General features: G+C 38.9%; 57 protein-coding genes (1 of these 57 running past the window's edge). 50 read left to right on the top strand and 7 right to left on the bottom strand.

Annotated features, from left to right (window positions below):
• The 11 genes from ACZYT3_RS06180 to ACZYT3_RS06130 all read left to right on the top strand — a co-directional run.
• A protein-coding gene (locus ACZYT3_RS06180; protein WP_464088065.1) for an amidase family protein crosses the window boundary here: on the top strand, positions 1-182 show its final stretch. The gene continues 1243 nt to the left of window position 1, outside the view; only the last 182 of its 1425 coding nucleotides appear in the window; its start codon lies beyond the left edge, outside the window; its stop codon occupies positions 180-182.
• A complete protein-coding gene (gatB, locus tag ACZYT3_RS06175) occupies positions 172-1596 on the top strand; it encodes an Asp-tRNA(Asn)/Glu-tRNA(Gln) amidotransferase subunit GatB (protein WP_464088064.1) in 1425 nt (474 codons plus the stop codon). The genes ACZYT3_RS06180 and gatB overlap by 11 nt, the downstream gene beginning before the upstream one ends.
• A gap of 34 nt (positions 1597-1630) precedes the next feature.
• Entirely contained in the window at positions 1631-2224 is a 594-nt protein-coding gene (locus ACZYT3_RS06170; RefSeq protein WP_294562034.1) for a hypothetical protein, read from the top strand.
• 28 nt (positions 2225-2252) lie between these two features.
• On the top strand, positions 2253-3575 hold the full coding sequence (gene rlmD / locus ACZYT3_RS06165; RefSeq protein WP_464088063.1) for a 23S rRNA (uracil(1939)-C(5))-methyltransferase RlmD: 1323 nt from the start codon (positions 2253-2255) through the stop codon (positions 3573-3575).
• Between the two features lie 688 nt (positions 3576-4263).
• A complete protein-coding gene (locus ACZYT3_RS06160) occupies positions 4264-5064 on the top strand; it encodes a macro domain-containing protein (RefSeq protein WP_464088062.1) in 801 nt (266 codons plus the stop codon).
• The gene (locus tag ACZYT3_RS06155) at positions 5040-6026 is read left to right on the top strand and encodes a DarT ssDNA thymidine ADP-ribosyltransferase family protein (RefSeq protein ID WP_464088061.1); all 987 of its coding nucleotides are present in this window, start codon (positions 5040-5042) and stop codon (positions 6024-6026) included. Before ACZYT3_RS06160 ends, ACZYT3_RS06155 begins: the two co-directional genes overlap by 25 nt.
• Before the next feature lie 782 nt (positions 6027-6808).
• On the top strand, positions 6809-8068 hold the full coding sequence (locus tag ACZYT3_RS06150) for an ABC transporter substrate-binding protein (protein WP_464088060.1): 1260 nt from the start codon (positions 6809-6811) through the stop codon (positions 8066-8068).
• Between the two features lie 467 nt (positions 8069-8535).
• Positions 8536-8823, top strand: a complete 288-nt coding sequence (locus tag ACZYT3_RS06145; protein WP_464088059.1) for an ArsR/SmtB family transcription factor — start codon at positions 8536-8538, stop codon at positions 8821-8823.
• A gap of 89 nt (positions 8824-8912) precedes the next feature.
• Entirely contained in the window at positions 8913-9926 is a 1014-nt protein-coding gene (locus tag ACZYT3_RS06140) for a permease (protein ID WP_464088058.1), read from the top strand.
• A gap of 17 nt (positions 9927-9943) precedes the next feature.
• Positions 9944-10279, top strand: a complete 336-nt coding sequence (locus tag ACZYT3_RS06135) for a thioredoxin family protein (protein WP_464088057.1) — start codon at positions 9944-9946, stop codon at positions 10277-10279.
• 253 nt (positions 10280-10532) lie between these two features.
• The gene (locus tag ACZYT3_RS06130) at positions 10533-10916 is read left to right on the top strand and encodes a desulfoferrodoxin family protein (protein ID WP_464088056.1); all 384 of its coding nucleotides are present in this window, start codon (positions 10533-10535) and stop codon (positions 10914-10916) included.
• Between the two features lie 519 nt (positions 10917-11435).
• Here ACZYT3_RS06130 and ACZYT3_RS06125 read toward each other — a convergent pair.
• Positions 11436-11510 carry a hypothetical protein gene (locus ACZYT3_RS06125; RefSeq protein WP_464088082.1) on the bottom strand — a complete coding sequence of 25 codons (75 nt, stop codon included), beginning with the start codon at positions 11508-11510 and terminating at the stop codon, positions 11436-11438.
• Between the two features lie 405 nt (positions 11511-11915).
• Between ACZYT3_RS06125 and ACZYT3_RS06120 the strand changes: the two genes are divergently transcribed.
• Positions 11916-12326 (top strand): TIGR04076 family protein, encoded by a 411-nt coding sequence (locus tag ACZYT3_RS06120; protein WP_464088055.1) that lies wholly within the window; start codon positions 11916-11918, stop codon positions 12324-12326.
• A gap of 100 nt (positions 12327-12426) precedes the next feature.
• Here the strand turns inward: ACZYT3_RS06120 and ACZYT3_RS06115 are convergent, their stop codons facing one another.
• Genes ACZYT3_RS06115 through ACZYT3_RS06105 form a run of 3 tightly spaced genes read right to left on the bottom strand, consistent with a single transcriptional unit; the run spans position 12427 to position 14695 of the window.
• Positions 12427-12981, bottom strand: a complete 555-nt coding sequence (locus ACZYT3_RS06115) for a chromate transporter (protein WP_464088054.1) — start codon at positions 12979-12981, stop codon at positions 12427-12429.
• Complete coding sequence (locus ACZYT3_RS06110; RefSeq protein WP_294562025.1) at positions 12974-13519, bottom strand: chromate transporter; 546 nt, start codon at positions 13517-13519, stop codon at positions 12974-12976. Before ACZYT3_RS06110 ends, ACZYT3_RS06115 begins: the two co-directional genes overlap by 8 nt.
• Positions 13520-13531: 12 nt before the next feature.
• Positions 13532-14695: an NAD(P)-dependent malic enzyme gene (locus ACZYT3_RS06105; RefSeq protein ID WP_294562024.1), complete on the bottom strand. Its 1164-nt coding sequence runs from the start codon at positions 14693-14695 to the stop codon at positions 13532-13534.
• Between the two features lie 237 nt (positions 14696-14932).
• Between ACZYT3_RS06105 and ACZYT3_RS06100 the strand changes: the two genes are divergently transcribed.
• The 12 genes from ACZYT3_RS06100 to ACZYT3_RS06045 all read left to right on the top strand — a co-directional run bounded on the left by ACZYT3_RS06100 (position 14933) and on the right by ACZYT3_RS06045 (position 25438).
• A complete protein-coding gene (locus ACZYT3_RS06100; protein WP_294562023.1) occupies positions 14933-15676 on the top strand; it encodes a MurR/RpiR family transcriptional regulator in 744 nt (247 codons plus the stop codon).
• Positions 15677-15827: 151 nt separating this feature from the next.
• Positions 15828-17384: a PTS transporter subunit EIIC gene (locus ACZYT3_RS06095; RefSeq protein WP_464088053.1), complete on the top strand. Its 1557-nt coding sequence runs from the start codon at positions 15828-15830 to the stop codon at positions 17382-17384.
• A gap of 2 nt (positions 17385-17386) precedes the next feature.
• On the top strand, positions 17387-18721 hold the full coding sequence (locus tag ACZYT3_RS06090; RefSeq protein ID WP_464088052.1) for a family 4 glycosyl hydrolase: 1335 nt from the start codon (positions 17387-17389) through the stop codon (positions 18719-18721).
• Positions 18721-19923 carry an N-acetylglucosamine-6-phosphate deacetylase gene (nagA, locus tag ACZYT3_RS06085; RefSeq protein WP_294562020.1) on the top strand — a complete coding sequence of 401 codons (1203 nt, stop codon included), beginning with the start codon at positions 18721-18723 and terminating at the stop codon, positions 19921-19923. Before ACZYT3_RS06090 ends, nagA begins: the two co-directional genes overlap by 1 nt.
• Positions 19924-19926: 3 nt before the next feature.
• A complete protein-coding gene (locus ACZYT3_RS06080) occupies positions 19927-20403 on the top strand; it encodes a PTS sugar transporter subunit IIA (protein WP_464088051.1) in 477 nt (158 codons plus the stop codon).
• 10 nt (positions 20404-20413) lie between these two features.
• On the top strand, positions 20414-21196 hold the full coding sequence (locus ACZYT3_RS06075; protein ID WP_464088050.1) for a hypothetical protein: 783 nt from the start codon (positions 20414-20416) through the stop codon (positions 21194-21196).
• A gap of 139 nt (positions 21197-21335) precedes the next feature.
• Positions 21336-21929 (top strand): helix-turn-helix domain-containing protein, encoded by a 594-nt coding sequence (locus ACZYT3_RS06070; protein WP_294562017.1) that lies wholly within the window; start codon positions 21336-21338, stop codon positions 21927-21929.
• Between the two features lie 103 nt (positions 21930-22032).
• On the top strand, positions 22033-22488 hold the full coding sequence (locus tag ACZYT3_RS06065; protein ID WP_464088049.1) for a hypothetical protein: 456 nt from the start codon (positions 22033-22035) through the stop codon (positions 22486-22488).
• Between the two features lie 270 nt (positions 22489-22758).
• Positions 22759-23301: a flavin reductase family protein gene (locus ACZYT3_RS06060; RefSeq protein WP_464088048.1), complete on the top strand. Its 543-nt coding sequence runs from the start codon at positions 22759-22761 to the stop codon at positions 23299-23301.
• A gap of 10 nt (positions 23302-23311) precedes the next feature.
• Complete coding sequence (locus ACZYT3_RS06055; protein ID WP_464088047.1) at positions 23312-23983, top strand: DUF4405 domain-containing protein; 672 nt, start codon at positions 23312-23314, stop codon at positions 23981-23983.
• A gap of 77 nt (positions 23984-24060) precedes the next feature.
• Positions 24061-25098: an aldo/keto reductase gene (locus tag ACZYT3_RS06050; protein ID WP_294560931.1), complete on the top strand. Its 1038-nt coding sequence runs from the start codon at positions 24061-24063 to the stop codon at positions 25096-25098.
• Positions 25099-25108: 10 nt separating this feature from the next.
• On the top strand, positions 25109-25438 hold the full coding sequence (locus ACZYT3_RS06045) for a putative quinol monooxygenase (RefSeq protein ID WP_464088046.1): 330 nt from the start codon (positions 25109-25111) through the stop codon (positions 25436-25438).
• A gap of 15 nt (positions 25439-25453) precedes the next feature.
• Here the strand turns inward: ACZYT3_RS06045 and ACZYT3_RS06040 are convergent, their stop codons facing one another.
• A complete protein-coding gene (locus ACZYT3_RS06040; protein ID WP_464088045.1) occupies positions 25454-26347 on the bottom strand; it encodes a LysR family transcriptional regulator in 894 nt (297 codons plus the stop codon).
• A 130-nt stretch (positions 26348-26477) separates the two neighbouring features.
• Here ACZYT3_RS06040 and ACZYT3_RS06035 point away from each other — a divergent pair, with 130 nt between their 5' ends.
• The 17 genes from ACZYT3_RS06035 (at position 26478) to ACZYT3_RS05955 (ending at position 40958) form a co-directional block, all read left to right on the top strand.
• On the top strand, positions 26478-26717 hold the full coding sequence (locus ACZYT3_RS06035) for a MerR family transcriptional regulator (RefSeq protein WP_294560928.1): 240 nt from the start codon (positions 26478-26480) through the stop codon (positions 26715-26717).
• 13 nt (positions 26718-26730) lie between these two features.
• On the top strand, positions 26731-27909 hold the full coding sequence (locus ACZYT3_RS06030) for a MalY/PatB family protein (RefSeq protein WP_464088044.1): 1179 nt from the start codon (positions 26731-26733) through the stop codon (positions 27907-27909).
• On the top strand, positions 27906-28697 hold the full coding sequence (locus tag ACZYT3_RS06025) for a transporter substrate-binding domain-containing protein (RefSeq protein ID WP_294560926.1): 792 nt from the start codon (positions 27906-27908) through the stop codon (positions 28695-28697). Before ACZYT3_RS06030 ends, ACZYT3_RS06025 begins: the two co-directional genes overlap by 4 nt.
• A 4-nt stretch (positions 28698-28701) precedes the next feature.
• Positions 28702-29361: an amino acid ABC transporter permease gene (locus tag ACZYT3_RS06020; protein WP_294560925.1), complete on the top strand. Its 660-nt coding sequence runs from the start codon at positions 28702-28704 to the stop codon at positions 29359-29361.
• Positions 29362-29370: 9 nt separating this feature from the next.
• Positions 29371-30117 (top strand): amino acid ABC transporter ATP-binding protein, encoded by a 747-nt coding sequence (locus tag ACZYT3_RS06015; protein ID WP_294560924.1) that lies wholly within the window; start codon positions 29371-29373, stop codon positions 30115-30117.
• Between the two features lie 3 nt (positions 30118-30120).
• On the top strand, positions 30121-30621 hold the full coding sequence (locus ACZYT3_RS06010; protein WP_464088043.1) for a cyclophilin-like fold protein: 501 nt from the start codon (positions 30121-30123) through the stop codon (positions 30619-30621).
• A gap of 269 nt (positions 30622-30890) precedes the next feature.
• Positions 30891-31580: a DNA/RNA non-specific endonuclease gene (locus tag ACZYT3_RS06005; protein ID WP_464088042.1), complete on the top strand. Its 690-nt coding sequence runs from the start codon at positions 30891-30893 to the stop codon at positions 31578-31580.
• 58 nt (positions 31581-31638) lie between these two features.
• Positions 31639-32220, top strand: a complete 582-nt coding sequence (locus tag ACZYT3_RS06000; protein WP_464088041.1) for a 4'-phosphopantetheinyl transferase family protein — start codon at positions 31639-31641, stop codon at positions 32218-32220.
• Positions 32217-32921: a response regulator transcription factor gene (locus ACZYT3_RS05995; RefSeq protein WP_464088040.1), complete on the top strand. Its 705-nt coding sequence runs from the start codon at positions 32217-32219 to the stop codon at positions 32919-32921. The genes ACZYT3_RS06000 and ACZYT3_RS05995 overlap by 4 nt, the downstream gene beginning before the upstream one ends.
• Positions 32893-34476 (top strand): sensor histidine kinase, encoded by a 1584-nt coding sequence (locus ACZYT3_RS05990; RefSeq protein ID WP_464088039.1) that lies wholly within the window; start codon positions 32893-32895, stop codon positions 34474-34476. The genes ACZYT3_RS05995 and ACZYT3_RS05990 overlap by 29 nt, the downstream gene beginning before the upstream one ends.
• Positions 34477-34588: 112 nt before the next feature.
• Positions 34589-36094 (top strand): amino acid adenylation domain-containing protein, encoded by a 1506-nt coding sequence (locus ACZYT3_RS05985; protein WP_464088038.1) that lies wholly within the window; start codon positions 34589-34591, stop codon positions 36092-36094.
• Positions 36091-37269, top strand: a complete 1179-nt coding sequence (locus tag ACZYT3_RS05980) for a diaminopimelate decarboxylase family protein (protein WP_464088037.1) — start codon at positions 36091-36093, stop codon at positions 37267-37269. The genes ACZYT3_RS05985 and ACZYT3_RS05980 overlap by 4 nt, the downstream gene beginning before the upstream one ends.
• Positions 37270-37271: 2 nt before the next feature.
• On the top strand, positions 37272-37499 hold the full coding sequence (locus tag ACZYT3_RS05975; RefSeq protein ID WP_294560916.1) for an acyl carrier protein: 228 nt from the start codon (positions 37272-37274) through the stop codon (positions 37497-37499).
• 1 nt (position 37500) lies between these two features.
• Complete coding sequence (locus tag ACZYT3_RS05970; RefSeq protein WP_464088036.1) at positions 37501-39090, top strand: MBOAT family O-acyltransferase; 1590 nt, start codon at positions 37501-37503, stop codon at positions 39088-39090.
• A 9-nt stretch (positions 39091-39099) separates the two neighbouring features.
• Positions 39100-40050: a hypothetical protein gene (locus ACZYT3_RS05965; RefSeq protein WP_464088035.1), complete on the top strand. Its 951-nt coding sequence runs from the start codon at positions 39100-39102 to the stop codon at positions 40048-40050.
• A 36-nt stretch (positions 40051-40086) separates the two neighbouring features.
• A complete protein-coding gene (locus ACZYT3_RS05960) occupies positions 40087-40563 on the top strand; it encodes a nucleoside 2-deoxyribosyltransferase (RefSeq protein ID WP_464088034.1) in 477 nt (158 codons plus the stop codon).
• A gap of 245 nt (positions 40564-40808) precedes the next feature.
• The gene (locus tag ACZYT3_RS05955) at positions 40809-40958 is read left to right on the top strand and encodes a hypothetical protein (protein ID WP_464088033.1); all 150 of its coding nucleotides are present in this window, start codon (positions 40809-40811) and stop codon (positions 40956-40958) included.
• 20 nt (positions 40959-40978) lie between these two features.
• Here ACZYT3_RS05955 and ACZYT3_RS05950 read toward each other — a convergent pair whose 3' ends face one another.
• Entirely contained in the window at positions 40979-41857 is an 879-nt protein-coding gene (locus ACZYT3_RS05950) for a LysR family transcriptional regulator (RefSeq protein ID WP_464088032.1), read from the bottom strand.
• Between the two features lie 521 nt (positions 41858-42378).
• Between ACZYT3_RS05950 and ACZYT3_RS05945 the strand changes: the two genes are divergently transcribed.
• The 3 genes from ACZYT3_RS05945 to ACZYT3_RS05935 all read left to right on the top strand — a co-directional run bounded on the left by ACZYT3_RS05945 (position 42379) and on the right by ACZYT3_RS05935 (position 45820).
• Complete coding sequence (locus ACZYT3_RS05945; RefSeq protein ID WP_464088031.1) at positions 42379-43095, top strand: flavodoxin; 717 nt, start codon at positions 42379-42381, stop codon at positions 43093-43095.
• 164 nt (positions 43096-43259) lie between these two features.
• On the top strand, positions 43260-44009 hold the full coding sequence (locus tag ACZYT3_RS05940) for an N-acetylmuramoyl-L-alanine amidase (RefSeq protein ID WP_464088030.1): 750 nt from the start codon (positions 43260-43262) through the stop codon (positions 44007-44009).
• Positions 44010-44770: 761 nt separating this feature from the next.
• On the top strand, positions 44771-45820 hold the full coding sequence (locus ACZYT3_RS05935) for a hypothetical protein (RefSeq protein WP_464088029.1): 1050 nt from the start codon (positions 44771-44773) through the stop codon (positions 45818-45820).
• Between the two features lie 395 nt (positions 45821-46215).
• Here the strand turns inward: ACZYT3_RS05935 and ACZYT3_RS05930 are convergent, their stop codons facing one another.
• Positions 46216-46446: a hypothetical protein gene (locus tag ACZYT3_RS05930; RefSeq protein WP_464088028.1), complete on the bottom strand. Its 231-nt coding sequence runs from the start codon at positions 46444-46446 to the stop codon at positions 46216-46218.
• Positions 46447-47088: 642 nt separating this feature from the next.
• Between ACZYT3_RS05930 and ACZYT3_RS05925 the strand changes: the two genes are divergently transcribed.
• The 6 genes from ACZYT3_RS05925 to ACZYT3_RS05900 all read left to right on the top strand — a co-directional run bounded on the left by ACZYT3_RS05925 (position 47089) and on the right by ACZYT3_RS05900 (position 57446).
• The gene (locus ACZYT3_RS05925; RefSeq protein ID WP_464088027.1) at positions 47089-48243 is read left to right on the top strand and encodes a DUF349 domain-containing protein; all 1155 of its coding nucleotides are present in this window, start codon (positions 47089-47091) and stop codon (positions 48241-48243) included.
• Positions 48244-48289: 46 nt separating this feature from the next.
• Positions 48290-48847 (top strand): sugar O-acetyltransferase, encoded by a 558-nt coding sequence (locus tag ACZYT3_RS05920; RefSeq protein ID WP_464088026.1) that lies wholly within the window; start codon positions 48290-48292, stop codon positions 48845-48847.
• Positions 48848-48925: 78 nt separating this feature from the next.
• Positions 48926-49354 carry a MarR family winged helix-turn-helix transcriptional regulator gene (locus tag ACZYT3_RS05915; protein ID WP_464088025.1) on the top strand — a complete coding sequence of 143 codons (429 nt, stop codon included), beginning with the start codon at positions 48926-48928 and terminating at the stop codon, positions 49352-49354.
• A 14-nt stretch (positions 49355-49368) separates the two neighbouring features.
• Positions 49369-51099, top strand: coding sequence for an ABC transporter ATP-binding protein (locus tag ACZYT3_RS05910; RefSeq protein WP_464088024.1), 1731 nt, complete (start codon positions 49369-49371; stop codon positions 51097-51099).
• The gene (locus tag ACZYT3_RS05905; RefSeq protein ID WP_464088023.1) at positions 51092-52948 is read left to right on the top strand and encodes an ABC transporter ATP-binding protein; all 1857 of its coding nucleotides are present in this window, start codon (positions 51092-51094) and stop codon (positions 52946-52948) included. Before ACZYT3_RS05910 ends, ACZYT3_RS05905 begins: the two co-directional genes overlap by 8 nt.
• A 280-nt stretch (positions 52949-53228) precedes the next feature.
• The gene (locus tag ACZYT3_RS05900; protein WP_464088022.1) at positions 53229-57446 is read left to right on the top strand and encodes an acyl-CoA dehydratase activase-related protein; all 4218 of its coding nucleotides are present in this window, start codon (positions 53229-53231) and stop codon (positions 57444-57446) included.
• The last annotated feature ends 225 nt before the right edge of the window (positions 57447-57671 follow it).

The raw sequence follows: 57671 nt of genomic DNA, 5'->3' as shown, positions 1-57671 counted from the left end.
TGGGAAATATGTCAGGATATCCGTCATTGACTCTTCCTAGTGGTTTTGTGGAAGGATTGCCGATCGGTATCAATGTGACAGCAAAAGCATTCGATGAACAAAATCTTTTGAATATCTGTAAAGCAATCGAAGAGGAAACAGGGCTTGAAAATCATACGGCAGGAGGTAGCTATGAACTTTGAAACGATAATCGGAATTGAGATCCATTGTGAATTAAAGACGCATACGAAAATGTTCTCACAGGGACCGGTCAGCTTTGGCGAAAGTGCAAACAGCTGTGTCAATGAGATCGATTTAGGTATGCCGGGAACCTTGCCGTGTTTAAATAAGCATGCGGTAGAATTAGCTTTGAGAGCTTGTATGGGCACTCATTGTGATATCGATCCATTAGTGAAATTTGATCGTAAAAATTATTATTATTCCGATCTTCCGAAAGGCTTTCAGATCACACAGCAGTTTCATCCGATCGGAAAAAACGGATATATCGAAATTTCAACGGAAACAGGTACCAAGAAGATCCGTTTAAATCGTATTCATATGGAAGAAGATACGGCTAAACAATTTCATACGAATTTTGGTACGCTGATTGATTTTAACCGTGCCGGAACACCGCTGATCGAAATTGTATCCGAGCCGGATATTCGCAGCGGTAAAGAGGCTGCTGCCTATGTGGAAGAATTAAGAAATATGCTTTATTATCTTGGGGTGAGCGACTGCCGTATGGAAGAGGGAAGCATGCGTTGTGATGTGAATATCTCCCTTCGTCCGGAAGGCTCAGAGATCTTTGGTACCAAGACGGAAATCAAGAATTTGAATTCGATCAGCAATGTCCAAAAAGCAGTTGATTATGAGGTAGAACGTCAGACCCGTTTGCTTTTATCGGGTGAAAAGGTGGAACAGGAAACCAGACGCTTTGATGAAGCAACCAAAACGACGGTGCTGATGCGTAAGAAGGAAGGAAACGTTGATTATAAATTTTTCCCGGAACCAAATATTTTTCCGATTCAATTAGATGAAGCATGGTTCGAACAGATTCGTGCCACTCAGCCGCAGCTGCCATCACAGCGTAAAGAAAAATATATGCAGGAATATGGTTTAAGTGAGTATGATGCCAATACATTGACACAAACAAAAGAGCTCAGCGATTTCTATGATGAGGTCGTAAAACATACAAAAGAATATAAGCTTGCCAGCAATTGGTGCATGGTAGAATTGATGGCAGTATTGAATAAAGAAAATATCAGCTTTGACGATAACCCATGTTCTCCTGTTTATCTTGCGGAAATGATCGAGATGGTCAGCAAGGGTGAGATTTCATCAAAACAGGCCAAAGTTGTATTTGAAGAAATCATGAAGGGCAAGGATCCGAAGAAGGTCGTTGAAGAGAAGGGAATGAAACAGATTTCTGATCCAAATGAAATTCTTAAGCTTGTCACTCAAGTATTAGATGCCAATGAACAGGCCATTCTTGACTTTAAAAATGGTAAGGGCCGTGCTGCCGGTGCTTTGGTCGGACAGGTAATGAAGCTGAGCAAGGGACAGGCAAATCCAAAGCTTGCTAATCAAATTTTAAATGAGGAATTGAAGAAACGTTAAAAATCAAGTACAATAGAAGCAAGGAGCTGATTTTATGCCAAAAGAAAAAAGAAACGTGAATGAAAAAACTAGCGTTAAGAAAAAACCGCATATTGTACTGGGGTTAGTTATAGTTATACTTTTCATTCCTATTGTGATTCTGGCAGCCATCCTGGTAAGTTCACTTGAGGATTCATCGCAGCCGGTCGTAGGAAGCCGTTATCAGAATGAATTAGATCCGGCCATTACGGAAGAGAATATTACATCGTTAGAGAATGCCTTGGTTTTTGATGGAACAGATTCTGTTCAGGTAAATTTTAAGACGGCCCGTGTGGCGATTCTGATTGATACGAATGATGATATGTCTGCTGACAGCATCAACAATCTTATCCAGCAGGCTTATGCGAAAGTAAATGAGGTACTTCCGATTGAAACATATTTTACGAATCGCAGTGATGGTGAGAATTATGTCAAGATGTATGATTTACAGATCGATGCCTACAATGTCATCAGCGGAGATAATCAAATCCATTATGTTTTGACAAAGACGGGCGCTCAGGATGAACCGCTGTTAGAGCTTGTCAGTTCGCCAAAAAATGAAGAAGTGGCGAATGATGTTCAGAATCAAAATGCAAATGAAGGAGAATAAAAAGGGCGATGCCCTTTTTTAACACATTATGAAAAAGAATGAGAAATTTATAGGAAAATGTGAAAGCTATACTTATGATGGTTTGGGAGTCGTTAAATATGAAAAGATACCTGTTTTTGTGAAAGATATGTTAGCTGGAGAAACAGGTGAGATCATTATTACGAAAGTATTGAAGAATTTTTCTTATGGGCGCTGTTTACAGCTTTTAGTATGCAGTCAAGAGCGTGTACGGCCGCTATGCCCGGTCTATAAAGCATGTGGCGGATGTCAGCTTTCACATCTCTCAGCAACTGCTCAGAAGGCTTTTAAAAGACAAAGGGTACAGGATTGTATCGCCCGTATCGGTAAGATAGATCTTGAAGTTGAAGATGTCTTGTCCATGGAGCATCCTTTTTACTATAGAAACAAGGGACAGATTCCTGTAGGTGTAAAAGAGGGTCAGGTCATCTGCGGCTTTTACCGTATTCATTCAAATGATATCATCGATATGGATGAGTGTCTTATCCAGCATCCGCTCATCAATGAAATGGTAGAGATCATCAAGGCACAGCTTCAAAAATTTCAGATTGGCAGTTATTTCCGTCATCTTTTGATCAAGGTTGGCTTTGAAAGTAAGGAAATGATGGTTGTGCTGATCGTCAGAGAAGAAAAGATTCCTCATTTAAAGGAATTAGTGGAAGCTATAAGTCAGAATAAATATGTGAAATCGGTGATCATGAACCTGAATCAGAGAAATGACAATGTTATTTTAGGTGATAAAGAAACTCTTTTATATGGAAAGCCAACAATTCAGGATACTTTGATGGATCTTACATTTAATATATCCTCAAAATCCTTTTATCAGATCAATCCTCTGCAAACATGTGTCTTATATGAAAAAGCTGTGGAATTTGCGAATCTTACAGGAAAAGAAACGGTATTGGATTTATATTGCGGTATTGGTACGATTTCTTTGTTTATGGCAAAGAAAGCAAAGCATGTGATCGGGATTGAGATTGTGGAAGATGCAATCAAAGACGCAAAGAAAAATGCTGAGCTTAATCAAATCAGCAATGTTGAATTTATATGCAGTGATGCCGGCACCTTTGCTTCTGAAATAGCTAAAAATGGTCAGCATTTAGATGTGATCTGTGTCGATCCGCCTCGCAAGGGATGTGATCAAAAAACATTGGAAAGCATCTTAAAAATGAGTCCACAACGCATTGTTTATGTTTCCTGTGATCCTGCAACACTGGCCCGAGATCTTTCTTTCTTATCTCAAAACGGTTATGAAGTAAAGAAAGTACAACCGGTTGACATGTTTCCGCAAACGACATCAATAGAAAACGTCTGTTTGATAGTAAGAAAATAAAAGTGCAAATAAGCCTATGAATGAAGGATATTTTAAAGATAGAATGATGAAAATTGTAGATCCTCCAAAAATGAGCATCAACTGATACTAAATGGATAATTGCCTGGTTTTCAAGAAATCGGGCATTTTTATATGGAATATTGGTAGAAAAAGTGTTCCTGAAAATTGAGGAATTTGCATAATCAGATTTTCATATAAATTTAGGTAAAATTAGAAAAAAGATGTTTTCACCAAGGAATAACTATACCCAAACATGGTTAACTTCAAGCATTAAAGGTCAATAGAAAACGTCTGTTTGATAGTAAGAAAATAAAATTACAAATAAGCCTATGAATGAAGGATCATTTTAAGATTATGATGATCATATGCTCTTCACAATGAATATCAAATGAAGTAAATAGATAGATGCCTGGTTTTTCAAAAAAATCAGGTTTTTAATTTTGATTCATTAAAAATTATGTAGAAACAAGAATTGTTTTATAGAAATATATAGAAGTGATTCAAAATCAATATTAGTTCGAAAGTAAACTAGAATTAAAAACTCGTTCGTTTCAATTTCAGTCGTAATAATTGGATAAAGAGATATTCGAATCAGTTTCTTATATTTATTGAATGCAGGTGCTCTTATCATTTTTTGGACTATGATAATGGAATTATGATATAATATCAAAAACAGGAGGTAGATATAATGATTAAATATATTAAAGGAGATTTATTTTCCTCTCCTGCACAAGTATTAGTTAATACAGTTAATTTAGATGGAGTTATGGGAAAAGGAATTGCTTTAAAATTTAAACAATTATATCCGGATATGTTTAAAAGATATCAATGGTTTTGTGATAATAAAATACTCGAAATTGGAAAGCTTTGGCTATATAAAAGTGAAAATAAATGGATTCTCAATTTTCCAACAAAGGTTCATTGGAGAAATCCTTCTAAGATTGAGTATATAGAAAAGGGATTGCAAAAGTTTGTTACCACTTATAAAGATAAAAATATTACATCAATCGCTTTTCCTAAATTAGGTTGTGGTAATGGCGGCTTAGATTGGAATGATGTTAAACCAATAATGGATCAATATTTAAAGAATTTACCTATAGATATTTATGTATATGAAGGTGAGTATATTACTGGGAAAGAATTTAAAAATATTAAAGAAATGAAAGCCTGGCTGGCACAATATCCCAAAGATTTAAGTTATCTTGAATTTAAAAATGATATTTATACATTGGCAAATGATGAAAATATAGATATTCGTCATATTGATGAAGAGGAACTTTCTGAGTTTTGGTCAATATTAAAAAATTCGGGATTCATCTCTATGGATAATATTTCAATGGATGAACGAGTGATCTTTGAATTAGCGTCTAAGTTAGAATATGTAATTCCATGTCAAATTAGTAATGGTCTTAATGGAAGTATCAAGGATTCTTTACAATTGAGACTGCCATCGGAGGATAACCTATGTCAAAATCAGATGAGTATTTAGAAATTTTGCGAAAAGCATCTGAAGTAGCATACATAAAATGGTGGCCTAAGTATGTTTATCATTACACTGATATAAATAATGCAATTAATATTTTAGAAGATGGAAAAATATATTCTAGAAACAAGGCAGTAAATAGAATGATAAATGAAAACGCAGGTTTAGAAATATTAAATCATACAGAAGATGAGATCTTCGATTACGTCAGATTTTATTTTCGACCAAAAACTCCGACACAGTATCGCAATGAAGGATTTATTCCACAAGATTGTAAACAATACAATAATTCAAATGTTCCCGTACTGGTATTTTTTGTTTTTGAAGCAAAAGATATGCTTGCTATGGAGAAAACGAAATTTTCTGAAATAGCTTTGGCAAATACAGGAAGTCATTTAACGAATGATATAAATGATTTTAGAAAGTTTGATTTTAGAAAAATATATTCTGGGGGAGGATACAAAGGTGAGAATCTAACTCCATATCGTAGAGCTGAGCTTGTTATTCCCGATGAATGCGATTTAAGGTTTTTAAAACATATCTGGTGTAGATCTAGTGCGGAATATGCTTCATTACGCACGATGTTAAAAGAGAGAAATATCTATGATAGATATAAGAATATTATTGGAGTAAAGGAATATGATTCAGGATTATTTTTTAAAGAAGGTCTTTATGTTTCTCATGTGAATTTATCTATAAATAAGGCAGAGATTCTTTATATAAATACTCATTTGGTGAATGATTCCAATGTAGATATTAAATATGTAATACAAGTAGGAAATCAAAAAATTGAGTCAAAAACAGTGCATGTTTTACAATCAAGAATTGATTTTAGCAGAAGTGAAATTCAAAATTTAATTAAACAAAATAATGGAGAATATATTTTTCAAATATTCTTTGATAACTGTTTAGTTTATTTTAATAAATATTCTGGGGCAGAAAGTGATTTGGATGAATTGCCATATTAGAATAAATTGAAAAAATACTATCGCTACGAAATAACTGCGATTATTTATGGTTAACTTTAAACAGTGAAGTCACATTGAATGTGTGAACCTGATAGTAAGGAAATAAAAGGACCAAAAAGCTTATGAATAAGGGATATTTTGAAGATTGAATGATAAAAATTATAGATTCTTCAGAAATAGACATCAACTGCCTGGTTTTCATGAAAATCAGGCATTTTTATATGGAATATTGGCAGAAAAGTGTTCCTAAAAAATTGAGAAATTTGCATAATCAGAATTTCATATAAATTTAGTTATATTAGAAAAAAGATATTTCCGCCAAGCAATAACTGTACTCAAACATGGTAAACTTCAAGCATTAAAGGTCAATAGAAAATATCTGTTTGATAGTAAGAAAAGAGAGTGAGAATATGCTTAAAATAATGGTTAATTTGAAGATTGAATAATGAAGTTTATTTACTCTTCAAAATAGATACCAATTAATACTAAATAGAAAAATACCTGATTTTTGAACCAGGCATTTTAAATAAAATCATGATGAAAAAGTGTTCTTAAAAGATATATTTTTTTATTATATTGATTTTTACGAATACGTGTTTCACCGATAATGAAATAATCAATGAACCAGGCTACATATATTGAAATGGTGATGAGTATAAAATGTGTGTAAAAATTAGTGAATGGTAAATGTAAAAAATAACAAAGTGAGCTTCCTTATATTGACATAAAAAAGACGGAGATTATAGAATACAAACGGTAATACCACAAGGAGGAAAAAGTTGATGAAAAAACTTTCGAAGCTGTTAGTTGCTTTTGCGATGACTATCGGTTTGGTTGCTTGTTCCAATGAGTCAGGAATAACTGATGAAGCGACAACTATCACGATTTGGCACACTTTCACTGAAAATCATGAAGCAATGTTGAAACAGATTGCTGCTGATTTTGAAAGTGAGCATGAAAACATTAATGTAGAAGTTATTGGAGGATACGATCCTAATACATATGAATCAGTAATTACTGATGCTGTCGCAAACGGTGTAGCACCTAATCTTGTATTCAATTTTTCTACTTTCGCAAATACTTTTGATGGTCAGGATGTTTTAATCCCATTTGATGATTACTGGGATTTTGATTATGCTGATCTCACTACACCAGCTGTCTATGCCGAAGCTACTAACTTCTCTGATGGAAAAGTGCATATTGTTCCGGTTTATACATCAGGACCTGTTTTATTTGTAAACAAGACGCTCTATGATCAGGTAGGAGCAGAAATTCCTACGACTTGGGATGAAGTAAAAGAAACTTCTAAGAAGATCTATGAAGAAACAGGTGTTGTAGGATTTGCGGTAGATTCATTAACTGATCTGGCACAGATTTTGATTTACCAATCTCATGAAGGACAGATCGTAGATCTTAAAAACAAAGAAGTTGCTTTCAATGATGATAAGACTCTTGAATGGGTTGAATGGTGGGCAGAAGGTGTACGTGAAGGATATTTCCAGGTTACTGCTCAGAGTGCTGACGGGTATAATTCAGGAGATCTGAACAGTGGTTTGGTTGCCTCTTATATTGGCTCCTGTGCTGGTATGCCTTATCTTGATCTTTCAAATATCAATGGAGATTTGCAGGTTGTAAGAGTTCCGATGATAGCTGATGCTGAATATGAAAATGCAGGTTCGATTTCAAATCGCGGTGCTATCGGATTCAAGGGTACTGAGGCTCAAAATCAGGCTGTGGCTGATTTTGTTGAATACTTTATTAGCCGCAATTCTGAATGGGTACAAGCAATTAGTGCTAATTCACCTTATACAGAAGTTTTAGAAGATGAAAGCTATCAAAAATTCATTCAATCGAATCCTGCTTTACAGGCATTAGAAGATCAGTTAGAGGTTTCATTTGTTGCTCCGGTGTTTAAAGGTTCTACTGAAATGCGTAACCAATTAAATGAGTTATTTAAAGGACCGGCTGATCCATCCTTCGATGCTGCAACGGCTTTACAAAATGCTGCTGATAGAACAAATGCAGCAATGCAAGCTGAATAAATACATAAAATATAAAGGTTAATATATACTTATTTAGGCTGTTGACAAAGGTGTTGACAGCTTTTATTAACGTTAAGAAAGTCAAGATGAGATATGTATTTCCATGATCATAGATGGTTAACGGCCATATTGGCAGTCTTATTGAAAATGGCTATGTCATAGTAAGAAAAAAGAATAACATAAATCTTAAAAAACGAAGAATAAAATTTATACACTCTAAAAAAAGGTATCAATCAATACTAAAGAAATGCCTGATCGTTAGAAAATGCGGCTTTTTTAATTAAGTGTTTATGAAAAAGGATTGAAATACGACCAGCCAATTGATAAATTAATTATTTGTATAAAGGAAAGAAATCATCATAAAGGATATTCTCAAAAAACATATCAAAAAAAATTAATATATGTTGACAATGATCTTTTTAAAGGGTATGATGAATACATCAAAATAATTTGATGTGAGGGATGGTATGGTAGATTATTCAAGAGATGTAAAAATATTTAAAGCGCTTTGTGATGAAAAAAGATTGAATATTTTAAATCATTTAAAAAGTGGAGAGAAATGTGCCTGTGTTTTGATTGATTATATGAATATAGGGCAGTCTGCCTTATCTTATCATATGAAGATACTATGTGATTCTGGTATCGTGGTAAGCAGACAGGAGGGGAAATGGACGCATTACAGAATCAGTAAATCAGGTAGTGAGTATGCAGCAAAACGCTTACTGGAATTAACTTCACAAATAGGCAGTAATTAATTGAATCTAGTTTATATGAGTCATCTGAAGATGGCTTTTATAAGTGTTATCACATCAAAAAAATTTGATATGAAATGAGGAGGGGTTTCTTGGAAACATTAAATTTGTTGTGGAATTTTTTTCAAGATCAGATATTGAAAATGAAATGGTTGAATGATCTCATTGGTTCTATCTTATCTGAAACAGGATTGGATATGGATCAGCGTATCGGAGGAAGCATTCAGTTTTTTGTATATGACATATTTAAAATTACGATTCTGCTGTGTATCTTAATATTTATCATTTCATATATACAATCTTATTTTCCACCGGAAAGAAGTAAGAAGATATTAGGAAGATTTCATGGTATAGGTGCAAATATCATGTCTGCTTTATTAGGAACAGTGACACCTTTTTGTTCATGTTCTTCTATTCCTTTGTTTATTGGATTTACCGGTGCAGGTCTTCCGCTGGGGGTAACCTTTTCATTTCTAATATCTTCGCCGATGGTTGATCTGGGAAGCCTGGTCTTGCTGATGAGCATTTTCGGTACAAAAATTGCTTTAGTTTACGTTGTGCTCGGACTCTTTATTGCAGTTGCCGGCGGGACATTGATAGAAAAAATGCATATGGATCAATATGTAGAAGAATTTGTGAAAAATGCAAGTAATATTGATATTCATTCTCCTTCCTTAACCAAAAAAGAGAGGGTTCAATTTGCAAGGGAACAGGTTCATGAAACTTTTAAGAAAGTTTTTCCATATATTCTAATCGGTGTTGGAATTGGCGCAATTATTCATAACTGGATTCCGGAAAGCTGGATCGAAAGCATATTAGGAAGCAAAAATCCATTTGGTGTTGTTTTGGCAACACTTGTAGGAATTCCTATGTATGCTGATATTTTTGGAACGATACCGATTGCTGAAGCTTTGCTTGCAAAGGGTAGTGAATTGGGAACAGTTTTATCATTTATGATGGCAGTTACCACACTAAGTCTTCCCTCCCTGATCATGTTGAAAAAAGCTGTAAAACCAAAACTGTTAGCTTTATTTATCGGAATATGTGCCATGGGGATCATCATAGTTGGTTATGTATTTAATATTTTTAGTGCATTATTTATATGAAAAGGAGATATCAGACGATGAAATTATTTAAAAGAAGCAATCGAGAAAACGCATGCTGTTGTGCTGGTCAGTGTACAGAAGAAAATATGCAAAAGGCTGAAAGCCAAAAGGAGGGGGCAGGAATTAAGATTCTCGGATCAGGATGTACGAAATGTATCCAATTAGAAAAAGCAGCAAGGCAGGCAGTACAAGAATTAAATCTTGATCTTAAAATAGAACATATTACAGATTTTGCCCAAATTGCAAGTTTTGGTGTCATGTCTACTCCTGCTTTAGTGTTAAATGGCAAGGTAGCATCTTATGGTAAAGTTTTATCGGCAGACGAAATTAAGGACATTTTAAAGCATAATTAAATTATTTATTCAAAAGAATAGTTATGGATATCACTGGTATGTAAACATCGTTTTGATGATAGTATTTATAAGATGATTCAACGTGATTTGCATATCGTTAAGCCATATGGAAGATGTCTGGAGGTGATGAATCATTGATGCATTAAGTTTTGTGTTTGATATTACAATGAGGTGATAATAAATTAAAAGTGCAATTCGCTTGTATAGGCATAAAAATTATATATAATAGACTTGTGAGAAAGGAGAAAAACATATGAAAGATGTTAAGTTTTTTAGATGTAGTCATTGCGGTAATATCGTAGAGATGGTAAACAATGTAGGTGTTCCTATTTTTTGCTGTGGAGAAAAAATGGAGGAATTAGTACCAAATACAAGTGATGGAGCAGGAGAAAAGCATGTACCTGTGGTAAGCGTAGAGGGTGACAATGTTGTTGTACGTGTAGGCAGTGTGGATCATCCAATGCTTCCTGAACACTTCATCCAGTGGATCTATGTACAGACAAACCTGGGTGGTATGAAAAAAGTCTTGAATCCAAATGAAGGACCTACTGCTTCATTTAAATTAGCAGAAGGTGAAAGTGTTGTTGCGGTTTATGAATACTGCAATCTGCATGGTCTTTGGAAAACAACTCTTTAAGTCATTGAATTAAGCAAGCAGACATATGTCTGCTTTTATAATGCATTGATCTATAAGAAGAAACGACATGAAATATCAATTTATTCATTATGGATAGAGTATTATAGAAAAAGAAAGATTATAGGGGATCATGATGAAAGAGATATTCGATATATTCCTATATTATATTTGTAAATATTTATGAAACTAATTGCTTATATATGTTTTTTAATTCGACGCATATCAGAAAAAGGAAAGAGTTATAGCCCGATGCTTATCATTTTAGGAAGTGTTAGCATTCTTACGATAAGTTTAAGTGCTGTGATTATGAGTTATTTTATAAATAATGCCAATTCAAATTTCTTACTTATGTTTTCGGGATTAAAGAGCATATATATTATGGGCTGGATTTTTTTATCATTAGGATGCCTTATATTGTTTTATCAGTTATTATTTGATGAATCATAGAATAAAAGCTCATGCAACTTTAGCTTGCATGAGCTTATTTTTATCACTCAGAATGTTCTTTGATAATTCTTTTTAATGACCGATCCAATTTTCTACATAGCCGCAGTTACAGCATACAAAGCGGATCACCGGTATCTTTTTAAACAACGTGATTGATGTGGTATAAATATTATTTTCGGATCATCAGGGATATGTATGATATCTGTGGATTGACATTTAGGACATGTTCCTGAAGTTTTCATCGTGAGCTCCTATTTTTATTGTGAATTTTTAAAGGTATCACAAATAAGTGGTTAGATCCATAGAATCGTCTCTTTTAAATATAAAGATTTTAAAACTCTTTTCGTATAAGCATTTTGATTTGATCGATGATTTATCATAGATAGGAATTATTGAACTTGAATTGATAATGATCTTCATATATCTTTTCCTCCTAGGATACAAACAGTAAATAACTGTTGTCGAGTGTTGTATAGTATTTATTTACAAAAGCTAAAGAAACAGAGTAAAAAATATGGTAAAATGAATCCATCTTATAGTGGAGGTATAATGATGCAGTATGAATGTAAAATAACCGTATTAGAAACTAAAGTATTCCCTGAATACCAAGAAAAATATCTTGCTGATCCGCATTCAGGTCCATGTCCTTTTTTTAAAGCAGGTGATACGTTTCTTTTAAAAAGAACACCGGAACAGGATGATTTTTATCATCTGATGAATGGAAGGTTTTGTGGTGAAGCATGGGATGCCATCAGCCGGTATGTATATGCTGCTTTACAGGGAGGCTCGATCATGCGTAAATGGACCAATGATGACAGAATGATGATTGCCTGTTGCAATGACGGAACAAGACCTGTGATCTTTAAAATTGAAAGAATTGATATTCCGGAAACAGAAGAAGAAAGAGAGTGGCTTGAAAAACAAAATTTTAAGAATAGTGCCAGTGATGCTTATACTGGTTAATGATATCGTTATTTTACGTAAATAAAACCTGTGATCATGTTGATTCACAGGTTTATTGTATTATAAAAGAATTGTTTTTAAATATAAGCTAACGAAAAATTTAAAATCTGAAAATGATTCCTATCATCAAAGAAATAATAATTAAAATAATTGGATGAAGATTCTTGTATTTAAGACTGACAAAATATAGAAAGCAAAATAAAGCAATACTTTTCCAATTGATAAATTCAAAAGCAAAGCTTTGTTCAGTAAAAAAGACAGACATAAATAAACTGATAGTTGCGGATGCGATAAAAGCAACAACTGCAGGCTTAAGGCCATTAAAAATAGCCTGAACGATTTTTGCTTTTTTAAACCGTTGTAAATATACAGCAATGATACTGATGACAATGATGCTTGGAGCTACCAGACTTAAAGTAGCTGCTAAGGCTCCAACGATTCCGGCAATATCATATCCGACATAAGTCGCCATATTCACACCCATAGGACCGGGCGTAGACTCGGAAACAGCAATCATCATAGAAAGGGTATCAATGGTGAACCATCCATATTTTTCACCGATTTCATATAAGAAAGGAACAGTAGCAAGACCTCCACCTACGGCAAACAGCCCCGTTTTAAAAAATTCGATGATCAGATAAAACAGCTCATTCATTTTTTAACCACCCTGCCTTTGTCATGACGATACCAAGCACAGCAGCTAAGATCACAAGCCAGACGGTTGATAAATCAGTCAGGATAGAAGCGAATAAAGCCGTGAAGAAAATAACGAATGACGCTATATTTTTAATGCTTTTATTCCACAGGTTCCTGATTGCATTGATCATTAGAACACAAACGGCTACATTGATGCCTTTCAAGGCGCTTTGAATGATCGGGATATCAGAAAAATTTGAAATCAATGAAGCTATTAAAAGAATGATGATGATAGAAGGTGAGATTACTCCCAATGTCGCAACGATTCCTCCGATCACTCCTTTTTGATAAAAGCCTATGAAGGTTGCTGTATTTACTGCAATGATTCCCGGAGTACACTGACCAATGGCATAATAATCCATAATTTCGTCTTCGGTCGCCCAGTGATGTTTTTCGATGACTTCTCTTTGAATCATGGGAAGCATGGCATAACCTCCGCCAAAGGTAAAAAGTCCCATTTTGAACCAGGTGGTATATAATTCTATGAGTATCTTCATGATATTTCTCCATTATTGCCTGATCACATGGGAATCAATGGCTGCCTGTTTGACTGCTTCTGATACTTTTTCGACAACCCGCTTATCAAAAGGTGAAGCGATGATATAGTCCGTACGTAGCTCCTCTTCAGAAATCAAATGAGCCAGTGCATAAACAGCGGCGATTTTCATCGAATCGTTGATACGTGTGGCGCCGGCATCCAAGGCACCTTTAAAAATACCGGGAAAAGCCAGTAAATTATTAATTTGATTAGGATGATCGCTTCTTCCTGTACCGATTATATAAGCATTTGCCTCCTTTGCATCTTCAGGTTCGATTTCAGGAATAGGGTTTGCCATGGCAAAAACAATTGCTTTCTCATGCATGGAGGCAATCATATCTTTAGAAATGATATGACCTGTACTTACACCTATAAATACATCAGCATCCTTTAATGCAGCACGGATATCTCCTGATTTATGCTTATGGTTACATAGCTGGATGATAGAACGCTGACCTGTTGTCAACTCCATGCCATCATGTAAGATTCCCTGACGGTCCACTAAAATCACATCACCCAGCTTCAGCTTTAAAATAAGCGAGGCAATGGCACATCCTGCACTTCCGGCGCCATTGATCACTATCGCCGGTTCATCTTTTTTCACAAGCCTTAAGGCATTGACAAGGGCCGCACATACAACGATAGCCGTACCATGCTGATCGTCATGGAAAACAGGAATCTTCATTTTATCCTGCAGACGTTTTTCAATCTCAAAACAGCGAGGAGCAGCGATATCTTCTAAATTAATGCCACCAAAGCTAGCCTCTAAGCTTGCAATGATCTCAACGAGCTTATCCGTATCTTGAGTGTTGATACATAAAGGAATCGCATCAATTCCTCCTAATGCTTTAAATAAGGCACACTTTCCTTCCATGACCGGCATTGCAGCTTCTGCACCGATATTTCCAAGCCCTAAGACAGCCGAGCCATCACTGATGACGGCAATCGTATGTTTTCTTGCGGTGTAGATAAAGCTGTCATTTGGATGGTTCTTGATCTCTATACAAGGAGCTGCAACTCCCGGTGTATAAGCAATCGATAAGTCTTCTGCCGTTTCTAGCTTCATTTTAGGAACGACCTCTAATTTTCCATTCCATTTTTTGTGCATCTCAAGTGATTTCTTATTTAATTCCATGGTCCTGTCTCCTCATTTATTTTATCTAAATGTATTATATAAAATCTTTATGATTCTTTTAAATATGTTTAATTCTTTCTTTGGTCATTTATGATGAATATGTAAAATGAGTATGAATATAATCATCTATATGCCTATCTGCAAAGCCAAAATAATTGACACATTAACAATTGATTCATGCTTTGATTTGGTGCTAAAATATATTTATTGAAATTCAGAGAGGGGTGTCATCGAAACATGGATTTTTATTCTAACAATTATGATTTGCTTACCAACAGTGAACGAGTTTTGCTCCATTATATTTTGGATCATATTGATACGATAAAAAATATGACGTCGCAAAAATTAGCCACACAGTGTGGGGTGTCTAAGACGGTCGTTATCAATATGTGTCAAAAATTAGGCTTTGAAGGATATAATGACCTAAGATTCTTTCTTAAAAATCAGGATAAAGAAAAAGAACCTTTAGAAAGTACCGAAACTTTTGAATTCCGAATGATCGATATCGTTACTCAATCAATCCAGGTGAACAAACATGAAGTATTAGAGAAAATTGCGAAAATGATCATACGATCCAATTGCATCTATCTGATTGCAAGAGGTACATCTAAGCCGATTGCCAGTTATTTAAATCATATTCTTTTAACTTTGAATATCAAATGTATAAATATTCCTGATCTGAATCTCATGCAGCTGGTTGCCCAAAAAATGACCCATGATGAGGTTTTGATGGCTATATCGTTATCGGGAAGGACACCCCTTATCATTGAAACAGCAAAGGCAGTAAAAGCTTATGGGAATACATTGATTTCATTAACATCCTTTTCAGATAATCCGCTCAATCATTACAGCGATTTGCAGCTTTTCTGTTCTTCGGAGTCGAATGATACGAAAATAAATGATGTCAATATACGAATAGGTATGTTTGCCGTGATAGATTTGTTGGTTCACTATATTAAAATTGAACTTAGTAAAAAATGAAAAAATGTACTGGATGATTCCAATGCATTTTTTTAATAAAATGACCATGGAAATTTTTTGTGAATACTGAAATTACTACTGTCGTAAATAAGCTTCCTACATATTGTAATCAATTACATTTTGGATTAACTTGTAATTAGGAGGAACAAGTATGAAAAAGTATAGTGAACAAATTCAAAGATTTGGTCGATCGCTCTTGCTCCCGATCGGTGTCATGGCACCTGTTGGTTTATTGCTTGGAGTATCTGGTGCTTTTACACAGTCCTATATGATCGACCTGCTGCCGTTTTTGGGAAACGACATCGTTCAGCTGATATTTACCAGTATCCGGCAGATTTCTGACCTTATCTTCAATAACATTCCAATTATGTTTGCGATGGGAGTTGCATATGGAATGGCAAAAAGAGATAAAGGTATTGCTGTATTTTCTTCGGTAATGGCTTATTTAATTCTGTTAGTTACGATGAATATCTGGTTAAGTACTTCTGGCCAGCTTGTTACTGAAGGCAATATCGCATTGGAAGGACAGGCAGTGGTTTTAGGTATTCAAACCTTGAATGTCAATGTATTGGGTGGTATCATTGCCGGTTTAGTGGCTGCCTGGGCTGCTGACAAATTCTATAATCTTGAATTGCCGGTAGCTTTTGCTTTCTTTGCTGGTAAGAAATCCGTTCCATTGATCTCCATGGTCGTTACTTTGGTTATCGGTTTGATCTTACCATTCTTCTGGCAGTATTTTATCGCATTCTGTACAAGCTTATCGGGCTTATTGACACATAAGATCTTAGGACCGGTACTTTCAGGATTCGTCAATCGAATGATGATTCCATTTGGCTTACACCATGTATGGAATGCCATGCTGCGATTTACAGAAGCAGGCGGTACTTATGTCATCAATGGACAGACATATATCGGCTATTTAGATGCAATGAATGAAATTCTGTTTAATCTTGGCCCGGAAAGTGAATATTGGTCCATGATGCCTGAACTGACTCGTTTTGGTGCCCAGAACCAAATGGTAAGAACGATGTTCATCTTCCCGGCTATCGGTTTGGCAATGTATAATACAGCATATACTGAAAATAAAGCTCTGGCAAAATCATTGATCATGACTTCTGTCTTAACAGCAATCCTAGGTAATGTCACTGAACCGCTGGAATTTACTTTCCTATTTATTGCACCTGGATTATATGTTATTTATGCTCTGTTATGTACGGTTGGTTCATTGGCTCTCTATTTCATGGGAACAGCTGTCGGATATATCCGAGGTACTATTTTCGACTTCATAATTTTCGGTGTAATGTATAAAAATTCACACTGGATCAATATCGTCATTGTCGGAGTTGTCAGCTTTGTCGTATTCTACTTCTTATTTAAATGGTGGATCCTTCACTTTGATGTCAAGACACCTGGAAGAGAAGATGAACCTTCAGTAGATAATGTATTGATCCGTGAAAAGAGATATGGCGAAATCGCAAAGATCGTCGTTGAAGCACTGGGTGGTCCTTCAAATATCGGTACTGTTGAAAACTGTGTCACACGTTTAAGAGTAGATATCAATGATAATAAAAAGATCGATCGAGATCTATTGAAAAAATCAGGATGCTCAGGAGTCTTCTTCCCGACAACAAAACATATTCATATTGTATTTGGACCTTTGGTAGAATTTGTTCGTAATGCAGTAGATGATGAACTAGGAAGGCATTAATTATGAGAAAAACACATAAAATAACAGTTTCAGGAGCCGGCAGCTGCCGTACGCCGGCCCTGATCGGTACACTTATGAAAATGAAAGATCGTTTTCCTGTCAGCAAAGTTGTTTTCCTGGATAAAGATTTAAAAAGATTTCATAAGATCGAAGATTACTGCAAATTGCTGATCAAGGAATTCTCTCCGGAAACAGAAATCATCGTAACAGATGATTTAGATGTTGGTTATAGTGATTGTGATTTTGTTTTCTGTCAGATGCGTGTAGGCCAGAATGCCATGAGATCTCTGGATGAAAAAATTCCGTTAAAGTATGGTCTGGTCGGACAAGAAACTTGCGGTCCCGGAGGATTTGCCTATGGAATGCGTTCAATTGGCGGCATGAAGGAAATGGTAGACTGTGTTAGAAAATATTCAAAAGATACTTGGATTTTGAATTATACGAATCCTGCAGCTATCGTTGGATTAGCATTGGATATGCTGTATCCTGATGATAAGCGTATCATCAATATGTGTGACCAGCCATATTCAATGATGGTAAGTTTTGCGAAAATACTTGGTGTTGATCCTAAAACTTTAAGAGCCCGTTATTTTGGTTTGAATCATTTTGGATGGTTTACAGATTTATATGATACAAATGGAAAAAATTATTTTGATCAATTGCGTAATTTCCTAAAAGATCATGATTTTAAACCATATAATGCAGAGCAGCGTACGAAATCATGGCTGGATACTTATCTGAGGGTCAATCGTATGATGAAATGCGTTCCGGAATATATTCCAACGACATATCTGCAGTATTATTTCTATGCCGATGAAATCGTAGAAGAAAGTGATCCGAACTTTACAAGAGCAGATGAAACAATCTTAACGAGAGAAAAAGAGGTATGGGATGTTTGCGCAAAGGCAGTAGGCAGAGAAACGTTAGGAGATCTGGAAGTTTTAACTTCACCTGTATTTGGTTCTATGATGGTAGAGGTTGCGGAATCCATTGCTTATGATTTAAAGAATGAATTCATCGTCATTACAAAGAATAATGGAATGATCGATAATTTTCCAAGTGAGGCAATGGTCGAAGTCGCCGGTGTTTTAGGAAAAGATGGTGTTACAGGTTATCCATTTGGTAAGATCAAGACTTTTTATAAGGGTCTGATGGAAAATCAATTTGCATATGAAAAATTAACATGTGAAGCATGGATCGAGAAAGATTATACAAAAGCTTTAGAGGCTTTGGCACTCAATCGAACAGTTAATGATTTTGATAAGGCAAAAGCCGTATTGGATGATCTGATGGAAGCAAATAAGGATTATTGGTATTTAGAAAAGAGGGATGTTTGATGTATCTTAAATCAAAAAACATATATTTTCCTAATCAAATAAAAAGAAGCGGATATTTGAAAATCGAAGGAGAAAAAATAGCCGGCTTTTATGATGAAGTGGATCCAAGTGAAGATATTATTGATTATGGTGATCATCTGATCATTCCCGGATTTATTGATCAGCATATTCACGGATGGGGCACTGGAAGCTTCATGCATGATAAATCAGTACATTCTATCAATGAAATGAAAAAAAATCTTCCTTATGAAGGAGTTACCGGCTTCTTAGCTACATCCGGTGCTGAGCCTATCGAAGATATCGTTCAAGGAATCAAAAGTGCCAGCTATGTAGTTGAAAATCAAAAAGATGATGGAGCGACCTTATTAGGTGTTCATCTGGAAGGACCTTTTATTAATAAAGAATTTAAAGGCATGCAGAGAGAAGATTGCTGTATTGATCCGGATTTATCTGTCATGAATCAATTTATGGAAGCTCAGAGCGTTCCTCATGTCATAAAGTTAATGACGATGGCGCCTGAACTGCCTCATGCATTAGAGATGATCAAATTCTGTAAAGCAAATAAAATTCAGATCAATATCGGACATAGTGCAGCTACCTTTGACATCATTCGTGATCTCAAAGAATACGGTCTGGGCGGTGTCACTCATATGTACAGCGGCATGAGAGGGCTGCATCATCGTGAATTAGGTGTTGCAGGAGCTGCCCTATATTTTGATGATCTAAATTGTGAATTTGCAAAGCAGACAGGAATGACAGTAAAGCCGGAGGCCTTTGCACTTGCATGGCGGTTAAAGAGCAAGGATAAGATCATCATGACAACTGACTGTGGAGGTCTTGCATTAAGTAAAAAAGAGAAATATCATTATGTCAGAAAACAGACATTTATCCCAGCTGGTAATTATTTGATCATTCGGAATGATGATGGTACAGAGGAAAAGGTGGATATACGGGAATATAAGAATGTAAGAAATCTGGAATTAAGCTATATCCGTTCCATTCAGAACTTAATTGATAACGTACATCCTTCCGTTCATGAAATCTTAAAGATAACTGCAGAAAATCCTGCGCGTTATATCGGTGTGGATGATCGTAAGGGAAGCTTGGAAGCAGGCAAGGATGCCGATTTGTTAGTGGTTGATAAAGATTTTAATCTTTTGGTAACTTATTGCATGGGAAAGAGATATATTTACGAGGAATAAGGTATGTTCAAATTTTTTAAACCAAAACCAACAGCGTTCAGCTCTCCTTTTAAGGGAAGGCTGATGACGATAGAAGAAGTCCCGGATGAAGTCTTTTCCAGTAAGAGCATGGGAGATGGTTTTGCCATTGAAATGATGGATGGAAAAGTTTTGTCACCGGTAAACGGTACGATTACAGCTTTATTTCCAACAGGACATGCTGTCGGGATCAAGGCAGAAGACAGGAATGAGTATCTGATACATTTAGGTCTTGATACGGTTCATTATAAAGGTGAAGGCTTTAAAGCTCATGTTGAGTTGAATCAAACAGTAAAAAAAGGAGATCTGTTAGTAGAGGTTGATTTAGATTTTTTTAAACAACAGCATGTTAACATGATTTGTCCAATTATCGTTGTTAATTCAAATAATCGGAAAATTAAATTATTAAAGGAAGGAATTGTAGAGTCACAAGAAGATGGCTTTCTAGCAATAACGGTATAAGAGTATGTCAATGAATACGATGCAATTAGCAAAGCAAGAAATTACAAAGCACAGAATGAAATTATTGGCTTATTGCCTTATTGTGGCAATTGGCTGTTCCATTGTATCTTTATTATTTCAAAAATTGAATAATAACCTGATTCCGATGATTTTCGCATTTGTCATCAATTTGATCTTTCTGTTCGGAATGAATCTTCTGTATGCTAAAATTGTGAAACATGAGGAATATTCATATAAAAATTTCAGTGAAATTTTGAAATATAAAAATAAATTGATTCCATTGGTATTTATTTATATTTCTGTGATTGGTATTGGCATATTTTTGATCAAATTAGCTTTGGATCATCAAACGTTCATTCAATTTCTGCCGCTTGTTATATTCTTTTCTGTTATTTGCTTTAATTGCATCAATCATCTGACCTTATATGAAATACTACAAAATGATGAAAATATCTTTAAGGCCTTATTAAAAGGTGTGAAGCTGTTTATTCATTCAAAAGGAATTATCTTTAATATTCTGGTTAAGACCATATTGATCATTTTTCTGGGCAGCTTAGTCATATATTTACTGAATATATTCGTATATGCACCGCAGATCAATCAGGCTATGCAACATGCTGCCGTTGTTGATGAACAATTATTAGAACCCTTCTTTTCAACTGATATCAGTTATCTGATACAAAGTATCGGCATGCAATTGGTGGTTAGTTATATGACCATCGTATCCGGTATGACTTATGGTGTTTATTTCTATCAACAATGTCGGATCCCTAAAAAAAGATTAAAAAAATAGAATAAAGCTCTCTTATCCAACAGAGAGCTTTTTTGATCATGGCAATGCTTAGAAAATATATGAGGTAACTGTCAAGTTGCCGCATAGTTGCTTGCAGGAACGGGCATTTGTATTATAATCTGTGTGTAGGAGGTTTTATATGACATTAGCTGAAAATATAAAAAACAGACGTATAAATTTAAAGCTCTCACAGGAGTATATTGCTGATCAATTAGGAATCAGCAGACAGGCAGTGGCAAAATGGGAAAGCGGCAAAAGCGAGCCCTCAGCGGCAAACTTAGCAGAGCTGGCTGTTTTATTGGAAACAAATGTATCAGATTTAGTTGATACAAGTGAAAAGGATGAAGAGATACGACAAAAAAATAAAGGAAAAGAACGTCAGCATAATTCTAAAATGCTTATAGGCCGATTTCTGGCCGTTGCTCTTGTCAATGCCGGATGGGATGGCTATTCATCCGGATTATATGTCGATCTGCCGTTTTATTGGCTTATATTATTTGGAATCGGAATAATTCTGATGTTTATTACTTCCAGAGATATGAGTCAAAGACATCGGATGGACAGATTTCAAATCATGGTAGGAATCATCATGATATTTTCGATATTTTTCTTACCAAAGATGCTTCCGTTTCATCAAACAGGAATCAATTATTTCTTGTCAGATCTTCTTACTGCAGTCTGTGTGATCATCTTAAATTTGAAATATTGGCGGTATATATGGAAGGTAAGATAAGAATATGATAAGGCCTGATACAGCTTGTATCAGGTTTTTATATATTAGGAAATTTCAATTTTGATGGACAGGAAGATAATGAAAGAGAATGAAGAGGATCAAAATGAAGATCAAAGAAAAGGAAACAAAATTAGAAAAGTTCATTTGTGAAAAGGAAGAACTGATTCAAAAAACGAAACAGAATGAAACAACAGAAAAGGACTATCTGTATGAAGCAACTGTAATCGATCCTGAAATAAAGAAGCTGAAGAATCAGATCAAATTATTAAAATACCGATTAACAAGAGAAAAGCAGAAAAAGGAAAGATACATGGAAAGACCAAAAAGTGTATGTTTCGGTGGGAAAAAGAATCTGAAGCATGATATCGAAGCCTATCGCTATAAGCGCAGAAGAAGGAAAGAAGGCAGGGGAAGTATCGGAATGGATATCAACAGGGATCATATAGCGCTTGCAGAGATCGACAGGAAAGGGAATCTGGTAAAGACATGGCGGATACCAGTGAAAGAAAGAGGAGCAAGGAATCAGAGGAAAATCATTTTCTTGGTGATTCATGCATAAAAGGCATGATTCATTATAGATTATAAGTAATTTACATATTAAGAATTCGATTCTATAATCTTATATGTAAAGGAGGTCTTTATACATATTTAATGCTTATCATTTAATGCTTTTTGATATGCATCAGGTAAATCGAGAAAAATGCATTAAATGACTGCCACTCTTGACACGATTGATAACAGATGTCAGTCAATGTGCCAGAGCTTCAGATTTGTTTAGAGATGGACGTTATGGTCCTTGTTGGAATTTAGTAAAAAAAGGAGAGAATGTATGAAGAAGAATATTGGATCAGTGTTAGCTTTATATCCTACACCTTTAGTAGTTGTAGGAGCTATGGTAGAAGGTAAGCCGAACTGGGTATTGGTAGGTCATGTAGGCATCATCGGTCATGACCGCATCATGGTAAGTCTGGCCCAGCCACATTATACGAATAAGGGCATCAAAGAAACAAAGGCGCTCTCAGTCAATATCATAGATGAAGATCTTTTGCCGCAAGCCGATCATGTTGGCTGTGTCAGCGGTCATACTGAGGATAAGTCAGGCTTGTTTGAATATGAAGTCATGGAATCGGGAGCACCGCTCATGAAGAAATCTTTGCTTGTCATGGATTGTGTCGTAGATGATATTTATGAAACAAAAGGATTTGAAAGCTTTATTTGTAAGATCAAAGCTACATATGCAGATGAATCTGTCTTAAATGAAAATGATAAGATCGATTATCGAAAATTAAAGCCTGTCTTATTTGAAATGCCTACCTATGAATATTTAAAAACAGGAGATGTCTTAGGAAAATGTATGACATTTCATAAATAAAAGGTGAAGGATGAAAAAATATCAGATAAAACTTGCAATCGATATCCTTATGACGATATGTCTCTTGTTTTTGATGGGTTATCAGTTCTGGGGAGAAGCAGCTCATGAGTGGGTTGGTTTTTTCTTGTTTTTCTTATTTGTGATGCATCATATCTTGAATGTGCATTGGTATAAAAGTCTTATTCATGGCAGATATACATGGATACGCGTCATTTTGTGCGTGATCGACATATTATTGGTAGCCGATATGATCGGGCTTGTGACAAGCAGTATCCTGTTATCTGAGCATGTATTATTTTTCCTGAAGTTTCAAGGTTTGATATCCTTCGCCAGAGTCTTGCATATGGCCACTGCTTACTGGAGCTATGTGCTTATGGCCTTACATATAGGCTTGCATTGGCGGATGGTTCTTGGACTTGCACATAAGCATCTTCACTTTGCTCATCATCTCAAATCATGCTTGTTGTTTTTGATTGCCATGGTGATCGCTTGTATAGGGCTTATGCAGTTTATCCAACGGGATTTTATGACGTATATGTTTGTTCGCACAGAATTTGTATTTTTAGATTTCAGTGAATCAGTCATTCAGTTTTATCTTGATTATCTGGCTTTGATGGGTTTCTTTATATTTATCGCATATTATCTTTCAAAAGTGTTGCGTTTTTTTTCAAGAGGGAGATAATATAGGAAAGAATCTGGCTGTGATGCCAAAAGCCTTGGATTGATGGATATTAGGAAAAAGATCATGGAGGAGGAATTATGGAATATCGGAAATTAGGCAATTCAGATTTAAAGGTGTCAGCGGTTTGTATGGGATGTATGGGATTTGGTGATCCTCATAAAGGCCAGCATTCCTGGACGCTTGATGAGAAGCAGAGCCGAGAGATCATTCATCGCGGACTTGAATTGGGCGTAAATTTTTTTGATACGGCAATTGCTTATCAAAGCGGAACCAGTGAACAGTATCTGGGACGTGCCTTGCGTGATTTTGCGAAAAGAGATGAGGTCGTGGTTGCCACTAAATTTCTGCCGCGTACTGCGGAGGAGATCGAGAGGGGAATCAGTGCCCAGCAGCATATCGAAAGAATGTTGAATAAGAGCTTGGAAAATTTAGGTATGGATCATGTGGACCTTTATATTTATCATATGTGGGATTATCAAAGTCCGCTCTATGATATCATGGAAGGCTTGAATAATATGGTGAAATCCGGTAAGACGAGATATATCGGTATTTCCAATTGTTTTGCTTTTCAGCTGGCACAGGCGAATGCACTGGCTGAAAAATATGGTTTTGCGAAATTTGTGTCGGTACAGGGGCATTATAATCTGATCTTCAGGGAAGAAGAAAGAGAGATGGCCAAGCTGTGTGCACAGGACAATATCGCTATGACGCCATATAGTGCCTTAGCCGGTGGAAGATTATCCAAACGTCCGAATGAAACGAGCAAGAGATTGGTCGAAGATAGTTATGCAAAGCTGAAATATGATGCGACGGCAGCACAGGACCATGTCATCATTGGAAGAGTCATGGAACTGGCTGATAAGCATGGTGTCAGCATGACGGAGATATCATTGGCTTGGCTGTTAGCTAAGGTAACCGCACCGATCGTCGGTACGACGAAGGTCAGTCATATCGAACAGGCTGTCAGGGCAGTTGATTTGAAACTGAGCGAAGAAGAAATGACGTATCTGGAGGAGTGTTATGTGCCGCATGCCTTAGTTGGTGTCATGGCCCAGAATACGCAATCAGCGGCAAATGAAAAACATGTCTGGTCAACGGGTGACCAGACGATCTAGGAGGTTCTGTATGAGCATTATCATGAATTTATTTTATAAAGGTGAAAATAAAAATGCAGTAAAGTTTGCTGAGGAAATGGAAAGCAGCGGGATTGCGGATCGTATCCGTCATGTCGAAGGAAATGAAGGCTATGATTATTTTTATTCGATGAAAGATCCTGAAACTGTTTTGCTGATCGATGCATGGAAAGATCAGGCAGCACTTGATCGTCATCATGCATCAGAGCTGATGAATGAGATCATGAAGCTGAGGGAAAAGTATGATCTGCACATGGAAGCAAAACGCTATATACCGGATGATCAGGGAATCACGGAAGCAGATAAAAAATTTGTCAGGTAAGCTTAGCTTGATTTGTTATGATTGAGGCTGGTCTTCAAACATATCGTAGACTTTTTCTAAAAATTTTTCACCGGCTTTTGATAGCTTTTGATATTTTTTCCAAATAAGATATATTTTTATTTGCAGAGGAGGAGCCAGCGGAATGAAGCAGAGCTTTGAGTGCTTGGATACATTGATGATCTTGTCGAGTGCCAGTGCGCATCCCAATCCTTCCTCTACCATGATAGAAGCATTATATAATAAATTATAAGTAGCGACGATATTGATCTCATCGCTGCTTTTTTTTAGCCATGTCGTAAATAGGTCGCCATCATGGATATTTCTATTTACGATGAGCGGCAGCTGTTCGAGATCCTGAGGTGTAATTTCTTTTTTATCTGCCAGAGGATGATCTTTTCTCATCAGAATGCCATAGGTATCATGATAAGGAATTTCGATATATTCATATTTTGAATTGTCAACCTGGCTGAGTATAAAGCCAAAATCATAAAGTCCGCGATCCAGTCTTTCGATCACATCCGTCGTATCACCGCTGGCAATATGACAGCAGATCTTAGGATAATCGCCATGTAAATGATAAAGGGCCTTGGCAATCAGACGGATCGCTTCTGTTTCACCGGCACCGATATAGATATCTCCGGCAACGATCTCATCTGTAAGTGAGATCTCATCTTCTGTCCTCTTAACCAGGTCTAAAATCTCCTGTGCCCGTTTCCGCAGGATCATGCCCTCTTCAGTAAGGGTTATCTTACGGTTGCCGCGGATAAATAACACTTTCCCCAGACTTTCCTCCAGCTCTTTCATCTGTCGTGAAAGGGTTGGCTGGGACAGATGAAGAAATTCTGCAGCCGCAGAAATGTTCTGTTCACGTGCGATCGCTAAAAAATATTCTAAGACTCGTAGTTCCATGATCATCCCTCCTGATGAGTATTATAATTCATTTTGCTATTCATATCAAGAATAGTAAAGTATTAAATATAAGTATTGGTTATTTGAATGACATGGTGATAGAATATATCTGCAAAGGAAAGATGTGATCATGAAAAAGAAACTAACAGAAGATACGATTAAACAAAATCTAAAAGATGCCGGCTGTGACTGTGATACGATTGACTGTATCATCGAATGCTGTGAGAAAGGAGATATAAAAAAAAGAAAGAAGGTAATTTCCCAGCATCGTAAAAAACTGTTGGAGCAGGTACATGAAGGACAACGTCAGATCGATTGTTTGGATTATTTTTCGTACCAGATCGAAGATGATGAAAAAGGAAAAAAATGAATGGAGGGAAAAGATGATTAATTTTGATGAAGTGACAGATCGAAGAGGAACAAATTCTTCAAAGTGGGATGTATTGGAAAATGAGCTTCCTTTATCGACAGCAGACATGGATTTTAAGGCTGCACCGGAAATTATCGAAGCCTTGTCAAAACGAGTCAAACATGGTATTTTCGGTTACAGCGATGTATCGGAAGATTGGCAGAGAAGCCTCATTTCATGGTGGAAGCGGCGACATCATTTTGAAATAAAAAAGGAATGGCTCATGTTCTGTACAGGGGTGATACCGGCAATTTCCAGCAGTGTCCGTAAGATTACGACGCCTGCCGAAAAGATTGTCGTTTTGACACCGGTCTATAATATCTTTTTCAATTCTATTTTAAATAACGGAAGGGTCGCCTTGGAATGTCCGTTAATTGAAAAGGATGGCGATTATGAGATCGATTTTGAAGATTTAGAAAAGAAGCTTGCCGATCCTCAGACGACGATGATGATCCTGTGCAATCCTCATAACCCGATCGGAAAGATCTGGTCAAGGGACGAATTGCGACGTATCGGAGAGCTTTGTGAAAGATATCATGTGGTTGTCTTATCCGATGAGATTCATTGCGATCTGACAGATCCGCATGAAGAATATATACCGTATGGTACGGTATCTGAAAGCTGTCTTCAGAACAGCATCATATGTGTTGCTCCTTCAAAGACGTTTAATCTTGCCGGATTGCAGAGTGCGGCGATCATCGTTGCGAATGAGGGGCTCCGGAATCGTATCAATCGGGCCATTAATACGGATGAGGTGGCTGAGCCGAATGCCTTTGCGATAAATGCAACGGTTGCTGCCTTTGATCGTTCGGAATATTGGCTGGATGAATTAAGAGCTTATATCTTTGAAAATAAACAGCGGGTGCGTGAATATATCCGGCGTGAAATCAAAGGATTGAAGGTATTGGATTCAAAAGCGACATATCTTTTATGGATCGATTGCCGTGAATTGGACATCGATTCAGATACGCTTGCGAAATATCTAAGAGAGAAAACAGGTTTGATCTTGTCTTCGGGAAAGATCTATCGGGGCGACGGCTTTCATTATTTAAGGATGAATACAGCTTATCCGAGAAGTATGATCGATGATGCTTTGAAAAGATTGAAAACAGGTATTGAAATGTTGGAAAAAGAAAAGGAGGAAATAAAATGAAGAAATTATTAAAAATGGGAATGAGCCTTGCTTTGGCTTGTACGGTGTTAAGCGCTTGTTCAAATGAAAATGAATCTGAGGATCAGCTGAGCCAGATATTGGAAAAAGGTGTCATGGTTGTTGGAACAGAGGGAACCTATTCACCAAACAGCTATCATGATGAAGATGGCAATTTAGTTGGTTTTGATGTGGAGGTTGCAAGAACGATCGGTGAACATTTAGGTGTTGATGTTGAATTCTTTGAAGCAGAATGGGATTCTTTGTTTGCGGCCATGGATTCGGGAAGAGTGGATACGGTCATCAACGAAGTAGAATATTCTGAGGAGCGTGCCGAAAAGTATGATTTTTCTGAACCTTATACATATGTTCGTGGTGCTTTACTGGTTCCTGAAAGCAATACAGATGTTACTTCTTTTGAGGATATTGCCGGTAAACGTGCTGCCCAGAATTTGACAAGCAGCTGGGGACGTATGGCTGAGGAATACGGTGCAGAGCTGGTAAGCGTCGATACGGTAAATCAGGTCATGGATCTGTTAAGAACAGGACGTGCTGATGTTACGTTGAATGCGGAAACGGCTTTTGGTGATTATATGCGTAACCATCCGGATGAACCTGTAAAGATCGTTGCCTATACTGATTCTACTTCATCTTCACTGGTTCCGGTGAGAAAGGGTGAAACAAGCTTTTTAGAGGCAATCAACAAGGCTTTGGATGAGATGCGTGCTTCAGGTGAATTACGTGCGATTTCAGAGAAATATTTTGGTATGGATGTAACTGAGCAGGAGTAAATGTATGAATGAGCGGCTTATGGATATTTTGATCAGTTCATTCGGTGAGATCTTTATGCAGGGAATCAAGATAACGATTCCCTTAACGATCATATCTTTTACTTTGGGACTGATCCTTGCCTTATTTACTGCAATTGTACAGGTAGCAAATATTCGCATCTTAAAATCATTGGCTCGTTTTTATGTCTGGATCATTCGAGGGACTCCATTGATCGTTCAATTATTTGTTATTTTTTATGGATTGCCGAGCTTAGGCATCATCTTAGATGCATTTCCTGCCGCGATCCTGGTCTTTTCGATCAATACGGGAGCCTATGCATCTGAAACGATTCGTGCAGCGATCGAATCTGTACCGAAGGGACAGCTGGAAGCAGGGTATTGCGTGGGTATGAGCTATGTTCAGACCATGCGCCGGATCATATTGCCGCAGGCGCTGAAAACAGCTTTTCCGCCTTTAAGCAATTCCCTGATCGGTTTGGTCAAGGATACCTCTTTAGCGGCAAGCATCACGATTACGGAAATGTTTCAGGTATCGCAGAGAATTGCGGCACGTACCTATGAAACATTTGCCTTATATTGTGAAGTAGCTCTTATTTACCTCATTTTTTGTACGGTATTGACAAAGCTGCAAACGATCTGTGAAAAGAAGCTGCAGATAGAATAGGAGGAAGAAATGCTTGAAATCAAAAATGTGCAAAAATCATTCGATGATCTAAAGGTACTGGATGGCATTGATCTGACGGTCGAAAAAAAAGATGTGATTTGTATATTAGGACCCAGTGGTTCCGGTAAGACGACACTTTTACGCTGCATGAATTATCTGACAAAAGCAGATGCCGGAGAAATGATCTTTGATGGTGAAAGCTTTGATATGAATCATATCAGTAAAAATGATATTGCCCGTATTCGTAGAAAAACCGCTTTTGTTTTCCAGAATTACAATCTTTTTAGAAATAAGACAGCATTGGAGAATGTGACAGAAGGGCTTATCATTGCCCGCAAGATGCCTAAAAAAGAAGCTGAGGAAATAGGAATGAAGGCCTTGACCAAGGTAGGAATGGCAGATCGTTTCAATTATTATCCGCATCAGCTTTCAGGCGGACAGCAGCAGCGAGTAGGAATCGCAAGAGCAATCGCCACTGATCCCGAAGTCATTTTATTTGATGAGCCGACAAGTGCTCTTGATCCGGAGCTGATCGGTGAGGTGCTCTCGGTCATCAAGGAATTAGCAAAAGACGGCATGACGATGGTCATCGTGACCCATGAGATGAATTTTGCGAGAAACGTGAGCACCAAGGTCATCTTCATGGACCGGGGAAAGATCGTTGAAGAAGGAAATCCGGATGATTTTTTCACTTCTCCTAAGAATGAGCGTACGCAGCAGTTTTTAAATTCATTTAAAAACAGGATGGAAGGATGATCAATGAAAAAAATCATCTTGATGTTGATGCTAATGCTGGCAGGCTGTGCTATTCATCAGAAGGAAGAAGCCGAAAAAAAGCCGATGGAAAATGAAGAAAACGTGACAGAAAATACGACAGAAGATGAAAAGGAGATCCATGATATGGAAGAAAAAGAGCTAAAGCTGCAGCTTACGGTCAATGGGAAAACATATGAGGTCAGCATGGTTGACAATGAAAGCTCCAAGGCATTGATGGAAAGATTGCCGATGACATTACATATGAGCCCGTTGAATGGCAATGAAAAATATTATTATCTCGATGAAAGCCTGCCTACGGAGCCTTTTGTGCCTTCATCCATTCATACCGGTGATCTGATGCTTTTTGGATCAGACTGCATCGTCTTGTTTTATGATGATTTTACTACTTCTTACAGCTATACGCCTCTTGGACATCTCAAGGATGCAGGGGATCTTGCAGAGGTAGTAGGCAGCGGAAGCGTTGAAGTGGATTTTGAAAGATAGGCAGAAATCGTTGATTTCTATTAATAAACAGCTGCTATATGTTGTCAGCTTTTAAGATGTCGCCCGGTTATCGAAGGATAACCGGGTATTTTTTTAGGAGAAGAAGCCATGGAAGCATATTTTCAAAAACACTACCGCTGAGATTGTTTTTATGGCTGCATTCTTTTTTTTTTTTGGTATGGCAAAAGGTGATGAGGACAGATTTGATAAATATTTTCGACATTCATGAGAAAATTATCTTATAATAATTATAGGAAGGTGGATGGGTAATGAAAAAGTCAGGTAAGGTCCTGTTTGGTATCCTTGTATTGCTTGGAGCTTATTGTGTAAAGGAATTTGATCTTTTTGATTTCAAAGATGATTCTCAAATCATTGATATCGCTTCTATTCCCTCTTATGACGGCAGTCCCTATGTTGAAATAAACGGGAATGTTCCTGCTTTTGAAGAAAGCGAACTTACGACACAGCCCTTTGAACTTTATAGCGAATTAGATGATTTAGGCAGATGTGGGACTGCTTATGCCAATCTTGGCCGTGAGCTGATGCCTGATGAGGAGAGAGGATCGATCGGGATGATCAAGCCTTCCGGATGGCATACGATCCGCTATGATGGACTTATAGAAGGCAATTATTTATATAACCGCTGTCATCTGATCGGTTATCAGCTGGCCGGTGAAAATGCGAATGAATTAAATCTGATCACAGGAACCCGTTATATGAATGTGGAGGGAATGCTTCCTTTTGAAAATCTTGTTGCCGATTATATTAAAGAAACAGGACATCATGTGCTGTATCGGATAACACCGATATTTGAAGGAAATAATCTGGTTGCCGGCGGTGTTGTCATGGAAGCACGATCAGTTGAAGATGATGGTATCAGCTTCAATGTTTTTGTCTATAATGTGCAGCCGGGAATCATCATTAATTATGCTGACGGAAGCAGCCGGCTGGCTGAATAGATATTGTATAAGTATGTAAGATATGGTATCCTAAAGCTGTAATGATTTAGGAGTTATCATGAGTGAAATGGGATTTATTTATATTTATAAAAATGATGGAATAAGCTCGCATAAGAAATTATGTCGGGCTTTTATGCGTTATGCAGATATGAATCATATAAGAATAGATGACAAAGCCTTAGAAATTGTCAGGGATCGGTATGGAAAACCTTCTTTTCTTCATTATCCAAAGATACATTTTTCCATTGCTCATACAAAACAGATTTGGGCATGTGCTTTTTTTGAAGAAAAGATCGGTCTTGATATCGAAAATGAAAAAAATGTAGATCATCATAAGATTGCCAAACGTTTTTTTCATCCCCAGGAAGCAGCATTTATCCATGATTCCTTTTCGTTTTACCGGTTATGGACAGCGAAGGAAAGCTATGTGAAATATATAGGAAGAGGTATTGATGAGCATTTTTCAAAGATATCCGTACTTCCCGGACATAAAGAAATGATCAATCGAAAAGAAGAGTTGTCATGGAAGCAGGCGGGTGTCTTTTTTCATTCTTTGATATTGGAGGATGGATCGTTTCTATGTGTCTGTACGGCTAAGAAGGTTAAGCTGAAGATCAATGAAACAGAGGTGAGAATGTGAAATATAATATTTTGATCGCAGAAGATGATGCTGATATCGTAGAATTGCTTGCTTTGTATCTGGATAGTGCCGATTATCGTGTCTTTACGGCTTATGACGGCATAGAAGCTTTAGATATCATCAAACATGAAGACATAGATGTGGCATTGGTGGATATCATGATGCCAAGGATGAATGGCTATGAATTCATCAAAGAAGCACGACTGATCAGTGATATACCTATGATGATCATATCGGCTCGGAATCAGGATGTGGATAAGATCATGGGATTGGATATCGGTGCGGATGCCTATATTTCCAAGCCCTTCAATCCTTTGGAAGTAATCGCTTATATCAAAGCACTCTTAAGGCGTTATTCCACGCATCGCTTAGCAAAGGAAAAAGAAGTGTTAAAATTGGGAGAGCTGGAGCTGGATATGGAGAAATTCATCCTGCGTAAGAATGGTTTGGTATTGCCATTAACCTTAACGGAGCTGAAGATCGTTGCCAAGATGATGAAAACACCGGAGCGTGTTTATACAAAGGCCCAGTTATATGAGTGCATCAATGGTGAATGGTATGAGAGCGATGATAATACGATGATGGTCCATATTTCCAATATCCGCTCGAAGATCGAAGATGATCCTGCCCAGCCGCAATATATCAAAACTGTAAGGGGGTTAGGCTATAAAATTGAAAACAAAAAGAAATCGAAGTATTAGTCTGGTAACGATCTGTGTTTTTCAGTTTTTCTTATTTTCACTGATCCTTTTATTGCTGTATATGTTTATCAATTATCAGATCAACCGCCGCCTTGAAAATGCCTTTCCTTCAATGACCACCCTGCTTGAATACCAGGATGAGCTGATTTATGATACGTATTACCAGATTCCGATTCACCGATATGCGGACTGTGATTTTGTGATCTATGGTGAAAAAGGAAATGTGTTATATTCTACCAGCAAAAAAATCAGGAATCAGCTCAGCAGTGATGATTTGATGTTCATTGCCGATTATTACGGGGATACCTTTTATTCCTATTCCGCAGGCATCGATCAGGCTACCCAAAAGAAAAGAGCTTATATTTCATTGTATCAGGTTGATGAAGATGATACGCTTTCTTTTATTGATGAGTGCGTTTTGGATGAAAACTATCAGATCATCGAAGGAAATTTATTTGGTGACCGGACAAGCCTGACACAACAGGAAGTGAATCTGATCAAAGGATATTATGATCCGGATACGAATATTGAGAAATATGAATATCTGAATATCAATGATGAACAAAGAACGCTTGTATTCGTATCGCCCCATATCAATGAAACATCTTATGAGCGGGTGCTCAATGACGCCAATCAGCTATGGTTATATGCGATACCTGTCATTTTCATCATTATTGTCATCCAGAGCTTTTTCTTCTCAAAAAGGGTCAAAAATGCCATCCGGCAATTGGATGAAGCGATCGTCAGCTATCAGGACGGAGATATCGTTGTGGTGGATGAAAAGAGGATGCCGCTTGAATTTAAGAGAACGCTGGAGAATTTTTCTGATCTGAGAGATCATCTTGAAGAAGCTAAACGGGAAAAGGATCGGTTATATAAAGAAAAGCAGCAGCTGATCGTTGATATTTCTCATGATCTGAAGACGCCGTTAACCGTTATACAGGGATATGCAAAGGCTTTTATGGATGGGAAGATCGATGAGAAGAAGGTTGAGAAATATATGACGGTCATCATGAATAAGACGCAGTTAGCCGCAGATCTTCTGAATACCTTATTTGATTATGTGCAGATGGATCATCCGGGCTATCAGGCAAAATTAGAAAAAGCGGATCTGGGCGAATTTGTCAAGGCTTTTCTTGCAGGAAAATACAGTGAGATCGAGGATAAGGGATGTATGCTGGAGGTTGAAATCGAAGATAAGAAAATCATGTACAGCTTTGACAAGAAGCTGATGACGCGTCTTTTAGATAATTTGCTTGGCAATGCGCTGCGTTATAATCCTAAAGGAACTGTGATCTATGTATCTTTGGTTGATTCAGAAAAAGAAATCATGATCCGGGTTGCTGACAATGGTACAGGAATACCAGAAGAGATTGCGGAAAAGGCATTTGAACCATTTGTGACAGGAAGCAGTGCGCGTACAAGCGGCAGCGGAAGCGGCTTGGGGCTATCGATCGTTAAGAAAATCGTTGAGCTGCATCACGGTCATATCGAATTGCTTTTAGGTGAAAAGACTCCATACGCGACTGAAATAAAAATAACCTTATTTAAATGAATATGCTGACCATGTGTTTATGACGCATGGTTTTTCTTTACAAATATTAAGGATAGGTAAATATAAAATGAAGAAAAAGAATGTATGATAAAAGCACTGAAAGGAGGAGCCTATGTACAATGTAGCAGAATACTTAGAAAACAGTGCACGAAGATATCCTGATAAGACAGCGGTCATTGATGAAAAAAACTCATATACCTATGCCCAGCTTTTAAAAATAAGCAGGCAGACAGGCAGTGTGCTGATTGAAAAGAAAATACATGCTCAGCCTGTAGCTGTCATGATGGAGAAAAGTGCTGATACCTTGGCGGCTTTTCTGGGAATTGCTTGTTCGGGAAATTTCTATTGCCTGTTGAATCCGCAATTGCCGTCCTATCGTCTTGCACAGATCCAAAACGTATTACAGGCAGGAGTTGTTATCATAGATGATGAGAATGGTCAACGGGCCAACGATCTCTTTCCTGATGCTCTTATCTTAAAGATGGATGAGCTGAAAAAGGCTTTTATCGATGAAGAAAAGCTGATCGGGATTCAGAAGACCACCTTGGATAGTGATCCTCTCTATATTAATTTTACTTCCGGTTCCACAGGAAATCCTAAGGGAGTGGTAGTCAGCCATGGCAGCGTGATTGATTTTATTGATGTCTTTTGTGATGTTTTTGATTTTAAAAGCAATGAGATCTTTGGAAATCAGGCACCCTTTGATTTCGATGTATCAGTAAAAGATATCTATTCTTCACTTAAGACAGGAGCGACTCTTGTAATAATTCCAAAGCATTTATTCTCACAGCCGTCAGCCTTATTAGACTTTCTGTGTGAACATCAGGTAACGGTCATGATATGGGCAGTTTCAGCCTTATGTCTTTTGACTTCATTTCATGCATTGGATTATAAAGTGCCTCATACGGTAACCAAGGTCCTTTTCAGCGGAGAAGCCATGCCGATGAAACATCTTCATCTATGGATGCATCATCTTCAAAACGCTATGTTTGTCAATTTATATGGACCTACTGAAATTACCTGTAACTGTACCTATCATATCATTGATCGCAAAAACAGCTATGAGAAGGGCCTGCCAATCGGCCGAGCATTTTCAAATGAAAAAGTCTTTCTGCTTGATGACAATGGTAAAGAGGTGAAAAAAGCAGGGATAACAGGTGAGATCTGTGTAGGAGGAAGGACCTTGGCGTCAGGTTATTATAACGATGAAAAACAGAGTGCCGAAAGATTTGTCCAAAATCCGCTGCATCGTCATTATCATGAACGTATCTATCTGACAGGTGATCTGGGAAAATATGATGAAGATGGAAATCTATATTTCTGTGGACGAAAAGATTTTCAGATCAAGCATATGGGACATCGTATTGAATTAGAAGAGATTGAAAAAAATATGGCCGGCATGGAGGGTGTCGATCGCTGTATCTGTGTTTATGATGATGAGAAAAAAAGGCTGTATGCTTACTATACAGGAAGCTGTGATAAAAAGGAAATATATGCGTATATGAAAGAAAAGCTACCTGTTTATATGATACCCAATGTGATACAAAGGGTAGAGGAATTGAAGTTGAATAAGAACGGTAAAATAGACCGGAGCATTTATAGAAAGGATTTATCATGAAAAAAAGAATGATAGGTGAGCTTCTTCAAAATTATGGGACACCCTTTTATGTATTTGATATCCGTATATTGAAAGAAAGAATAGCTTATTTGCGTAAGCATCTGAAGGCTGATTTGTGCTATGCCATCAAAGCTAACACTTTTATCTTAAAGGAAATCAATGATCATATCGATCGTTTTGAGGTTTGTTCGGAAGGTGAGCTGAGCATTTGTGAACACATGCAGCTGCCTATGTCTAAGCTTGTCATATCCGGTGTACATAAAAATCCAAAAATCATGCGCCAGCTGATAGAAAGGAAAGAGAATATCGGTATCTATACCATAGAATCGATGAATCAATATGTGCTGTTGAAGGAAGCTGCCCAACAAAACCATTGCTTGATACGACTTTTATTAAGGCTTACCAGTGGCAATCAGTTTGGATTAAATGAAGAGGAAATATATGGGATCATTCAGGATGCCGTTGGCAATCCATATATTGAAATCAAAGGTATCCAGTATTTTTCAGGAACTCAGAAGCATTCACTGAAGAAGCTGAAAAGAGAAATCGGTTATCTGGATGAATTTCTCATTTCTGTCAGTGATAAGACAGGCTTTTCGATTCAGGAGCTGGAATTCGGTCCGGGGCTTCCGGTATCTTATTTTGAATCGGAAGAGGAGGATGAGGAATCATTTCTTCATGAATTTTCCAAGATGTTGGAAAGTATGACATATAAGACACATGTCGTTTTAGAGCTTGGCCGGAGCATTGCTGCCTGCTGCGGTTATTATCTGACCAAGGTCGTTGATGTGAAGGTGAATAAGCATCAGCGCTATGCCATCGTGGATGGCGGTATCCATCATCTTGTTTATTATGGAGCGTCTATGGCCATGAAGCATCCCAAATATGAGATCTATCCGGCTAGAAAGCATGCAGATGCACAGTCTTGGAATATTTGCGGTTCGCTTTGTACGGTCAATGATATTTTGGTGAAACAGCTGATGGTTGCGGATTTGAACTGTGATGATGTGCTTGTTTTTAAGAATACCGGAGCTTATTGTATGACAGAAGGTATTTCACTGTTTTTAAGCCGTAATTTACCAACAGTGATCAAAGTAGAAGATGGCAGCTTCTGTCGCATTCGTGAGGCCGTTCGTACGGATCTGATAAATATGCCATCTGGAAAAGGAGAATGATCATGGAAAGATTACTTGCAATTTTAGAAGATATTCAGCCTGACGTGGATTATAAGACGTGTACCTCCTTGATAAAGGATCATATTTTGGATTCTTTATCGATCCTTTCACTGGTTGCGGAAATCGAGGATGAGTTTGATATCACGGTTCCGGCTGTTGAGATCGTACCCGATAATTTCAATTCAGCTGATGCAATCTGGACGATGATCCTGCGTCTTGAGGAAAATTAAGATGTCATCTTATTTTTCAATTGAATATCTTGCTTTGTTTTTGCCGGCGGTACTTATTCTTTACAATCTGATGCCCCAAAGATACCGCTGGCTTCTTTTATTGTTTGCCAGTTATCTGTTTTTCTGGCTTATCAGCGGTGTGCTCATCCTTTATCTTTTGACCGCTACCTTGACCACTTATATCATAGCGTTGCATATAGGAAGATTGCAGCAGCAGCGAAACATGCTGCTTCAACAGGTGGATCGTCCAGAACGTAAAGCCATTCGCATCTCTTATCAGAAGAAGCAGCAAAAGCTCATCACAGCAGGTGTGTTGATCTTGCTGGGCATGTTGATCGTCTTAAAGTATTCCGGCTTTATCGGAATCAATATTCAGTCATTGCTGAACGTGCTGCATCTTCCTTTGACCCTTCAGATTCCTTCTTTTGTCTTACCGATTGGTATTTCCTTTTATACCTTGCAGGCATTATCCTATCTTTTTGATGTTTATCGGGAAAAGATCCAGGCGGAATGGAATCTTGGGCGGCTGGCACTTTATCTGGCCTTTTTCTTAACGATCATTGAAGGACCGATCTGCCGCTATACCGATCTTTCCTTTCAGTTATATGAAGGTAAGAAGATATCATGGAATCAGTTTCTTTTCGGAATGCAGCGCATCGTTTACGGCTTGATGAAGAAAATTGTTATTGCCGATCGCCTGAATCTTTTTATTAAGACGATCTTTCATGATTATAACAGCTATGATGGGGGCATGATCGCTCTTGGAGCCTTGCTTTATACCTGTCAGCTGTATATGGAATTTTCAGGTACGATGGATGTCATTATCGGCAGCGGAGAGATGTTTGCCCTTAAGATTGAAGAAAATTTCAGACAGCCGTTTTTCTCAAAAACAATTTCTGAATTCTGGCAGCGGTGGCATATCTCTTTAGGACTTTGGTTTAAAGATTATATCTTCTATCCTTTGTCGATGTCTAAGCCGTTGAAAAAGCTGATGGCATGGGCAAGAAAGAAAGTGGGAAACCATTACGGTCCTCTTGCCAGCGGTGCCATTGCCTTATTCTGCGTATGGCTGGCAAACGGTTTCTGGCATGGCTCAGGCTGGAATTATATTTTCTTCGGTCTATATCATTTCGCCTTGATCTTAGGCGGCAGTCTGATTGAGCCTGTTACAAGTCGAATCGTTTCTTTTTTGAGAATCAATAAAGAAAGTGCTCCCTATCAATTTTTTCAAATAATTCGGACCTCTGTCTTCGTGGTCATCGGTGAATTATTTTTCAGGGCAAAAGGACTGAAAGCCGGTATTCATATGTTCATAACGATATGTACAAATTTCTCATGGACTTCCTTGAACAATTCGATTTTTTCCATAGGTATGGATCGTCAGGATTTTATCGTTGTGATAATAGGAATTCTTATAGTATTTATGATCAGTGTGGTGAAGGAAAGAGGACTGTCGTTCAGAGCGCTTATTTCCAGGCAGCCTGTTATGCTGCGATGGAGCTTATATTATATGTTCATCCTGTTTATCGTGATCTTTGGTGCCTATGGAGTCGGCTATATTCCTGTTGATCCGATTTATGCTAATTTTTAGGAGGTGTCCATGAAAATAAAATATGTTGTGCGTTCGATTCTTTTTGTGACAGGGCTGATGATCAGCTTAAGCTTAGCTTCATGGGTCGTTTTTCCTAAGAATAATTCTGTGGAATTTGGTATGTCAGATGTAAATGCCAATGGCATATTAGGTGAAGATGATGATACGATCGATGTATTGGTTTTGGGAGATAGCTTATCTTATTCTTCGATTTCACCGATGATGATGTGGAAAGAAGAAGGATTTACGGCTTATGTCTGTGGAACATCTGCCCAGCAGCTATATGAATCGATGAATTTTTTGAAACAGGCCTTTGTGAATCAAAAGCCTAAAATAGTCATTTTAGAAACAAATGCGATTTATCGGAGCTTTTCACCGATTAAAACGATTGAAAACAGCTTTCACCGCTTATTTCCTGTTTTTCAGTATCATGATCGCTGGAAATCCATATTACCGGTCGATTTTGGTGGTTCTGTGGAATATACATGGCGGGATGATCTAAAAGGTTTTAAATATAGTAATAAGATTGATGGGATCAATGCACAGGATTATATGCGTAAAAGTGATCAAGCTGCAGAGATTCCCGAGTTAAATCGCCAGTACGTGAAAGAGATGGCAAAGCTTTGTGAAGAAAATGATGCGCAAATGATCCTTATAAGTACACCAAGCAGTGTAAACTGGAATTATAAGCGTCATAATGGTATCCGGTTATTAGCAGAAGAATATGGTTTAAATTATTATGACTTAAATCTTTTAAGTGAAGATATTTCTATTGACTGGAGTCGTGATACCCGAGATAAAGGGGATCATTTAAATTATTATGGCGCACGCAAGGTATCGGCTTATTTGGGAAGATTTTTAAAGAATGAGTATGCGTTGCCGGATCATCGTCAGGACAAGAATTATCAAAGCTGGAATGAAGCTTACATCAGATATCAACAAATAACCGAACAAAGCTGATATCTTATGATATAATGATTTCAGTGGAGGTATGTTATGATCTATATTTATAATGCAGGACCTATGTTTACAGAAGCAGATATTCATCAAAGAAGGGCAGAAGGAAGAAAGATGAAAGAATTGCTGGAGGAGAATCATCAGGAATATTTTCTGGCCAATCCGATCGATCTGCCACTAGACAATACGAAGCCATTGACATCTGAACAAATCTTCTTAACGGATTATGAGCATGTCAGCAAGGCTAATGTCTTCTTTTTTGAGCTTGCAAGCGGTGATGCGGGAACCTATGTGGAATTAGGAAATGCCATTGAAAAACTGATGAATGGTAAGGATATCCATATGTATCCTGTATTTAACGATATCCGTTTACAGCGTAATGGTATGAGCGGTGTTGATTGTCCGATAGGTTTTAATTCTTATCTGGTCGGTTGTTTGAAAGCAAATAAAATAGATATTTATATGAGCTTTGATGAAGCTTTGGAAGCATTTAAAAAAGATTTTGATTTGCATTAATCCATGGTTTATTCCATGGATGTCAGATTGTTGACAAATGGCTCTTTTGGAATTTCCAATAGGGCTTTTTTTTTGTATTTTTCTTAAATTGTCGTTCTGTCAGTCAGCTTGTGATGATATGTGCCGTTATTTCATTGGGGATATGGTGGTTTGTCTGTGTTTTGATTCAGAAATATTAGTTGTTTTATTTGGATCATTGAGGTTGATGTCATGCAGGTTGTACAAACTCATGTGGTGTCGCAGCTTTGAAAATGTCAGATTACGGTATCAGGAAGGAAGAATTTGATGAACTGGCTGAAAATGCCCGTACGATGATGGGTGGTTTGTTTATGGCGGATCCATGTGAACGAACTCATGAAGCCTGTGTGAAAATCTATAATGATTCGTTTCGATAAAAAATAGAACAGCTGTCCGATCAGACAGCTGTTTTTGAATGTAGATAATCTTTTGAAAATTCAATGAATTTTGAAACAGCAAGGCTTAAAGGCTGTTCTCTTTTCCATGCCATTGCCGTTGTAGCGCTCAATTGAGGCGATAGTCCGATACATTTGACAAGGTTTTGATTCCAGAAGGAAAGCGATCCCTCAATGGCAAGGGCACAGGCAAGACCCTGTTGTACCATCACTGCCGCATTACTGTTGAGATTGCTTTTAAAAAGTACATGCAGTTGTGGATAAAGATCACCAAACCAGTTGGCTAATTCACTTTGCATATTCAAGCGATAAGGCAGGATCATGGGAACCCCTAGAAAATCCTCAGGAGTAAGTGTCTCTTTATCGGCAAGTGGCGAAGCTGCAGGTACGAGTGCGACCCATTTCTCTTTTTTAGAGATACGGATAAAATCATATTTGCTTAGATCGACTGGTTCTAAAAGAAGGCCGATATCGCTCAATCCTTTTTCGATCCGCTCTTTGATATGGTCGCTGCTGGCAGTGTATAGCTCAAAGTCAACATGGGGGTAGATGGCAGTAAAAGCGTGAATGATTCCGGCAAGTACCTGTACGGCATACAAGTCACCACAGCCAATGGCAATCGTGCCTTCAATGACTTCATTTTGATGACTGACTTCCTTTTCCGCTTTATGGACCAATTCTAATATTTCTTCGGCTCTTCTGCGCAGCAGGCTGCCTTCATAAGTCAGGCTGATCTTCCGGGTCCCTCGTGTAAAAAGCATGACGCCCATCTCTTCTTCCAATTGAGCAAGCTGTCTGCTTAGCGTAGGCTGGGTGATATGAAGCTTCTCAGCAGCTTTTGTAATGTTTTCTTCTCTGGCAACACATAGAAAATAATTCAAAACACGTATTTCTATAATGATCCCTCCTTTAGTCTAATTTTATCATCCCCATGGTCATGATTCAATAAAATCATGCTTAAAAAGCATGATTTTGCATTATTTATAAGTATTAGACATGCATTGAGTAACTATTTATAATAAGACTGAAGAAAGAAGGCGAAATGTGAAGAACGATCGTATTTTTATTAACGCTTCTCTGTGGCTTTATACTTATGACTGCCAAAGAGAAGAAAATACATCATTTGTCGATGATACAACAAGTGAGGATCACTAAAAATGACAGTAAGACACTTGTCTTCAGGATATGGCATACCAGATGATCATCAAAGATCAACATCTGAATCTGCCAGATAGAAAAGGATGAGAAAAGCATTTCAGATGATAGTCACGAAAGTTTGTCATTAAGCGTGATGAAAGAGTGCTTGGTGGATGTGATGTGTTCTGGTTTCTCATCAAAAAAGGCGGCATCTTGACAGGGGATGAAATTACTTGTCAGAAATAATATTCAAGGAGGTTTGAAAATGAGAAAAGTATTATCCGTATTTATAGTTTGTTTATTATCTTTAACACTTAGCGCATGTTCCCAGCCAAATGAAAATGAAGGAGAAAATATAAATCCTGCTGATGAAATCGTGGAGCCGGAAATCGTGGAGCCTGAGGAAAATATGGAAACAGGCAGTGATACCCATATTCTGATAGCTTATTTCACATATGGAGAAAATGCCAATCTATCGAATGGTGCAGAGGTTTCCTCGAGTGCGAGCATTCAAAATTGGAATGGTGAGGTAACAGGTAATGCCGGTGTTCTTGCACATATGATTCATGATGCCATAGAAGCGGATCTGTTCTCAATTCGTACGGTTGATCCATATCCTTCTACTTATGATGAAACAGTTGCTCAGGGTAGAAGTGAGAATGATGCCGATGCACGTCCGGCCCTGGCTGTGCATATTGAGAATTTAGATCAGTATGATACGATCTTTATTGGTTTTCCAAACTGGTGGTATGATCTTCCAATGGCGATGTACAGTTTTTTTGAGGAATATGATTTTTCAGGAAAAACGATCATTCCGTTTCCAACCTCTGGTGGCAGCGGTTTTTCTGATATCCTGCAGACGATCAGTGAGCTAGAGCCGAATGCAACATTGTTGGAGGGATTGACAATAAATAGCTCACAGATCAGCGAAGCCCAAAATGATGTCGATGCATGGCTTTCTTCTCTTGGATATGGACAATAAATTGAAAGGATCGTGAAGAAGCATTTCATCAGATAGAAAATTAGTATTAGACATTGGAGGAAAACTCGTTTATACTATTGACTATCGAATGAAAAGATTCTGAAATGAATGAAGTTGCTCATTTTCAAGTACAATGAAAGATGATGAATCAAAGGAGGAAGATGATGCTGAATCGAAATAGAATTTTGTTCTCTCAGAAGCTTGAGATTTCACTGATTGCTGTTTTAGTGATATTGAGTCATGCATTGACACCTGATACGGATGCGAAGATGATGTCTGCGGATGCAAGTGAGGAAAACCTGGCACAGGCGACTTATATCATTGAAAGAGAAATCGTACCTGACATTGATGAGATCATCGTTTTAGATGCCGGACATGGCGGGGTCGATTCTGGAAGTGTCGGTGAAAATGGCGCTTATGAAAAAGATATCAATCTTGCCATTACGCTGAAATTAGGTGAATATCTTACTGAAAACGGTGTTCAGGTCATATATACAAGAGAAGATGATCAGGTAGCATGGATCGATACGACCGAGGATCTTCAAAAAAGAATTGATACGGGAATCCATGCATCTGCTTCGTATTTCATTTCCATTCATTTAAATTCAAGTGAATATAATGATGGTGCACGCGGATTTGAAATTTATACGGATGGGCGCAGTGATGATATTGTCATGCTGGCCTCTTCCATTCAGACAGCTTTAAACGGATTGGCTTATACGGCGGATCGCGGTATTAAAAATACACATGAGATGGGTTCGCTTTATGTTGTCGATCAAAATCCGGTTGCTTCTTTGCTGTTAGAATTAGGTTTTATCAGCGACAGCAGTGATCTTACATATCTTAACAGCTCTTATGGACAGCAGGAAATTGCGAAGGCCCTGGGAAAAGCGATCCTGACACATCTTATCTAAGGGTTGCGATTTATCAACAAAAAAATATACTGTTAGAATGATAGTGGATGGATTAACACAAATAGAAATTCCAGTGCGATGAGCGCGCTGGTTTTTTTCTGAATTTATGTGTAGTTGTTATTTATCGGATATGAATGTATTTAAACACAATTAAAAAAAATGAGAAACCAATATCTGATCTGTCTTATGCCGTCAAAGCCCCGTACCATGGGCTTTCCGGTATTTTTCGCTTTTGGAGACCTTCTCAGAAATACCTGAGTGCGTTTAAGTTTTAGTAGTAAAAGGTAGTAAAACACATAGTAAGTAGTAAGCCGTTTAGGCAGCGACTCTTTGCATCTTCTCCATGGCAGGGTCGCACGTCACGTGACCATAGTATCTGAGTGTTATCTGGTCTGTCGCCCTTGGCACAAAGAGCGTCAGTGTGGAGACATCGACCGTTAGGCCATGCAGCAAAATGATGAAAACAGGTTACGAAAAAGGCCCATTTGGTCGGTTTCACAGATGCGTGTGGTAAAGTAGTATGCTATAATAGTGGTACATAGAAAACGGGAAAAAGGAGCGAGTTTGACTGTTCGTAAAAACGTCATGAAGAGCAGCGGCCACTATATCGAATCTCTCACGCAGGAGTCGAAGAAGGACTGATACCTGTACTCTTCATACTGGGCCACATTGCGTGGCAGATGGTCATGTAGGGCACTTGAACACGTATAAAGGGTTGTGAGTAGTCGGAAAAACTGCCACAGACGGAAAGGATAGAGACCATGATGAAGGATAAGAACTTTGAGAACATGGATGAAACGAAGGTAGATGAGACCGAGGCCATGAACAGGCCGGAGGGCATCGGTGACGCGGGCGAGCCGGAGGATAAGGCTCCAAAGTTCGCGGTGCGTTCGAAAGACAAAGCAAAGAAGGACATCATTGCCGCCTTGACGAAGGCGCGTGAAATGGGTACCGTCTCCTCCGAGCTTTCGGACGAAGACATTGCGGGCATCGTGACGCCTGCGGTTGACACTCTCTATGACGCCTACGAGAAGGACGGCATCGTACCGACCCGCGAGGCGTTTGCCGAGTGCTGCACGAGCGAGGAAATCAGTGGCGTCGTGCTCGGGATGCCTCGCGACCCGTTCGTCAAGAGACGTCTGGGCAGAAAGACCATCGCTGCAATCTGCACCGGTTGCATGGTCGTCACGGTGCTGGTCGGTGTTGGTGTGTGGACGGTGGTCAGCGGGCAGAAGCAGGCCGCTTCCGATACCGGTGTGTCTGTCTCCGAACCTGCAGGCATGTACGACGAGAGCGATGAGGCGCAGGTCGAGTCCGGTGGTGATGTGGATGACGAGAGTGCCGTCAAGACCGATGAAGATGCTCAGTCCGCCTCTGACGAGGGAGAGTCTGCTGGTGGCTCCACCACCAATGAATACTCCGCGACGGACAGTGGCTCTGCCTCAACCACTGGCGGCGGCAACGTCGACTCAGACTCCACTGGTGGTTTTGGCACCAGCTCATCTGGACAACAATCCCACACCCACAACTGGGTGCCGGTGACCACAACAGTTCACCACGATGCCCAGTATAAGACGGTGCATCACGATGCAGTGACTCAAGAGCGTCATATCTGTAATGGCTGTGGAAAAGACATCACGGGGAATGAATCCGCACACTTAAAGGAGAACATTCTCAACGGCTGCGGCGGCTGGCACAGCGAGGTAGTGACTGTTCAGGCAGCATACGATGAGCAGGTTCTCGTGAACGCAGCGTGGGACGAAACGGTCACTACTGGCTACAAGTGCTCCATCTGTGGTGCGACGAAGTAACAGGGGCGATGAGTAAGATGAGCAATTTTATCCGGTCTCATTGCGGCCACCATAGCTGTGGGTGTCTATCCCGGAGCTTGTTTGGCTGTCTGCAAGGCTCTGCTCTGTGTGGGACTCGGGTCGCACCTGGTGTGACGCTGTTCTACACGTTTGTCCTGCCGCTTCTCGAACGCCACTTTGGCTGATAAATTGTGATAGGCAACAAAAGAGGGTGCCCCACAAGGGACACCCTCTTTTTGTATTTATCTGGTTTGTTCGTCCTTTGCAGACGGTTCATGGGTAGTGCTGCCATCAAGCACCCTGAAACCGGTCGGACTTTCTGAGAGATAGATGGCTTTCAGCCGCTCCGCATCCAAGTCGAAGTGAAATACCTCTCTTCCGCTCGACATGATTTATCACTTCATACAGAAACATTGCGGATCGGTCTTTCGAAATACCTCAAGGCAGTCAATGGCATCTGTGTCATCTTCATAAGCAGTGAGCGATTTGATATTTTGCATGACCCACTTGGTGTTGGAAAGCATGGAGAGAGCAAGACACTGGGACTCAACCTCATCGTCTACCCTTGCTTTCCATGTGTTCTTCCCTATGCGAGTAAGCCCAAGTCTCTCTACGTTCTCTATCATACATACCCTCTTTTTTTGTTCATATTGCTTTCTGTCATGCTTTTTTACTACATTCCCACTATTTTATCAACCGCCACGCCGATGCTAAGTACATGCCCCGATAGGTGCAAACAACAAATGATTTTAATAAAGTTTATGAAGCATGTATTGTTTCACAACCAGCTTGAATAGGTGCAAACGACAAATGATTTTAATAAAGTTTATGAAGCATGTATTGTTTCACAAACAGCTTGAAGTTGCGTGGCAGTAAAATTCCTTCCAAGAGTTGTTTTAGTAGAGATAGAGGTTGTGGTAATCATTAAAAAATAAATGATAAAGAATGATATTTATAGTTTTCCGATAATATTGAAATAATGTTTAATGAATTAATTGTTTTGAAATGATGGAGGTCTGGATCAAAATCTATGAGAATCCCAGCGAATTATACTGGGATTTTATTTATATTGATTGAATTATTTCATATATAAATGAAATATTTTCCAAAAAAATTAATATTTTTTCAATTTTATGACTGTTTTTACGCATTTTTGCGGTTGTAGGATAAAAGAAATGATGAATTACATCATTTTATGGGTGATTTTTTTTACCAAATAAGGTAAAATAGATATAGTTATGTGAATTTATTTAACTGGAGGAAGCAATATGGTAAATGAACGAGATGAAGTGATGGAAGAAAAGGATCTTGATGCCGATATCAAGCTGCGTGAGGCTTTGATCGAAGAGGCAAAAAATCTTGAAGTATCTTCAGATTGGAATTCCGTCGTTCGTGAGATCTCAAATTTGAAGAGGAGATGGAAACGAATCTCATACTGGGAATCCGTATATGAGGATCAGCTGGAGGAAACATTTGAAAAAGCAATTGATGAGCTTTATGCGAAGCGCAGTGAAGTTTTTGAAAATGCGAAAGTAGTGAAAGAAGAATTGATTGAAAAAGCACGTCAGCTTGGGGAAGCTGAAAACTGGAATCAGGCCACAGAAGAGATGAATGAGCTGATGCGTCAGTGGAAAGCTGCCGGTTCTGCCGGTAAGGAGGACGATGCCTTGTGGGAAAGCTTTAATGGCATTCGTCAGAAATTCTTTGAGGATAAGCATCAGTATTTTGAAGATATGAAGAGCCGTTTTGAAAATGCCCGTAAGGTGAAGCAGGAGCTGATCGAAAAGGCGGCTGCATTGGCAGATTCGGTGGAATGGCAGAAGGCAAGCAATCAGTTCAAAGAATTGATGGATCAGTGGAAGGCTGTGGGCAGTGCCGGAAGAGGACATGAAGACCGTCTTTGGAATGAGTTTAATGAAAGTCGTCAGAAGTTCTATGAAAGAAGAAACCAGCATTATACCGAGCTTCATGCACAGCAGAAGGAAAGCTATGCCGCTAAGAAGGCGCTGATTGCAAGAGCGAAAGAGATTCTGGAAGAAAATGAGTTCACAAGAGAAAATACTGAAATGATGAAAGATCTGAATCAGCAGTGGAAGGCTGCCGGATTCTGTGGAAAAGACCGTGAGGATCAGATCTGGAATGATTTTAGAGCTGTCATGGATGAGTATTTTGCCGGACTGAAGGAATTGAATGAGCAGAAGCATCAGCAGTGGCGTCAGAGAATGATGGAGAATCGTAAGCGTAAGCAGGATCTGATTGCCAATCAGAAAAGACAGGTTAAGCGGATGCAGGATGAATTAGTGGGTCTGCTGAGTCAGCGTGAATATGATGATATGGTGGATCGTATCGAGGACAAGAAGGACTTTATTGCCGAATTGGAAGAACAGCTGGCCGAAATGGATCAGGCGTTAAAAGAAGAGTAGTTGAAAGCAGTCTTTGACTGCTTTTCTTATGAAAGGATGGATGTTCATGAATGAAGAGGAAAAGATGAATCAAAGAGAGTGGTATGATGCCAATTATGATCTTTTGTTAGTAAAAAAAAGAGAAAAAGCGATGGATCTTTGTTATGAATATAACCAGCTAAAGCCAAGCGATCATGAACATAGGAATCAGATATTAGGTGAATTGCTGGGTTATGAGCCTCAAGGGTTGACCCTTTTAAGCCCTTTTATGTGTGATTATGGAAATCATATTCATTTTGGTGAAGATGTATTTGTCAATATCAATAGTTATTTTATGGATGGCGGGGAAATCTTTATCGGCAATCATGTTTTTATCGGTCCCTCTTGTGGCTTTTATACGGCTACGCATCCTCTTGATGCCGACAGAAGAAATCAGGGCCTGGAAAAGGCCTTGCCGATTCATATCGAAGATGATGTCTGGATAGGTGCCAATGTTGTCATACTTCCGAATGTCTGCATCGGTAAGGGCAGCGTGATTGCAGCCGGAAGCGTCGTTACGCATGATATAGAGGCTTATTCGCTGGCAGCAGGTGTTCCGGCAGAAATCAAGAAAAAGCTTCGATAAGAAAGGATTGACAAAATAGTTTGACAGGATTATAGTTAGTGTGCTAATTATTAGCATGCTAATGAAAGGAGGACACAGATGCGATTACCTTTTTATATGCTTATGTTCAAGGTGTTTCATGCTCAGCGTAACCGCATGCGCAAAGATATGAGCGAATATCAGTTAGCTCCGGGCCAGCCGAAGGTGCTGCGCTATATCTCTGCCCACAGTGAGTGTATGTTGAAGGATATTGCCGAGGAATGTGATGTATCTGCAGCTACGGTCAGCAAGATCTTAAATTCATTGGAGGAGAAGAAGATGCTTCGGCGTCGCATTGATCCCGAGAATAAGCGTGCTTATCAGCTTCGTATCACAGAGAAGGGGCAGGATGCCTTAAATTCATGGAATAAGCATTGTATGGAGGTAGATCAGATATCTCTGAAGGGCTTCAGTGAAGATGAGAAAGAATTATTTTGGAGCTTTCTGGAGAGAATGTATGAAAATCTGACGGGAAAAGATGTACGATAAGGGGGAGTATGTGAATGCTGAGAAGTCTTATACCTTATATGGATAAATACCGGAAATATCTGTTTATCAGCTGTTTTTGCGTGATTGCGGAAACAGTCTTTGAATTGGTGATCCCGCTTTTGATGGCTGATATCATTGATGTAGGTGTCGCAAATGGTGATACGGGCTATATCATCAATCGGGGCATCATCATGATCATCTGTGCACTGATTGCCTTGGTATTGGGCAATATGTATGCCAAGTATGCCGCAATGGCAGGACAGGGCTTTGGCAGTGAGCTGAGAAGAGCTGAATTTATGAAGGTTCAGGATTTCTCGTTTAAGAATACCGATCATTTTTCCGGATCTTCACTGATCACTCGTCTGACCAGTGATATTACGATCCTGCAGAATGCGATCTGTAACAGTATCCGTCCGATCGTCCGCTCACCGGTCATGCTTTTGATGGCGCTCTTTCTGACGTTTTCCATCAATGCAAAGCTGGCAGCTGTATTTTTGATTGCGACGCCGATCCTTGCTGTGGGTCTGTTTTTTATCGTCAATAAAGTAGGTCCTTTGTATCGTCTGATGCAATCAAGCATCGATCAGGTAAATACGGTCGTACAAGAAAATCTGAATGCGATTCGTGCCGTGAAAGCTTATGTGCGTGAAGAATATGAAGAAGAGAAATTTTCTAAGATCAATGAACAGTTGAAGGTCAACAGTGAAAGATCTTTCCGTACCTCTGTTTGGAACATGCCGCTTTTTCAGTTTGTCATGTATGGAACGATCGTCTGCATCATTTATTTTGGCGGTCAGATGATCTTTGCCAATGAGATGAAGGTAGGCGAGCTGACGGGCTTTTTAAGCTATGTGCTTCAGATTTTAAATTCATTGATGCTTATTTCAAATGTATTCTTAATGGTTACGCGTTCCATTGCCAGTGCTGAGCGTATCATGGAAGTTTTAGATGAAGTACCGGACATCCGGGATTCATCCAATGCTTCGCTGAAAGTACAAAGCGGACGCGTGGAATTTAAGAATGTTTACTTTAAATATAAGGAAGAGGCTGAAGAATATGTTTTAAGCGATATCAATCTGACAATTCCTGCCGGTTCAACGGTCGGTATCTTAGGAGGTACAGGTGCTGCCAAGACATCGCTGGTACAGCTGATTCCGCGTCTTTATGATGTCAGCAAGGGAGAAGTCCTTGTGGACGGCCATAATGTAAAAGATTATTCCGTGGAGCATATTCGTGATGCAGTGGGGATGGTCTTGCAGAAGAATACCTTATTTAGTGGTACGATTCGTGAAAATCTTTGCTGGGGTAATGAACATGCCAGTGATGATGAGATCAAGTGGGCTTGTAAGATTGCCTGTGCCGATGAATTTGTCCAGCAGTTTCCTGACGGATATGAAACGATGATCGATCAGGGAGGCGTCAATGTTTCCGGCGGACAGAAGCAGCGTTTATGTATTGCCCGTGCTCTTTTGAAAAGACCGAAGGTCTTGATTTTGGATGATTCGACCAGTGCGGTAGATACAGCGACAGAGGCAAGCATTCAGGAGGGCCTGGCTTCCTTAAAGGATACGACCAAGATCATCATTGCCCAAAGAGTAACCTCGGTTCAAAATGCGGATCAGATCGTGATCATTGACGATGGCAAGATTCATGCGATAGGAACCCATGAACAATTGCTGAAGGAAGATTCGATCTATCAGGATATTTATTATTCACAAATGGAAGGAGCTGGTTTCCATGGCTAGACAGATCACGACCGCTAAGCCGAAAGATATGAAAAAGACCCTGATTTCTTTTCTGCAGTATATGGGTCACTATAAATATTCCTTATTTATCGTCGGTATATTCGTTGTCATCAGTACAGGTGTCAATCTGTGGGGAACCTTTCAGATCAGAACGGTTGTCAACGATTACATACTGGCGATGGATGCGCAGGGCTTTGTACGCTTTGTCATGCTGATGGCTGTTGTTTATGCCGTGGGTGCGCTGTCAACAGCTATCTATAAGCAATTGATGGTCCATACCGCGCAGAAGATCGTCAAGGAGATTCGCCAGGATCTGTTTAATAAGATGCAGCGGCTGCCGTTAAAATACTTTGATACCAATGCGCACGGCGATCTGATGAGCCGCTTTACTAATGATCTGGATACGGTTTTAGATGCAATGAATAACTGCTTCGACAACCTGATCCAAAGCTTCATGATGATCACGGGAACCCTCGTCCTGATCTTCGTATTGAACTGGCAGCTTTCTGTCATCGTGCTGATCAGCATGATCTTAATGTATTTATTGATCCAGTACTTCAGCCGCCGCAGCCGCTATTACTTCAAACATCAGCAGAAGGCCTTAGGTAACCTCAATGGCTTCATTGAAGAAATGGTCAACGGTGTCAAGGTCGTGAAGGTCTTTAATCATGAAGAGAAAAATCTGGAAGAATTTGATAAACGCAATCATGTGCTTTTAGATGCAGCCGTAAAAGCCTTACGTTATTCGGGCAAGACGATTCCGACAGTTGTCAGCATTTCTTACATCAATTATGCCATCGTGGCTTGTGTCGGTGGTTTTATGGCAATCGGCGGTATGATCGACCTGGGAAGTCTTTCTTCTTATTTGGTATTCGTCAGACAGACAGCACTGCCAATCAACCAATTTACCCAGCAATTGAACTTTTTGCTGGCTGCGATGGCAGGAGCTGAAAGAATCTTTGAGATGATGGCTGAAAAAGAAGAAGTTGATGAAGGTAAGGTAACCCTGACCTGTGTTGAAGAAAAAGAGGGTCAATTAACTGCCTGCTCCTATTATACAGGCAAATGGGCATGGAAGCACCCGCGTCCGGATAATACCTATGAATTGATCCCGCTGCGTGGGGATGTACGTTTTCATGATGTAGAATTTGGCTATGACAGCGATCATATGATCTTAAAAAAGATTTCCTTGTTCGCAAAGCCGGGACAGAAAATTGCCTTTGTCGGCAGTACAGGTGCCGGTAAGACGACGATCACCAATCTGATCAACCGTTTCTATGATGTCCAAAAGGGAAGCATCACGTATGATGGCATTGATGTGCGATTGATCAAAAAGGCAGATCTGCGAAAATCAATTTCGATCGTTTTGCAGGATACTCACTTGTTCACCGGTACGATTGCCGATAATATCCGTTACGGTAAGCTGGATGCCACAATGGACGAAGTCGTTGCCGCTGCTAAGCTGGCCAATGCCCACAGCTTCATCAAACGTTTGCCGAATGGCTACGATACGATGCTGACAGGCGACGGTGCCAATCTTTCACAGGGACAGCGCCAGCTGTTAGCGATTGCCCGGGCAGCCATTGCCAATCCTCCTGTTTTGATATTAGATGAAGCAACCAGCTCCATTGATACCCGGACAGAAAAATTAATCGAAAAGGGAATGGATCGCCTGATGGAAAATCGAACGGTATTTGTCATTGCCCACCGCTTATCGACCGTTCGAAATTCAGCGGCCATCATGGTGCTTGATCATGGTGAGATCATTGAAAGAGGCAGTCATGAAGAACTGCTTGAACAAAAAGGAAGATATTATCAGCTTTATACCGGACAGTTTGAACTGGAATAAAGAGAAAGGAAAACCCGAATCAGATTCGGGTTTTCTTTAAAAACATGATCTGACAAAAATCAAGAATATATATGAAAAGAGTGTATTTCTTGACACGGGCTGATTCTGCGTTTAAAATAAGTTGTAAATTTTTTTTAATGATATTTACATGATAGAAATCAATTCTTACAAAAAAACCGATGTGTATAAATTTTATTCAAATTGATTTTCAATTTATTTTTAAATCCGTAAAATAGAAACATGAAAATCAATCGTATGGAAACAAAGGAGGCTGATAGAGATGCATTATTTAGGTATTGACGTTGGATCTACGACTGTTAAGGCATATCTTACCAATGAGAAGGATGAATGTCTTTATCAGAATTATGTCCGTCATAATTCTGATGTGCGAAATACGATACTTTTTCTGCTAGAAGAAATCAGACATCAACTGGGAAATCTTGAAATATATCCTGTGATTACCGGATCAGGGGGACTTTCGATCTCTACTGCTTTGAATATCAAATTCGTACAGGAAGTCATTGCCTGCACGAAGACAATCGAAAAATATATACCTGAAACGGATGTTGCCATTGAGTTGGGTGGTGAAGATGCGAAAATCACTTATTTTGAAGGTTCGCTGGAACAGCGGATGAATGGAAGCTGTGCAGGTGGTACGGGTGCCTTTATCGATCAGATGGCGACCCTTCTTCAGACGGATGCTTCCGGTTTGAATGAGCTGGCAAAATCACATACGTGCATCTATCCGATCGCATCAAGATGCGGTGTATTTGCGAAAACAGATATTCAGCCTTTGATCAATGAAGGGGCTCAAAAGGAAGATATTGCGGCCTCTATTTTTCAGGCCATCGTCAATCAGACGATCAGCGGATTGGCGTGTGGAAAACCGATACGCGGTAAGATTGCCTTTTTAGGCGGTCCCTTGTATTTTTTGGATCAGCTGAGGGTCCGTTTTATTGAAACGTTACATATAAAGGATGAAGATGTCATCTTTCCTGAAAATTCACAGTTGTTCGTTGCGATGGGTGCATGCTTAAGCGCTAAGGAAGATTGTGAATCGGTCATGATCGATGATGTGATCGAAAAGCTGAAACATCTGAATACGCTGCCAAGTGAAAGTGTCGGCTTAGAGCCTTTATTTGAAAATGAAGGTGAATTGATCGAATTTAGAAATCGTCATTTTAAAGACAGTGCCCGCAGAAGAAGCTTAGAAAATTATCAAGGCGATCTTTATTTAGGCATCGATGTCGGTTCGACGACTTCTAAGGCAGTCATGATCGATCCAAAAGGAAATATCCTTTATTCTTTTTATGATTCCAATCGTGGAAATCCGTTGGAGCTGATGATTGAAATCATGAAAAAAATCTATCAACTGATCCCAAAAGGCGCCCAAATCAAAAAGGCCGGCGTGACGGGTTATGGTGAGGCATTGATACAAAGTGCTTTGAAAATCGATTATGGTGAAGTAGAAACGATCGCACATTATACGGCTGCCAAACATTTTCAAAAGGATGTTGATTTTATTTTGGATATCGGTGGCCAGGATATGAAAGCCATCACGATCAAGGATGGTGTGATTCAGGATATTACATTGAATGAGGCATGTTCAAGCGGTTGCGGTTCTTTTTTAGAAACGTTTGCCCATTCGCTTGGCTATGATATTGAAGCCTTTGCGGATCTGGCATTACGCTCGAAGCATCCGTTGGATCTGGGAAGCCGTTGTACCGTATTTATGAATTCGAAGGTGAAGCAGGCCCAAAAAGAAGGAGCTTCGCTGGAGGATATCTCTGCCGGACTTTCTTATTCGATCATTAAGAATGCATTATATAAAGTCATTAAGTTAAGAAATAAGGATCAGATCGGTAAGCATGTTGTTGTACAGGGCGGAACCTTCAATAACAATGCGGTCTTACGTGCATTTGAAAAAGAAACCGGTATTGAAGCCATTCGTCCGGATATTGCCGGCTTGATGGGAGCCTATGGAATGGCAATGATCGCAAAGGAAAAAGATGACGGCAAGGGAAGTACGATCTTAAATGCCGAGGAATTAAAGGATTTCCATTCGACACATACGATGCGTCATTGCGGCAAGTGTACCAATAACTGTTTATTAACGGTGACCGAGTTTACGGACGGCCGTAGATTTATCAGCGGCAATCGCTGTGAAAGAGGGGCGGATCTGCCGGTAAAATCAAAGACGCTTCCTAATCTTTATGAATATAAATATCGTCGTTTGTTCAGATATAAGTCCTTGTCAAAGGAAGAAGCAATTCGCGGCAGCGTAGGTATCCCGCGTGTCTTGAATATGTATGAAAACTATCCGTTCTGGCATACCTTCTTTACTGAATTGAAATTCAGGGTCGTTTTATCTGACAAATCAACAAAGAAGATCTATGAAAAAGGAATCGAATCGATTCCAAGTGAAAGTGTATGTTATCCGGCAAAGCTGACGCATGGACATATTGAAAATCTGATCGAAAAGAATGTCGGTTTCATTTTCTATCCATCCGTATTATATGAAAGAGTTGAAAATAAGGATGCCGGCAATCATTATAACTGTCCGGTCGTTGCCTCTTATCCGGAAACGATCCGTAACAATGTCGATGACCTTCAGACCCATCATATCCTATTTAAAAATCCATTTATTTCTCTTAATAATCCTAAAACGATGTTTAAGGTATTGAAGGAAGAGCTCAAGGAATTTGATATTTCGGATCATGAGCTGAAGCATGCCCTTGAAGCGGCTTATGAAGAATTGGATGTTTTCCAGAGCGATATTCGTGAAGAAGGCAAGAGAGCCCTGGATTATATGCATGAACATCATCTTCAGGGAATCGTACTTGCCGGACGTCCGTATCACATCGATCCGGAAATCAATCATGGAATTCCTGATCTGATTACCGGCGAAGGTTTTGTCTTGCTGAGCGAAGACAGCATCTGTCAATTGGATGAGGAACATCTGCAGCTGAGAGTCGTGGATCAGTGGACCTATCATTCACGTTTATATAAAGCAGCTTCCTATGTATCTTCACAAAGCGATCTGCATTTGATCCAGCTGACTTCCTTTGGCTGTGGTCTTGATGCGGTCACGGCTGATCAGGTATCCGAGATATTAAAGGCAAGAAACAAGATCTACACACTGATCAAAATTGATGAGGTCAGCAATTTAGGAGCGATCCGTATCCGTATCCGTTCTTTAAAATCAACGATTGAAAAGGGTGAGGAACAGATTGATCTTTCATCAAAATTTGAAGTGACGAAAGTTCCTTATACAAAGGAAATGAAGGATGAGCGCTACACGATCTTATGTCCGCAGATGTCACCGATCCATTTCCAGTTCATTGAAACGGCGATGAGAGAGGAAGGGTATAATTTTGTGGTCTTGCCAAGCGTTGATGAAAATGCGGTGGAACAAGGCTTAAAGTATGTCAACAATGATGCCTGTTATCCGAGCATCCTTGTCGTCGGACAGATGATGAATGCCCTCAACAGCGGTAAATATGATCTGAATAGAACCGCTTTGATCATCTCTCAGACAGGAGGCGGCTGTCGAGCTACCAATTACATTGCATTCATACGTCGTGCTTTAAAGGATGCCGGTATGGAACAGGTGCCGGTCATTTCTGCCAACCTGTCCGGTCTGGAAAATAATCCGGGCTTCAAGCTGACGCTCTCACTTGCGAAAAGAGCGATCATCGGAGTTCTTTACGGTGATCTGCTGATGCGTGTCTTGTACCGTGTCCGTCCTTATGAACAAGTCAAAGGTTCTGCCAATGCCCTTTATGAGAAATGGGTCAAGAAGTGTCAGGAAAATGTCCGTACGAACAGCATGAGCGAATTCAAGAAAAATGTTGTTCAGATCGTAAAAGAATTTGATGAGCTGCCCCTAGTCGATGTGAAAAAGCCTCGTGTCGGCCTGGTAGGTGAGATTTTGGTGAAATTCCATCCAACGGCCAATAATCAGGTGGTGGAAGTCGTTGAAAGCGAAGGCGGGGAAGCGGTGATGCCGGATCTGATTGATTTCTTCCTGTATTGTTTCTATAATGCGAAATTTAAAGAAGAGCATTATGACGGAACGAAAAAAGGTGAATGGATCGCAAAAGCAGGAATTGAATTAGTAGAATTTCTAAGAAAAGATATGGTCAAGGCCTTAAATGAATCGAAACGTTTCTCGGCACCGAATCGTATCGAGCATCTTGCGCAAAAGGCAAGTGAGATCGTTTCCTTAGGAAATCAGGCCGGTGAAGGCTGGTTCTTGACAGGTGAGATGATCGAGCTGATCGAAGAAGACTGTCCGAATATCATTTGTATGCAGCCATTTGCCTGTCTGCCAAACCATGTGACCGGAAAAGGTGTCATCAAGGCTTTACGTAAGAAATATCCGCAAAGCAACATCGTAGCCATCGATTATGATCCGGGTGCCAGTGAGGTCAACCAGTTGAATCGTATCAAGCTGATGATGGCTACAGCCTTTAAAAACTTACAAAAAGAAAATTAGTCTTTTGAAAAACCAAAAGACTTTTTTTACATAGAAAAACCTTCATCTTTCATAATTTGGAGGTTATTATATATATGATATTAAGCTTTTTTGATCAATTTTTCATATTTAGAAAAATCACTTGACGGAATATTCAATAATTCCATCGCTTTGTTCATATCGATTTGTAAATTAGCCATGATGCTTTGAATTGATTTGATGGTCGTTTCTTCGATACCTTTTGTT

The organism is Traorella sp. mt218, assembly GCF_055420025.1.
The sequence above is the reverse complement of the archived record's forward strand: the minus strand, read 5'-3'. Positions and strand labels throughout refer to the sequence as shown.

Excerpts from the sequence above, each read along its gene's own strand:
- ACZYT3_RS06015 (WP_294560924.1), top strand. The coding sequence starts at position 29,371 with ATGCTTGAAATCAAAAATGTGCAAAAATCATTCGATGATCTAAAGGTA.
- ACZYT3_RS05960 (WP_464088034.1), top strand. The coding sequence starts at position 40,087 with ATGATCTATATTTATAATGCAGGACCTATGTTTACAGAAGCAGATATT.
- ACZYT3_RS06110 (WP_294562025.1), bottom strand. The coding sequence starts at position 13,519 with ATGAAGATACTCATAGAATTATATACCACCTGGTTCAAAATGGGACTT.
- ACZYT3_RS05905 (WP_464088023.1), top strand. The coding sequence starts at position 51,092 with ATGGCTAGACAGATCACGACCGCTAAGCCGAAAGATATGAAAAAGACC.
- ACZYT3_RS06030 (WP_464088044.1), top strand. The coding sequence starts at position 26,731 with ATGATTAATTTTGATGAAGTGACAGATCGAAGAGGAACAAATTCTTCA.
- ACZYT3_RS06100 (WP_294562023.1), top strand. The coding sequence starts at position 14,933 with ATGGATTTTTATTCTAACAATTATGATTTGCTTACCAACAGTGAACGA.
- ACZYT3_RS05980 (WP_464088037.1), top strand. The coding sequence starts at position 36,091 with ATGAAAAAAAGAATGATAGGTGAGCTTCTTCAAAATTATGGGACACCC.
- rlmD (WP_464088063.1), top strand. The coding sequence starts at position 2,253 with ATGAAAAAGAATGAGAAATTTATAGGAAAATGTGAAAGCTATACTTAT.
- ACZYT3_RS06135 (WP_464088057.1), top strand. The coding sequence starts at position 9,944 with ATGAAATTATTTAAAAGAAGCAATCGAGAAAACGCATGCTGTTGTGCT.
- ACZYT3_RS06045 (WP_464088046.1), top strand. The coding sequence starts at position 25,109 with ATGAGCATTATCATGAATTTATTTTATAAAGGTGAAAATAAAAATGCA.
- ACZYT3_RS05915 (WP_464088025.1), top strand. The coding sequence starts at position 48,926 with ATGCGATTACCTTTTTATATGCTTATGTTCAAGGTGTTTCATGCTCAG.
- ACZYT3_RS06090 (WP_464088052.1), top strand. The coding sequence starts at position 17,387 with ATGAGAAAAACACATAAAATAACAGTTTCAGGAGCCGGCAGCTGCCGT.
- ACZYT3_RS05910 (WP_464088024.1), top strand. The coding sequence starts at position 49,369 with ATGCTGAGAAGTCTTATACCTTATATGGATAAATACCGGAAATATCTG.
- ACZYT3_RS06105 (WP_294562024.1), bottom strand. The coding sequence starts at position 14,695 with ATGGAATTAAATAAGAAATCACTTGAGATGCACAAAAAATGGAATGGA.
- ACZYT3_RS05945 (WP_464088031.1), top strand. The coding sequence starts at position 42,379 with ATGAGAAAAGTATTATCCGTATTTATAGTTTGTTTATTATCTTTAACA.
- ACZYT3_RS06150 (WP_464088060.1), top strand. The coding sequence starts at position 6,809 with ATGAAAAAACTTTCGAAGCTGTTAGTTGCTTTTGCGATGACTATCGGT.
- ACZYT3_RS06155 (WP_464088061.1), top strand. The coding sequence starts at position 5,040 with ATGTCAAAATCAGATGAGTATTTAGAAATTTTGCGAAAAGCATCTGAA.
- ACZYT3_RS05920 (WP_464088026.1), top strand. The coding sequence starts at position 48,290 with ATGAATGAAGAGGAAAAGATGAATCAAAGAGAGTGGTATGATGCCAAT.
- ACZYT3_RS06050 (WP_294560931.1), top strand. The coding sequence starts at position 24,061 with ATGGAATATCGGAAATTAGGCAATTCAGATTTAAAGGTGTCAGCGGTT.
- ACZYT3_RS06130 (WP_464088056.1), top strand. The coding sequence starts at position 10,533 with ATGAAAGATGTTAAGTTTTTTAGATGTAGTCATTGCGGTAATATCGTA.
- ACZYT3_RS05965 (WP_464088035.1), top strand. The coding sequence starts at position 39,100 with ATGAAAATAAAATATGTTGTGCGTTCGATTCTTTTTGTGACAGGGCTG.
- ACZYT3_RS06005 (WP_464088042.1), top strand. The coding sequence starts at position 30,891 with ATGAAAAAGTCAGGTAAGGTCCTGTTTGGTATCCTTGTATTGCTTGGA.
- ACZYT3_RS06040 (WP_464088045.1), bottom strand. The coding sequence starts at position 26,347 with ATGGAACTACGAGTCTTAGAATATTTTTTAGCGATCGCACGTGAACAG.
- ACZYT3_RS06060 (WP_464088048.1), top strand. The coding sequence starts at position 22,759 with ATGAAGAAGAATATTGGATCAGTGTTAGCTTTATATCCTACACCTTTA.
- ACZYT3_RS05930 (WP_464088028.1), bottom strand. The coding sequence starts at position 46,446 with ATGATAGAGAACGTAGAGAGACTTGGGCTTACTCGCATAGGGAAGAAC.
- ACZYT3_RS06145 (WP_464088059.1), top strand. The coding sequence starts at position 8,536 with ATGGTAGATTATTCAAGAGATGTAAAAATATTTAAAGCGCTTTGTGAT.
- ACZYT3_RS06065 (WP_464088049.1), top strand. The coding sequence starts at position 22,033 with ATGAAGATCAAAGAAAAGGAAACAAAATTAGAAAAGTTCATTTGTGAA.
- ACZYT3_RS06080 (WP_464088051.1), top strand. The coding sequence starts at position 19,927 with ATGTTCAAATTTTTTAAACCAAAACCAACAGCGTTCAGCTCTCCTTTT.
- gatB (WP_464088064.1), top strand. The coding sequence starts at position 172 with ATGAACTTTGAAACGATAATCGGAATTGAGATCCATTGTGAATTAAAG.
- nagA (WP_294562020.1), top strand. The coding sequence starts at position 18,721 with ATGTATCTTAAATCAAAAAACATATATTTTCCTAATCAAATAAAAAGA.
- ACZYT3_RS06070 (WP_294562017.1), top strand. The coding sequence starts at position 21,336 with ATGACATTAGCTGAAAATATAAAAAACAGACGTATAAATTTAAAGCTC.
- ACZYT3_RS06075 (WP_464088050.1), top strand. The coding sequence starts at position 20,414 with ATGAATACGATGCAATTAGCAAAGCAAGAAATTACAAAGCACAGAATG.
- ACZYT3_RS06160 (WP_464088062.1), top strand. The coding sequence starts at position 4,264 with ATGATTAAATATATTAAAGGAGATTTATTTTCCTCTCCTGCACAAGTA.
- ACZYT3_RS06120 (WP_464088055.1), top strand. The coding sequence starts at position 11,916 with ATGCAGTATGAATGTAAAATAACCGTATTAGAAACTAAAGTATTCCCT.
- ACZYT3_RS06170 (WP_294562034.1), top strand. The coding sequence starts at position 1,631 with ATGCCAAAAGAAAAAAGAAACGTGAATGAAAAAACTAGCGTTAAGAAA.
- ACZYT3_RS05900 (WP_464088022.1), top strand. The coding sequence starts at position 53,229 with ATGCATTATTTAGGTATTGACGTTGGATCTACGACTGTTAAGGCATAT.
- ACZYT3_RS06025 (WP_294560926.1), top strand. The coding sequence starts at position 27,906 with ATGAAGAAATTATTAAAAATGGGAATGAGCCTTGCTTTGGCTTGTACG.
- ACZYT3_RS06010 (WP_464088043.1), top strand. The coding sequence starts at position 30,121 with ATGAAAAAAATCATCTTGATGTTGATGCTAATGCTGGCAGGCTGTGCT.
- ACZYT3_RS05985 (WP_464088038.1), top strand. The coding sequence starts at position 34,589 with ATGTACAATGTAGCAGAATACTTAGAAAACAGTGCACGAAGATATCCT.
- ACZYT3_RS06020 (WP_294560925.1), top strand. The coding sequence starts at position 28,702 with ATGAATGAGCGGCTTATGGATATTTTGATCAGTTCATTCGGTGAGATC.
- ACZYT3_RS06115 (WP_464088054.1), bottom strand. The coding sequence starts at position 12,981 with ATGAATGAGCTGTTTTATCTGATCATCGAATTTTTTAAAACGGGGCTG.
- ACZYT3_RS05925 (WP_464088027.1), top strand. The coding sequence starts at position 47,089 with ATGGTAAATGAACGAGATGAAGTGATGGAAGAAAAGGATCTTGATGCC.
- ACZYT3_RS05970 (WP_464088036.1), top strand. The coding sequence starts at position 37,501 with ATGTCATCTTATTTTTCAATTGAATATCTTGCTTTGTTTTTGCCGGCG.
- ACZYT3_RS05940 (WP_464088030.1), top strand. The coding sequence starts at position 43,260 with ATGCTGAATCGAAATAGAATTTTGTTCTCTCAGAAGCTTGAGATTTCA.
- ACZYT3_RS05935 (WP_464088029.1), top strand. The coding sequence starts at position 44,771 with ATGATGAAGGATAAGAACTTTGAGAACATGGATGAAACGAAGGTAGAT.
- ACZYT3_RS06055 (WP_464088047.1), top strand. The coding sequence starts at position 23,312 with ATGAAAAAATATCAGATAAAACTTGCAATCGATATCCTTATGACGATA.
- ACZYT3_RS05975 (WP_294560916.1), top strand. The coding sequence starts at position 37,272 with ATGGAAAGATTACTTGCAATTTTAGAAGATATTCAGCCTGACGTGGAT.
- ACZYT3_RS06000 (WP_464088041.1), top strand. The coding sequence starts at position 31,639 with ATGAGTGAAATGGGATTTATTTATATTTATAAAAATGATGGAATAAGC.
- ACZYT3_RS06095 (WP_464088053.1), top strand. The coding sequence starts at position 15,828 with ATGAAAAAGTATAGTGAACAAATTCAAAGATTTGGTCGATCGCTCTTG.
- ACZYT3_RS06035 (WP_294560928.1), top strand. The coding sequence starts at position 26,478 with ATGAAAAAGAAACTAACAGAAGATACGATTAAACAAAATCTAAAAGAT.